This is a genomic window from Ruegeria sp. Ofav3-42 (genome assembly GCF_022347725.1).
GTDB lineage: Bacteria > Pseudomonadota > Alphaproteobacteria > Rhodobacterales > Rhodobacteraceae > Ruegeria.
Window position 1 is genome coordinate 1 of sequence record NZ_JAKRGB010000011.1, and the last position, 55,616, is coordinate 55,616.

At 58.4% G+C, this 55,616-nt stretch carries 59 protein-coding genes and 1 tRNA gene (1 of these 60 running past the window's edge); 33 read left to right on the forward strand and 27 right to left on the reverse strand.

The features are described 5' to 3' along the window. Together MHN28_RS15985 and MHN28_RS15990 are read left to right on the forward strand one after the other, a co-directional pair. A partial coding sequence (locus tag MHN28_RS15985; RefSeq protein ID WP_239343519.1) for a hypothetical protein occupies positions 1–230 on the forward strand: 230 nt, incomplete at its 5' end. 91 nt (positions 231–321) lie between these two features. Then, positions 322–1,983 (forward strand): amidohydrolase, encoded by a 1,662-nt coding sequence (locus MHN28_RS15990; protein WP_239343521.1) that lies wholly within the window; start codon positions 322–324, stop codon positions 1,981–1,983. Between the two features lie 60 nt (positions 1,984–2,043). Here MHN28_RS15990 and MHN28_RS15995 read toward each other — a convergent pair whose 3' ends face one another. Next, positions 2,044–3,165 carry an anhydro-N-acetylmuramic acid kinase gene (locus MHN28_RS15995; RefSeq protein WP_239343523.1) on the reverse strand — a complete coding sequence of 374 codons (1,122 nt, stop codon included), beginning with the start codon at positions 3,163–3,165 and terminating at the stop codon, positions 2,044–2,046. A 162-nt stretch (positions 3,166–3,327) separates the two neighbouring features. On the opposite strand from MHN28_RS15995, the gene MHN28_RS16000 reads away from it, so the two are divergent. Together MHN28_RS16000 and tyrS are read left to right on the forward strand one after the other, a co-directional pair. After that, positions 3,328–4,593 (forward strand): MFS transporter, encoded by a 1,266-nt coding sequence (locus MHN28_RS16000; RefSeq protein WP_239343525.1) that lies wholly within the window; start codon positions 3,328–3,330, stop codon positions 4,591–4,593. Positions 4,594–4,683: 90 nt separating this feature from the next. Beyond that, positions 4,684–5,934: a tyrosine--tRNA ligase gene (gene tyrS, locus MHN28_RS16005; protein WP_239343527.1), complete on the forward strand. Its 1,251-nt coding sequence runs from the start codon at positions 4,684–4,686 to the stop codon at positions 5,932–5,934. A gap of 91 nt (positions 5,935–6,025) precedes the next feature. Here tyrS and MHN28_RS16010 read toward each other — a convergent pair whose 3' ends face one another. After that, positions 6,026–6,835: a hypothetical protein gene (locus MHN28_RS16010; RefSeq protein ID WP_239343529.1), complete on the reverse strand. Its 810-nt coding sequence runs from the start codon at positions 6,833–6,835 to the stop codon at positions 6,026–6,028. A 206-nt stretch (positions 6,836–7,041) separates the two neighbouring features. Here MHN28_RS16010 and MHN28_RS16015 point away from each other — a divergent pair, with 206 nt between their 5' ends. Together MHN28_RS16015 and MHN28_RS16020 are read left to right on the forward strand one after the other, a co-directional pair. Continuing rightward, positions 7,042–7,797, forward strand: a complete 756-nt coding sequence (locus tag MHN28_RS16015) for a 3-hydroxyacyl-CoA dehydrogenase (protein ID WP_239343531.1) — start codon at positions 7,042–7,044, stop codon at positions 7,795–7,797. Between the two features lie 9 nt (positions 7,798–7,806). Then, positions 7,807–8,358, forward strand: a complete 552-nt coding sequence (locus MHN28_RS16020) for a sugar O-acetyltransferase (protein ID WP_239343533.1) — start codon at positions 7,807–7,809, stop codon at positions 8,356–8,358. Here MHN28_RS16020 and MHN28_RS16025 read toward each other — a convergent pair. From MHN28_RS16025 to MHN28_RS16035, 3 genes are all read right to left on the reverse strand, one after another. After that, positions 8,355–10,163: an ABC-F family ATP-binding cassette domain-containing protein gene (locus MHN28_RS16025; protein WP_239343535.1), complete on the reverse strand. Its 1,809-nt coding sequence runs from the start codon at positions 10,161–10,163 to the stop codon at positions 8,355–8,357. The genes MHN28_RS16020 and MHN28_RS16025 overlap by 4 nt on opposite strands. Positions 10,164–10,230: 67 nt before the next feature. Continuing rightward, on the reverse strand, positions 10,231–10,965 hold the full coding sequence (locus tag MHN28_RS16030; protein ID WP_239343537.1) for a GNAT family N-acetyltransferase: 735 nt from the start codon (positions 10,963–10,965) through the stop codon (positions 10,231–10,233). 98 nt (positions 10,966–11,063) lie between these two features. After that, the gene (locus MHN28_RS16035; protein WP_239343539.1) at positions 11,064–11,540 is read right to left on the reverse strand and encodes an outer membrane protein assembly factor BamE; all 477 of its coding nucleotides are present in this window, start codon (positions 11,538–11,540) and stop codon (positions 11,064–11,066) included. A gap of 84 nt (positions 11,541–11,624) precedes the next feature. On the opposite strand from MHN28_RS16035, the gene MHN28_RS16040 reads away from it, so the two are divergent. From MHN28_RS16040 to MHN28_RS16075, 8 genes are all read left to right on the forward strand, one after another. Further along, positions 11,625–12,161 carry a DUF177 domain-containing protein gene (locus MHN28_RS16040; protein WP_239343541.1) on the forward strand — a complete coding sequence of 179 codons (537 nt, stop codon included), beginning with the start codon at positions 11,625–11,627 and terminating at the stop codon, positions 12,159–12,161. Between the two features lie 206 nt (positions 12,162–12,367). After that, entirely contained in the window at positions 12,368–12,574 is a 207-nt protein-coding gene (rpmF, locus tag MHN28_RS16045; RefSeq protein WP_008756996.1) for a 50S ribosomal protein L32, read from the forward strand. 24 nt (positions 12,575–12,598) lie between these two features. Next, entirely contained in the window at positions 12,599–13,687 is a 1,089-nt protein-coding gene (gene plsX, locus MHN28_RS16050; protein ID WP_239343543.1) for a phosphate acyltransferase PlsX, read from the forward strand. Positions 13,688–13,708: 21 nt separating this feature from the next. Continuing rightward, entirely contained in the window at positions 13,709–14,680 is a 972-nt protein-coding gene (locus tag MHN28_RS16055; RefSeq protein ID WP_239343545.1) for a beta-ketoacyl-ACP synthase III, read from the forward strand. 96 nt (positions 14,681–14,776) lie between these two features. Beyond that, a complete protein-coding gene (gene ihfA / locus MHN28_RS16060; protein ID WP_008755922.1) occupies positions 14,777–15,079 on the forward strand; it encodes an integration host factor subunit alpha in 303 nt (100 codons plus the stop codon). Positions 15,080–15,097: 18 nt separating this feature from the next. After that, the gene (locus MHN28_RS16065; protein ID WP_239343547.1) at positions 15,098–15,742 is read left to right on the forward strand and encodes a MerR family transcriptional regulator; all 645 of its coding nucleotides are present in this window, start codon (positions 15,098–15,100) and stop codon (positions 15,740–15,742) included. A gap of 61 nt (positions 15,743–15,803) precedes the next feature. Then, positions 15,804–15,880, forward strand: a tRNA-Pro gene (locus MHN28_RS16070). Positions 15,881–15,941: 61 nt separating this feature from the next. After that, positions 15,942–17,021 (forward strand): 2'-deoxycytidine 5'-triphosphate deaminase, encoded by a 1,080-nt coding sequence (locus tag MHN28_RS16075; protein ID WP_239343548.1) that lies wholly within the window; start codon positions 15,942–15,944, stop codon positions 17,019–17,021. On the opposite strand, the gene MHN28_RS16080 is transcribed toward MHN28_RS16075, so the two are convergent. The 6 genes from MHN28_RS16080 to argS all read right to left on the reverse strand — a co-directional run bounded on the left by MHN28_RS16080 (position 17,022) and on the right by argS (position 22,663). Next, on the reverse strand, positions 17,022–17,264 hold the full coding sequence (locus MHN28_RS16080; protein ID WP_239343550.1) for a hypothetical protein: 243 nt from the start codon (positions 17,262–17,264) through the stop codon (positions 17,022–17,024). Positions 17,265–17,327: 63 nt separating this feature from the next. Then, a complete protein-coding gene (gene scpB / locus MHN28_RS16085; RefSeq protein WP_239343552.1) occupies positions 17,328–17,984 on the reverse strand; it encodes an SMC-Scp complex subunit ScpB in 657 nt (218 codons plus the stop codon). Further along, positions 17,977–18,771, reverse strand: coding sequence for a ScpA family protein (locus MHN28_RS16090; RefSeq protein WP_239343554.1), 795 nt, complete (start codon positions 18,769–18,771; stop codon positions 17,977–17,979). The genes scpB and MHN28_RS16090 overlap by 8 nt, the downstream gene beginning before the upstream one ends. Then, a complete protein-coding gene (gene nagZ / locus MHN28_RS16095) occupies positions 18,761–19,768 on the reverse strand; it encodes a beta-N-acetylhexosaminidase (RefSeq protein ID WP_239343556.1) in 1,008 nt (335 codons plus the stop codon). Before nagZ ends, MHN28_RS16090 begins: the two co-directional genes overlap by 11 nt. Then, on the reverse strand, positions 19,765–20,829 hold the full coding sequence (locus MHN28_RS16100; RefSeq protein WP_239343558.1) for an SPOR domain-containing protein: 1,065 nt from the start codon (positions 20,827–20,829) through the stop codon (positions 19,765–19,767). Before MHN28_RS16100 ends, nagZ begins: the two co-directional genes overlap by 4 nt. An 88-nt stretch (positions 20,830–20,917) precedes the next feature. Further along, positions 20,918–22,663 (reverse strand): arginine--tRNA ligase, encoded by a 1,746-nt coding sequence (argS, locus tag MHN28_RS16105; RefSeq protein ID WP_239343560.1) that lies wholly within the window; start codon positions 22,661–22,663, stop codon positions 20,918–20,920. A gap of 129 nt (positions 22,664–22,792) precedes the next feature. Between argS and MHN28_RS16110 the strand changes: the two genes are divergently transcribed. Further along, entirely contained in the window at positions 22,793–23,344 is a 552-nt protein-coding gene (locus MHN28_RS16110) for a hypothetical protein (RefSeq protein ID WP_239343562.1), read from the forward strand. Here MHN28_RS16110 and MHN28_RS16115 read toward each other — a convergent pair whose 3' ends face one another. Continuing rightward, on the reverse strand, positions 23,345–24,487 hold the full coding sequence (locus MHN28_RS16115; protein WP_239343564.1) for a deoxyguanosinetriphosphate triphosphohydrolase: 1,143 nt from the start codon (positions 24,485–24,487) through the stop codon (positions 23,345–23,347). It abuts the gene before it with no gap. Positions 24,488–24,563: 76 nt separating this feature from the next. On the opposite strand from MHN28_RS16115, the gene MHN28_RS16120 reads away from it, so the two are divergent. Beyond that, entirely contained in the window at positions 24,564–24,887 is a 324-nt protein-coding gene (locus MHN28_RS16120; protein WP_239343566.1) for an iron-sulfur cluster assembly accessory protein, read from the forward strand. Between the two features lie 280 nt (positions 24,888–25,167). Further along, entirely contained in the window at positions 25,168–25,947 is a 780-nt protein-coding gene (gene xth / locus MHN28_RS16125; RefSeq protein ID WP_239343568.1) for an exodeoxyribonuclease III, read from the forward strand. 4 nt (positions 25,948–25,951) lie between these two features. Here the strand turns inward: xth and MHN28_RS16130 are convergent, their stop codons facing one another. Together MHN28_RS16130 and dksA are read right to left on the reverse strand one after the other, a co-directional pair. Next, positions 25,952–27,103, reverse strand: coding sequence for an FAD-dependent monooxygenase (locus MHN28_RS16130; protein ID WP_239343570.1), 1,152 nt, complete (start codon positions 27,101–27,103; stop codon positions 25,952–25,954). A 71-nt stretch (positions 27,104–27,174) separates the two neighbouring features. Beyond that, the gene (gene dksA, locus MHN28_RS16135) at positions 27,175–27,597 is read right to left on the reverse strand and encodes an RNA polymerase-binding protein DksA (protein WP_239343764.1); all 423 of its coding nucleotides are present in this window, start codon (positions 27,595–27,597) and stop codon (positions 27,175–27,177) included. Positions 27,598–27,970: 373 nt separating this feature from the next. On the opposite strand from dksA, the gene MHN28_RS16140 reads away from it, so the two are divergent. The 5 genes from MHN28_RS16140 (at position 27,971) to MHN28_RS16160 (ending at position 32,110) form a co-directional block, all read left to right on the forward strand. Beyond that, positions 27,971–28,816, forward strand: coding sequence for a MoxR family ATPase (locus MHN28_RS16140; RefSeq protein WP_239343572.1), 846 nt, complete (start codon positions 27,971–27,973; stop codon positions 28,814–28,816). A 178-nt stretch (positions 28,817–28,994) separates the two neighbouring features. Beyond that, positions 28,995–29,384, forward strand: coding sequence for a GNAT family N-acetyltransferase (locus MHN28_RS16145; protein WP_239343765.1), 390 nt, complete (start codon positions 28,995–28,997; stop codon positions 29,382–29,384). Then, positions 29,381–30,748: a DUF2927 domain-containing protein gene (locus MHN28_RS16150; RefSeq protein ID WP_239343574.1), complete on the forward strand. Its 1,368-nt coding sequence runs from the start codon at positions 29,381–29,383 to the stop codon at positions 30,746–30,748. The genes MHN28_RS16145 and MHN28_RS16150 overlap by 4 nt, the downstream gene beginning before the upstream one ends. A 3-nt stretch (positions 30,749–30,751) precedes the next feature. Next, a complete protein-coding gene (locus MHN28_RS16155; protein ID WP_239343575.1) occupies positions 30,752–30,922 on the forward strand; it encodes a hypothetical protein in 171 nt (56 codons plus the stop codon). A 3-nt stretch (positions 30,923–30,925) separates the two neighbouring features. Then, positions 30,926–32,110, forward strand: coding sequence for a VWA domain-containing protein (locus MHN28_RS16160; protein ID WP_239343577.1), 1,185 nt, complete (start codon positions 30,926–30,928; stop codon positions 32,108–32,110). 51 nt (positions 32,111–32,161) lie between these two features. Here MHN28_RS16160 and MHN28_RS16165 read toward each other — a convergent pair whose 3' ends face one another. After that, positions 32,162–32,830: a hemolysin III family protein gene (locus tag MHN28_RS16165; protein WP_239343579.1), complete on the reverse strand. Its 669-nt coding sequence runs from the start codon at positions 32,828–32,830 to the stop codon at positions 32,162–32,164. A 160-nt stretch (positions 32,831–32,990) separates the two neighbouring features. Between MHN28_RS16165 and MHN28_RS16170 the strand changes: the two genes are divergently transcribed. Next, positions 32,991–33,680, forward strand: a complete 690-nt coding sequence (locus MHN28_RS16170) for a M48 family metallopeptidase (protein ID WP_239343581.1) — start codon at positions 32,991–32,993, stop codon at positions 33,678–33,680. 70 nt (positions 33,681–33,750) lie between these two features. Here the strand turns inward: MHN28_RS16170 and MHN28_RS16175 are convergent, their stop codons facing one another. Genes MHN28_RS16175 through MHN28_RS16195 form a run of 5 tightly spaced genes read right to left on the reverse strand, consistent with a single transcriptional unit; the run spans position 33,751 to position 38,965 of the window. Then, complete coding sequence (locus MHN28_RS16175) at positions 33,751–34,293, reverse strand: RSP_2648 family PIN domain-containing protein (protein ID WP_239343582.1); 543 nt, start codon at positions 34,291–34,293, stop codon at positions 33,751–33,753. After that, positions 34,290–35,492: an RSP_2647 family RNA methyltransferase gene (locus tag MHN28_RS16180; protein WP_239343584.1), complete on the reverse strand. Its 1,203-nt coding sequence runs from the start codon at positions 35,490–35,492 to the stop codon at positions 34,290–34,292. The genes MHN28_RS16175 and MHN28_RS16180 overlap by 4 nt, the downstream gene beginning before the upstream one ends. 38 nt (positions 35,493–35,530) lie before the next feature. Further along, on the reverse strand, positions 35,531–35,803 hold the full coding sequence (locus tag MHN28_RS16185) for a hypothetical protein (RefSeq protein ID WP_239343586.1): 273 nt from the start codon (positions 35,801–35,803) through the stop codon (positions 35,531–35,533). Then, positions 35,790–38,579: a glutamine-synthetase adenylyltransferase gene (locus MHN28_RS16190; protein WP_239343588.1), complete on the reverse strand. Its 2,790-nt coding sequence runs from the start codon at positions 38,577–38,579 to the stop codon at positions 35,790–35,792. The genes MHN28_RS16185 and MHN28_RS16190 overlap by 14 nt, the downstream gene beginning before the upstream one ends. Next, complete coding sequence (locus MHN28_RS16195) at positions 38,576–38,965, reverse strand: nuclear transport factor 2 family protein (protein ID WP_239343590.1); 390 nt, start codon at positions 38,963–38,965, stop codon at positions 38,576–38,578. Before MHN28_RS16195 ends, MHN28_RS16190 begins: the two co-directional genes overlap by 4 nt. Positions 38,966–39,112: 147 nt before the next feature. Between MHN28_RS16195 and MHN28_RS16200 the strand changes: the two genes are divergently transcribed. The 4 genes from MHN28_RS16200 to MHN28_RS16215 all read left to right on the forward strand — a co-directional run bounded on the left by MHN28_RS16200 (position 39,113) and on the right by MHN28_RS16215 (position 41,330). Further along, positions 39,113–39,535 carry a DUF2852 domain-containing protein gene (locus MHN28_RS16200; protein WP_239343592.1) on the forward strand — a complete coding sequence of 141 codons (423 nt, stop codon included), beginning with the start codon at positions 39,113–39,115 and terminating at the stop codon, positions 39,533–39,535. Between the two features lie 65 nt (positions 39,536–39,600). After that, positions 39,601–40,032 (forward strand): RDD family protein, encoded by a 432-nt coding sequence (locus tag MHN28_RS16205; RefSeq protein ID WP_239343594.1) that lies wholly within the window; start codon positions 39,601–39,603, stop codon positions 40,030–40,032. 77 nt (positions 40,033–40,109) lie between these two features. Continuing rightward, positions 40,110–40,934, forward strand: a complete 825-nt coding sequence (locus MHN28_RS16210; protein WP_239343596.1) for an arginyltransferase — start codon at positions 40,110–40,112, stop codon at positions 40,932–40,934. Positions 40,935–40,940: 6 nt separating this feature from the next. Further along, positions 40,941–41,330: a VOC family protein gene (locus tag MHN28_RS16215; RefSeq protein ID WP_239343598.1), complete on the forward strand. Its 390-nt coding sequence runs from the start codon at positions 40,941–40,943 to the stop codon at positions 41,328–41,330. Positions 41,331–41,463: 133 nt separating this feature from the next. Here the strand turns inward: MHN28_RS16215 and MHN28_RS16220 are convergent, their stop codons facing one another. The 3 genes from MHN28_RS16220 to MHN28_RS16230 all read right to left on the reverse strand — a co-directional run bounded on the left by MHN28_RS16220 (position 41,464) and on the right by MHN28_RS16230 (position 45,966). Continuing rightward, positions 41,464–43,818 carry a TRAP transporter large permease subunit gene (locus MHN28_RS16220; RefSeq protein ID WP_239343600.1) on the reverse strand — a complete coding sequence of 785 codons (2,355 nt, stop codon included), beginning with the start codon at positions 43,816–43,818 and terminating at the stop codon, positions 41,464–41,466. 17 nt (positions 43,819–43,835) lie between these two features. Further along, positions 43,836–44,762 carry a TRAP transporter small permease subunit gene (locus MHN28_RS16225; RefSeq protein ID WP_239343602.1) on the reverse strand — a complete coding sequence of 309 codons (927 nt, stop codon included), beginning with the start codon at positions 44,760–44,762 and terminating at the stop codon, positions 43,836–43,838. A gap of 121 nt (positions 44,763–44,883) precedes the next feature. Continuing rightward, positions 44,884–45,966: a TRAP transporter substrate-binding protein gene (locus tag MHN28_RS16230; RefSeq protein WP_239343604.1), complete on the reverse strand. Its 1,083-nt coding sequence runs from the start codon at positions 45,964–45,966 to the stop codon at positions 44,884–44,886. A 248-nt stretch (positions 45,967–46,214) separates the two neighbouring features. Here MHN28_RS16230 and MHN28_RS16235 point away from each other — a divergent pair, with 248 nt between their 5' ends. Continuing rightward, on the forward strand, positions 46,215–47,648 hold the full coding sequence (locus tag MHN28_RS16235; RefSeq protein WP_239343605.1) for a cache domain-containing protein: 1,434 nt from the start codon (positions 46,215–46,217) through the stop codon (positions 47,646–47,648). Then, the gene (locus MHN28_RS16240) at positions 47,645–48,292 is read left to right on the forward strand and encodes a response regulator transcription factor (protein ID WP_239343607.1); all 648 of its coding nucleotides are present in this window, start codon (positions 47,645–47,647) and stop codon (positions 48,290–48,292) included. The genes MHN28_RS16235 and MHN28_RS16240 overlap by 4 nt, the downstream gene beginning before the upstream one ends. Before the next feature lie 90 nt (positions 48,293–48,382). Here the strand turns inward: MHN28_RS16240 and MHN28_RS16245 are convergent, their stop codons facing one another. Then, the gene (locus tag MHN28_RS16245; RefSeq protein ID WP_239343609.1) at positions 48,383–48,766 is read right to left on the reverse strand and encodes a VOC family protein; all 384 of its coding nucleotides are present in this window, start codon (positions 48,764–48,766) and stop codon (positions 48,383–48,385) included. Between the two features lie 48 nt (positions 48,767–48,814). Beyond that, a complete protein-coding gene (locus MHN28_RS16250) occupies positions 48,815–49,660 on the reverse strand; it encodes a hypothetical protein (RefSeq protein ID WP_239343611.1) in 846 nt (281 codons plus the stop codon). A 422-nt stretch (positions 49,661–50,082) separates the two neighbouring features. On the opposite strand from MHN28_RS16250, the gene MHN28_RS16255 reads away from it, so the two are divergent. The 4 genes from MHN28_RS16255 to MHN28_RS16270 all read left to right on the forward strand — a co-directional run bounded on the left by MHN28_RS16255 (position 50,083) and on the right by MHN28_RS16270 (position 54,719). Next, entirely contained in the window at positions 50,083–51,834 is a 1,752-nt protein-coding gene (locus MHN28_RS16255) for an acetolactate synthase 3 large subunit (RefSeq protein ID WP_239343613.1), read from the forward strand. Between the two features lie 52 nt (positions 51,835–51,886). Then, a complete protein-coding gene (locus MHN28_RS16260) occupies positions 51,887–53,134 on the forward strand; it encodes a glycosyltransferase family 87 protein (protein WP_239343615.1) in 1,248 nt (415 codons plus the stop codon). An 8-nt stretch (positions 53,135–53,142) separates the two neighbouring features. Continuing rightward, on the forward strand, positions 53,143–53,703 hold the full coding sequence (gene ilvN, locus MHN28_RS16265; protein ID WP_239343617.1) for an acetolactate synthase small subunit: 561 nt from the start codon (positions 53,143–53,145) through the stop codon (positions 53,701–53,703). A 275-nt stretch (positions 53,704–53,978) separates the two neighbouring features. Then, on the forward strand, positions 53,979–54,719 hold the full coding sequence (locus MHN28_RS16270) for a helix-turn-helix domain-containing protein (protein WP_239343619.1): 741 nt from the start codon (positions 53,979–53,981) through the stop codon (positions 54,717–54,719). 27 nt (positions 54,720–54,746) lie between these two features. Here the strand turns inward: MHN28_RS16270 and MHN28_RS16275 are convergent, their stop codons facing one another. Both MHN28_RS16275 and MHN28_RS16280 read right to left on the reverse strand, forming a co-directional pair. Next, positions 54,747–55,529, reverse strand: a complete 783-nt coding sequence (locus tag MHN28_RS16275) for a DUF2189 domain-containing protein (RefSeq protein WP_239343621.1) — start codon at positions 55,527–55,529, stop codon at positions 54,747–54,749. A 34-nt stretch (positions 55,530–55,563) separates the two neighbouring features. Then, on the reverse strand, positions 55,564–55,616 hold the 3' end of the coding sequence (locus tag MHN28_RS16280; protein WP_239343623.1) for an amidase. It continues 1,342 nt past the right edge of the window; only the last 53 of its 1,395 coding nucleotides appear in the window; its start codon lies off the right edge, out of view; it ends in the stop codon at positions 55,564–55,566.

Consider the following 55,616-nt stretch of genomic DNA (forward strand, 5'->3'; position numbering starts at 1 on the left):
AAATCGGAGAATTTTCTCGCCGCATGGGCCGATTGGTTGGTTTTGGCGAGGGGGTCGGCCAAAACCAACATACGGCGCTGCTGAGCACCCTCATCATCTCTGGGCGATTATCCAAACTGACTTTCGCAGATCGCGCGAGTTCGACGGGAAAACGTGAACTTCGTGTTTTGGAGTTTTTCAACACAATGAGCTCAAAGCAGACACCTACCATTTGGGTTTTGTTGTTATAGAAAGCTAACTGAACAACAATTGTGTTGAGACAACGAGGGTTGTGAAATGCATGTTGCTAGATACTTGGTTTCTTCGGGTTTCGTTACAGTTATGGCTTCCTTGGCGGCAGCTGAAACCGCGGACACGATCTTTATTAACGGGCAAATCTACACGGTCGATGAAAGTTACCCTTGGGTAGAGGCTCTTGCGGTTTCAGATGGCAAGCTCGTTTTGGTTGGTAGCAACAAAGCCGCTTTACAACTTGCAGGGTCGGACACCGAAGTAGTTGATCTGGGCGGGGCATTCATGATGCCCGGTATTCAAGAAAACCACGTTCATGCATCAAGTGCTGGTGCGACTATTCTCCCTTATGCAAACCGGGCCACGTTCCCACCAGAAAGTACACCAGAAGAAATTCGGCAAACTTTGTTGGATTACGCCGAAGCGAGCCCCGGGGATGGCTGGATTTGGGGCCAGCAATGGGACCCGTCGTTTTTTGAAGACGGTAGAGCACGAAAGGATTTCCTAGACGACATCTTTCCTGACCGCCCAGTCTATCTGGTGGATTCATCCGCGCACAACGCTGTAGTCAACTCAAAGGCGCTGGAGCTTGCAGGGATAACATCAGACACGCCGCAACCGGAAACCGGTGTGATCGAAATGGACTCCAATTCTGGCGAACCGACAGGGTTTTTAGCTGAAATGGGTCTCTTTCCTGTAGGAAGTATCCAAACCCATCCGGACGTGCTGCTTTGGAAGAAAGCAATTCTTGAAAGCCAGGAAATCTTGCACGGATTTGGAATTACAGCCATCACGGATGCGGCCGTGTCACGCGAAGCCATTATGGCATGGGCAGAACTTGCGGAAGAAGATAAGGTTCGGTTGCGCGTTGATACAGCGCTGATTATGAACGACTATTTTGGTGAAGAAGCTCGTGCTCAGGAAACTCTGACACTTCTTCCTGATTTACAATCCCGTCTGATTGATCCGTTCACGGTTAAATGGGGCGCAGACGGTACTCCGCTAACGAAGACTTCGAAAATGCTGGAGCCCTATGAGGGAACTAACGAGTACGGGATTTTAACCATTAGCGAGAACATGATGAACCAGATGCGCGAAAACATGCGCGATGGTTACAAGATGATGGCCCATTCAATCGGGGACGGAACGACAAAACTTGTTCTAGATATGATTGAGGAGGGTCGTGAAAGTTATCTGGCGTTCGATGCTGTCGCGCAGATCGCTCATCCCCTTTGGGTCACACCGGAAGACATGGATCGCATGGCGCGACTGAACGTAGTTGCCGACATGTCGCCACCTGTCTACTTCCGGTTTCCAACGGGGGATTTATATGACCCACTGCTTGGACCAGATAGAGCCGCTGCTCGGGCACAGATCGCCGAAATGCTCCGCAGAGGTGTTACCGTTTCTTATGGTAGTGATTGGCCCGCCTCAGCGCCATCAGCCAATCCGTTCCGAAATATGGAAGCGATGATAACGCGTGAAAATCCTGACGACCCGGATTATCCGGGTGGACCCTTGGGAGAAGGTGTTGGGCTTGAAGACGTTATACGAATTTTCACAATCAACGGTGCATATTCGATGGAACATGACGACATAACTGGCTCGATTGAGGTTGGTAAGTTCGCTGATTTGGTTGTACTTGACCAAAACCCGTTTGAGCTTGTGGAAGCTGGCAGAACGAGGAACATCGGAAAAATAAGTGCGGTGATGACTGTTTTCGAAGGCGAAATTGTATTTGATGCAAGATAATGGGACTAAGAGATGATTCTGACGGCTTTGTCCGCTAAGCGGAATCCAGGCAATCACCTTTCAGCCCACAGCCCCGTTCGCAACCGTGCTCACAACCCCGCCCCCAACCAGCGCCTTAACGCCCGTCGTGCCCGGACATGACGTCGGCAGCCTGCGCGCGACGCGGGCTGCCAGATAGGCAAAGGCCTGCGCTTCAAGCATGTCGCCGTCGAGGCCCACGGCCTCGACCGGTTCGACCGGGCAATCAAGCGCGACGCGCAGCATCTCCATCAACACCGGGTTGTGCCGTCCGCCCCCGGTGACCAGCAACCGTGATGGCGGTTTGGGGCAATACTCCATCCCCTGCACGACGCCAGCTGCACACATGCCAGTTAGCGTGGCCACGGCGTCCGCATCGCTGAGTTCCTGCACCAGCCCAATCATCTCCGCAAAGTCGTTCCGGTCCAGAGATTTCGGTGGCATCCGAGTGAAATACGGTTCGGCCAGAAACAACTCCAGCGCGCCCATCTCGACGGTTCCGCCACGCGCGACGGCACCATCGCGGTCCATCGGCAAGCCCAGTCGCGCCTGCATCAGGTCATCCACCGGTGCGTTGGCCGGCCCTGTATCAAAGGCCAGCAGCGCCCCGGGCGCTTCGGGACCGTCAAAGCTCGGGTCCACATAGGTCAGGTTACCAACGCCGCCGAGGTTCAGGAAACACAGCGGCTGATCGGCTCCGATCCACTTGGCGCAGGCAAAGTGGAAGAACGGCGCCAATGGAGCCCCCTCGCCACCCATGGCCACATCATCGCTGCGGAAATCCCAGACGACCGGAACGCCCAAAGCCTGCGCCAGCCCTTCGCCATCGCCGACCTGCAACGTCCCGCGTCCGCGCGGCTCGTGCGCAAGGGTCTGGCCGTGCACGCCGATCAGGTCGATCTCATCGAATTCGGACAGCGTCTCGGCATGGGCAAATGTGACCAGTTCCGCCGCAGCATCCACGTCAGGTCCGTGCCATTGCCCCAACGCGGCGCGCAAGACCGCGCGTTCCTTGTCGCTGTAAGCGCGGTACCTACTTGGGCCAAAACCGATAATCCGGTGCCCGTCCGTTTCCACAACCGCAGCATCCACCCCATCCATCGAGGTACCGGACATCGCGCCCAAAACCCTGATCGCGCCTGATTTCTTGATGGCCCGCCCCACGCTCGTCTCTCCTACAATGTCTTGTGTGTACCGCCATGGCTGAACGGCTCAACCCGCTCAAACTGCCCGTTTACCAGAACCCAAGGCAAGGCGGTTCACGCGCAGGTCGCGCATTTTCCCGACAAAATTGGTATAAGGAACACAAATTGGATCAAGGTGCATATGACGGACGCATTTTCACAGAAAAAGCCATCAGAAGGCCGGAACTACTTTCTGATCTTCTGGTCCGGCGCATTGGCAACGATCGGCGGGCAACTGATCAACCCCAATCTGGTGCTGCCATTTCTGTACCTGGCGTTGGGCGCACCGACGTTTTTCGCGGGAATGCTGCTGCCCTTTGTCACCGGTTCGCGCCTGATCGCCGAGATTTTTGTCTCACCCTTCGTGAACCGTGCAACCCGTGCCAAGCTTGCTGTCTATGTTCCGAACCTTTTGACGGCCATCGTGCTGTCGGCAGTGGCGCTGTTTGCCACGAAACTGCCCAACGTGATGATCGTATTGCTGTTTCTGACCACCGCTATTGTCATGGGGTTGTGCCAGGGGATCACCAGCCTGGGGACCAGCCAGATCTACGGGATGTCCGTCCCGGAGGCCAAACGCAATCGTATGGTGTTTGCGCAGGCCACCATCTCGGGGGTTCTTGCCATCATCGTCGTTCTGGTCACGCGCGATCTGCTGGCCGGAGATCAGCCGATGCAGCGGCATATCGTGGTCTTGTGGTGCGGCGTGATCGCCATGTTTGCGGCGGGTGTTGCCTTTGCCGGTGTGCGGTTGTTGGAAGAAGAACAGGCCCATACGCCTGAGCCCAAGCAAAGACCCAAGCCACTGGCCGAGCTGGTAACCGGCTTCAAAACCGGGATGGCCTATGAATGGTATCGCAAATTCCTGACTGCCCGGCTGATCTTTGTCTCGGTCGAACTGGCAATGCCGTTCTACACGATCCATGCCGCAACGCTGCATATGGGGACCAAGCATTCCCTCAGCTACTTTGTCATTGGGGCCAGCCTCGGCATGGTGATCGGTTCGCTGCTGTGGGGATGGCTGAGCAGTCGCATATCCGTCAAACCGGTGATGTGGCTTGGCTGCATGATCGCCACCATTTCGGCCCTTTTGGCGCTAGGGTTCACATTTCTCGGGTACGCGCAGAACGTCTGGCTCTATGCGCTGGTCATTCTCCTGCTGTCGTTGGGCGGCAACGGAGTGATCTACGGGCGCTATCTGTACCTCATTCAGATGAGCGTTGAAAAAGAGCGGCCCTACCTTGTTGCGCTGGGGGATGTCAGCGCTGGCCTCGTCGGAATGGTCTTCGCCGCAATCCTTGGCGCGGTTGCACATTTACACGATCCGGTCACGCCGATCATTGCCCTGGTGCTGCTGAATCTGATCGCGATGCTTTACGCCTTCCGATTACCGCCGGTCAAAAGCTGAAACAGTCCGGATTTTTCTTCGAATTGGTGCCTTTTCCTTACCCAAAGCGCCGCCTATACAGTGCCCCGCAACATTAACCCGAGGCACGACATGACCTACCACCCCAAATCGGATTTCATCGCCACGATGATCGAGCGCGGCTTTCTCGCCGACTGCACCGATTATCAGGGCCTTGACGAAGCGCTGATCAGCGGGGTGCAAACTGCCTATATCGGGTATGACGCCACGGCGCAGTCTCTGCATGTGGGTCACCTGATGAACATCATGGTCCTGCGCTGGCTGCAAAAGACCGGCCACAAACCGATAACTCTGATGGGTGGCGGCACCACCAAGGTGGGCGATCCGTCTTTCCGGTCTGACGAGCGCCCCCTGCTGGGCCCCGAACAGATCGACGCCAATATTGCAGGCATGAAGCAGGTGTTCGCCAAGTACCTGTCCTATGACGACAGCGACACCGGCGCGCTGATGCTGAACAATGCCGAATGGCTGGACAGCCTGAACTACCTCGACTTCCTGCGCGACATCGGACGGCATTTCTCGGTCAACCGGATGCTGTCTTTTGAGTCCGTGAAATCGCGCCTGGATCGCGAACAATCGCTGAGCTTCCTCGAGTTCAACTACATGATCCTGCAGGCCTATGACTTCCTCGAACTGAACCGCCGCTATGACTGCGTTCTGCAGATGGGTGGGTCGGATCAGTGGGGCAACATCGTCAATGGTATCGACCTGACCCGCCGCGTGTTGGATCACGAGATCTACGGCCTGACCACGCCTCTGCTGACCACCAGCGACGGTCGCAAGATGGGCAAGTCGCAGGGTGGTGCGGTCTGGCTGAACGGCGATATGCTGTCTTCCTACGAATTCTGGCAGTTCTGGCGCAACACAACCGACGCCGATGTGGGCCGGTTCCTGAAGATCTTCACCGAACTTCCCGTCGACGAATGCGATCGGTTGGCCGCGCTGCAGGGGTCCGAAATCAACGAGGCCAAAATCCGCCTCGCCAATGAGGTCACCACCCTGTTGCACGGAGCCGAGGCCGCCGCGACGGCCGAGGCGACGGCGCGTGAAGTGTTCGAAAAGGGCGGCGTCGGAGATGATCTGCCCACCCTGACACTCAGCGCGGATGAACTGGGTGATGGAATGTCCATCGTGCAGCTTATCGTGAAGTCAGGTCTGGCAAAATCGGGTAAAGAGGCAAAGCGTCTGATCGCCGAGAACGGCGCCAAGCTGGACGATGCGCCGCTGACCGACGCCGGGTTAATGATCGACGCCGGCGCATTGTCGTCTCCGATCAAGTTGAGCGCGGGTAAAAAGCGCCACGCGTTGGTTCAGTTGGGCTGATACGCGGCACTCTAAGAACGACTTACGGCCACCCAATCGGGTGGCCGTTTTTCTTTTCGGTTACTAAGCGGAAGTGCTGCTGCCCGCAGGCTTAGCGATTACCGCCTTTGCCGCCACCGTTGTGGCCACCATTTCCTTTGCCACCGCCGTGACCTCCTTTGCCGTCACCGCCTTTGCCACCGCCATTGTGGCCGCCATTGCCTTTGCCACCGCCGTGACCTCCTTTGCCGTCACCACCTTTGCCGCCGCCGTGGCCACCTTTACCATCGCCGCCTTTACCGCCACCGTTGCCTCCGCCGTTGCCATCACCGGGGCCATCACCGGGGCCATCATTGCCGCCACCGTCACCGGGTCCATCGTTTCCGCCACCGTCACCCGGACCATCGCTGCCGCCACCGTCACCCGGACCATCGCTGCCGCCACCGTCACCGGGGCCATCGTTGCCGCCGCCGTCACCGGTGCCATCGTTGCCGCCACCGTCGCCAGGGTTTCCACCGCCATCACCGGGGTTGCTGCCGCCACCATCGCCTGAGTTGTTTTCACCGCTGTTTTCCGAGCTTAGCTCAGCAACTCGTTCGCTGTTGCGATCTTCGCCCTGATTGGTCAGACCAGCGACCGAAGCGGTCGGCAAATCGGTCAGCAACGACGCCAAACCCGGACATTGCGCGCTGGTATTTCGCAGCGTCACCGAAAAATCGGATCGGTTTTGCAGGCGCTTCAGGAAGCTCGGCGTCACATGTGTGCAGTCGCACATCGTTGTGTAATCGCCCCTGTTGGCAGCATCCCGCGCGATTCTCCAGTCGCAGACTTCGGTCGAGGCACTTGCACTGCCTGCCACCATAACGCCCACAAACGGGGCTGCGACCAACGCCGTCAGCCCGGCTTTTGTCCAATTCTTCATGATGAAACTCTCCTTACTCGTTACGCAGCGCCCCCTCGACGCCTCAAGCCATCTGGTATCGATGTGAGAGTATTTGATTAAGCCAAGCTAAATGATTTCTGAGGATACCATGAGAATTGGCACCTAACCCCTTCATATCTGTAGACAGCAACCTTTCCTTCAGATTAAATGAACAAATGTTCATATCCTGACGTGAGGAGACCGCCATGCAACTGTCCACCACCGCTGCTGTCATTACCGGTGGCGCTTCGGGTCTGGGAGAAGCCACCGCCCGCTATTTTGCCGAGAACGGCGCGAAGGTCACGATTCTCGATCGTGACGCAGATCGCGGCACCAAAGTTGCGGACGAGATTGGCGGCCATTTCGCCCAAACGGATGTGACAGATGAAGCCTCGGTTGCAGCGGCGATTTCGCACGCGATGGACAAGATGGGCCGTATCACCGCCACAGTGAACTGCGCCGGGATTGCCTACGGGATCAAAACAGTGGGCAAGGAAGGACCCCACCCTCTGGACGCGTTTAAACGCACCATCGACATCAACCTGGTTGGCACGTTCAACGTCTCGCGCCTGGCCGCTGCCGAGATGGCAAAGAACGAACCTGAACCGGACGGCGGGCGCGGCGTGATCATCAACACGGCCTCCATCGCAGCCTTCGACGGGCAAAAGGGGCAATCAGCCTATGCCGCCTCAAAAGGCGGTGTCGTGGGCATGACCCTGCCCATGGCGCGTGATCTGGCCTCGACCGGTATTCGAGTAATGACCATCGCGCCCGGGATATTCATGACGCCTATGCTGGCCGGTTTGCCTGAAGAGGTACAACAGCAACTGGCTGCGGATGTGCCCAACCCGGCTCGGCTTGGCGACCCGCGCGAATACGGGCGGCTGGCCGGGTTCATCGTTGAGATGGGTTATCTTAACGGCGAGGTCATCCGCATCGACGGAGCCCTGCGGATGCGTTAATCCTGTCCCATGACCGAGTGGGAAAAGATGCAGTCCGGGCAGTGGTATTGCTGCCTGGACCCGAAACTTGAGGCACTGCGCGCGCGTGCCCGGAACGCAGTCCACGCACATAACACCTGCCCGCCTGATATCCGCGGAGCGATGGCACCCGAGTTGCAGGAGTTGTTCGCAAGCACCGGGTCCGATTGCTATCTGGAGGCTCCGTTTCATTGCGCTTATGGGATCAACATCCACCTTGGTGCGCGGGTCTACTTCAATACGGGCTGCGTGGTTCTGGACACAGCATCGGTTCGAATCGGCGATGACACAATGTTCGGCCCGCACGTCCAGATCTATTGCGCCCAACACGCAAAAGACCCGGTAGAACGCGCGCAGGGTTTGGAAATCGGGATGCCGGTCCTTATTGGCCAAAACGTCTGGGTTGGCGGCGGCGCTATCCTGATGCCGGGCGTCACCATTGGCGACAATGCCATCATTGGCGCAGGCAGCGTGGTAACCAAAGACGTCGCGGGCGGCGAAACGGTTGTCGGCAACCCCGCCCGCCCGCTGGACCATCGCTAGGCGCTTTCAGCTTTTTCCTCAAGCATCAGCCACTCATCCTCTGCGGCCGCCAGTTTTTCCTGCCGCTCGACCAGTGCTTCGGTGGCCTTCTGGAACTTCACCGGCTCCCGCGTGAACAACTCAGGGTCAGACATGAGATCTTCCAGCTTGCCGATCTCGGCCTCAAGACGCGCAATCTCAGCTGGCAATTTTTCCAACCGGTGTTTTTCCGAGAAGGACAGGCCGGACTTCTGCTGCGCCTCTTGCTTTTGCTTTGGCTTTGAAGTCTTTGCTTTTTCTGCTTTCTTTTCGGCCACATCGCCGCGCTGAGCGATGTAGTCAGACCATCCGCCCGCATAGACCGTCGCACGACCATTGCCTTCCATTGCGATGGTCGTAGTGGCAACCCGGTCCAGAAAATCCCGGTCGTGGCTGACCAGCAGAACCGTGCCGTCATAATCATCCAGCAGTTCCTGCAGCAGATCCAGCGTTTCAACATCCAGATCGTTGGTCGGTTCGTCCAGCACCAGCAGGTTCGAGGACTTGGCCATCAGCTTGGCCAGCAGCAACCGCGCTTTTTCCCCACCGGACAGCGATTTAACGGCTGCTCTGGCCTGCCGTTCGTCGAACAGGAACTCTTTGAGGTAGCCGACCACGTGCTTGGGCTGACCGCCAACCATCACCTGATCGGCCTTGCCTGAAACCCGCATTTCGGGATCGCCGGTCAGGCTGTCCCACAGGCTCATTTCCGGATCCAGCTGCGCGCGAGTCTGATCGAACACGGCGATCTCAAGGTTGGTGCCAAGAGACACCGTTCCCTCGTCCGGTTCCTCTTGCCCAAGCAACATTTTCAACAGGGTTGTTTTGCCGACGCCGTTGGGTCCCACAAAGGCCACCCGGTCGCCGCGCTGTGCCAGAAGATCAAAGTTCCGGACAATCTGCTGTGTGCCAAATGACTTCGACAAGCCCTTGGCTTCAATCACTTTTCGACCGGATTTCGGGCCGGCTTCCAGCGACATGGCAGCTGATCCCTGACGCTTGATTTGTGCCGCTTTTTCGGCCCGCAAAGCCTGCAGGGCCCGGACACGGCCCTGGTTCCGCTTGCGCCGCGCGCTGATGCCTTCGACGGCCCATTTCGCCTCGGATTTGATCAGACGATTCAGCTTGTGCCGCTGCTGATCTTCTTCTTCCCAGACCTTGTCGCGCCATGTCTCGAAGGCCGCAAAACCTTGTTCCTGACGGCGCACCATACCGCGGTCGATCCACAGGGTCGCGCGCGTCAATGCACGCAGGAACGCACGGTCGTGCGAAATCAGGACAAAGGCCGCGCGGGTCGAGCCCAACTCGCGTTCCAGCCATGCAATCGCTTCGATATCCAGATGGTTGGTCGGTTCATCCAACAGCATCAGATCGGGCGCTTCGGCCATCAGCTTGGCCAATGCCGCCCGGCGACGTTCACCACCCGAAGCAGTTTCGACAGCGCGCGCAGGGTCGAACTTCAGGCCCTCGCCGGCGCGCTCGACCTTGTACAGCTCGCCCGGCTCAAGCCCGCTGGAGGCGTAATCTCCCAACGTGGCGAACCCTTCCATTCCGGGGTCCTGTTCCATGTAACCGACCGATTTTCCCGGGGGAATCACGATCTCGCCCTGATCCGGCTCAACCAGACCGGCCATTACTTTCATCAGGGTCGACTTGCCCGACCCGTTTCGACCGACCAAGGCCACACGGTCGCCCGGCTGGACCACCAGATCCAGCCCTGAAAACACCGGATCACCCCCGAACGTCAGGGAAATGCCGGACATCTGTAACAAAGGAATTCTCGCCATGACCGCCAGCTAAACCGGCTGATCAAAAGCGTCAACGCCCACGCTTCACCTTTTCGAAAATACTCAATTACCCGGCAACAGCCCGCAGCAGCCGTTTGCGCGCCGGGGGAATCGCTCCGATTTCCAACCCCGTGAAGACGTGCAGGGTATTCATGTGCCGATCCACCACCGCGTGATCGCTGACCCAACCGCCCATCATCAGATAGGTGCGCAACAAAGGCGGCATCCGCAGCATGGCCTTTTTCGCATCCGGCCTGCGTCGCAGACGGGCTGCAAATTTGAAAACATCCGGCGCCTTCACACGGGGCAGCCAACGCTTTGGGGCCAGATGCCGGTGTTTCAGCATCGCAAAGGCGTCCAGGTATTCGGCCGTTTCGGTCCCCGCAAAGGACGAGCAGCCAAACAACATCTCGACGTTGTTCTGGTCCACATAATTGGTCATCGCACCCCAGGCGACCCGCAGAATGTCTGGGTCCGTCCAGTCCGGATGGATGCAGAATCGCCCCATCTCAACCATACGGCCATCAAAATCTTTGAGCGCAGACAGATCATAGAACCGGGCCGAATAGCTTCGATCAACCTCGGCCCCGTGGTCCAGGGTCAGCATCCTGAAACAGCAGACCAATTGTCCGCCGGCGCGCGAATCCTCGACCAAGATGTGGGCGCAGACCGGGTCTAAGTCGTCCTGATCGATCTGATCCGTGCCGAATGCTAGAGTACGCAGCCGCTGCGCGGCCGCCACATCCTGCAGGGACTGCGCCAAACGTGCCCGGTACCTGCCCTTACCCAGCAATAGTGCCATGGTCGCATCCTCCACGGTTGCTGACCTGATTCCTGTTGCAGCGGTTCTAGCACAGAAAATGTGACTGTGCTGTGACCTCACAAATGGGTGGCAAAGGCTTAGTTTGTCGCCCCCGGAATATTCGCTGGGTTGAAGTTTCCGATGTTACCCAACAGCTGGCGCAGGAAGCCGCGGTTCTGGACGCTGGATTCGGTTACACGACGGTCCAGCACGACCACGTACCCGTCTTCCAGGCCAAATCGTTCGATGTTCCGGACAACGCCACGCTGGTCGAAACTGATCGCGACCAGTTCTCGCGACACGACCTCGGGCCGTTTCGGACCGTAGTGCCGAACGCGCGAACGGATATAGTAGAAGCCCGAATCCTTCACCAAGCCGGATGAGGTTGGCGCCCCGATCGTCTCGACAACACTGTCGCGCGTGTCGACGCCCACTTTGATCTCGGCCAATTGATCGGCTGGCGGGACATATCCGTGATTCTTGAAGATTGGCGAGCACGCTCCAGCCGCAACCAAACACGCCGCTAAGACAAGCGTTTTGGACGCCGGTTTCAACCTGTTCACAACCTTCAACATTTACATCCTCTTGCCTTGGGACCTCGCGGACCCTATCCGATTACAGAAACCGCCGCCCCGGTTCAACACAGGAAAGGGTCACGAATGAGCAACAACACATCTCTGCGGGTGGCCGATCTGCCCCAGAACGCGCCAACACCGTTTGATCTGCGCCCCGATACCAAGGGGCTGGACACAATAAAGGCTGATCTGGGCCTGCTGGGGCTGCGCAAACTCAGCTTTGTGGGTGACGTAAGGGCACAAGGTAAACGCGACTGGGTTTTGACCGGAAAACTCGGTGCAACGGTGATTCAGCCCTGCGTCGTGACGCTCGAGCCTGTGACGACACGTATCGATGTTCCTGTCTCACGCGTGTATCTGAAAGATTGGACGGATCCCGACGAGCCCGAGTTCGAGATTCCGGAAGGTGATGAGACTGAACCGCTGGGGCCGGAAATCGACCCGGCATCGGTCATGGTCGAGGCATTGTCGCTGGCCCTGCCCCAGTATCCGCGCAAGGATGGTGCCGAGCTGGGACAGGCCGACTATACCGAGCCGGGCAAACCGGCGATGACGGACGAAGACGCAAAGCCGTTTGCCGGACTGGCGAATTTGCGCGATGCCCTGAAAAAAGACGAGTGACATAGGTCTGATTTCCTGTCATAGCAGGCCTCCAGAAAAATCGCTTGAACATGTCGAGAATCGCAGTATTTTCGCGCGCTCATCGGAATTTGGGTTGGACAACGTGGGGCTCGTACCCTAAACGCGCGTCAAACCACGAGAAAAACGAAGAATGAAACCCGGCCAGCAGCGAATCTGCTGACCCTTAATAGACAAAGGTTGAGACCATGGCTGTCCAACAGAACAAAGTTTCCAAGTCGCGCCGCAACAACCGCCGCGCACATGACGCTCTGGTTGCTGCAAACCCGAACGAATGCCCGAACTGCGGTGAACTGAAGCGCCCGCACCACGTGTGCGCGTCCTGCGGTCACTATGATGACCGTGAAGTCGTCGCTCAGGCCGACGAAATCGACCTGGACGAAGACGCGGCCTAAGTCTTTACGAACGCAGGCTAAGGCATGACGGAACAGCCCACGCAAGCCGGACGGATTACCATCTCGGTTGACGCTATGGGCGGAGACTCGGGGCCCGCTACTGTGGTGGCGGGCATTGCCAAATCGGCAAACAAAAACCCCGATATCGCGTTCGTCCTGCACGGGCCTGAGCAAGCGCTGCGCAAACTTGTCGCCAAACGGCGTGTCCTGCAGGGACGCGTCGTTTTTCGTGATTGCCCGGATGTGGTCACGATGGAGGACAAGCCCAGCCAGGTTGTGCGCAACGGCAAGCAGACGTCGATGTGGTCGACGTTGGAATCGGTGCGTCAGGGTGAGGCGCACGGGGCGGTTTCCTGCGGTAATACCGGTGCTTTGATGGCGCTGTCGATGATGCGACTGCGGAAATTGCCCGGCGTGAACCGTCCGGCGATTGCGATTCTGTGGCCCTCGCGCAACCCGCAGGGCTTCAACGTGATGCTGGATGTGGGCGCTGATGTTCGCGCTGACGCGAAAGATTTGCTACAGTACGCCCTGATGGGCGCGTCATATGCCCGAAACGGCATGGCGCTGGACCGGCCCCGTATCGGGTTGCTGAATGTCGGCACCGAAGAACACAAAGGCCGAGCCGAGCTGAAAGAAGCGCATGCGATGATCGCGGACTTCGCGGATCAGGCAAATTTCGATTTTGTCGGCTTCGTGGAAGGCAGCGACATTCCCGGCGACAAGGCGGATGTCATTGTTACCGATGGCTTTACCGGCAACGTCGCGATCAAAACCGGTGAAGGCACCGCAAGCCTGATCGGAGACCTATTGCGCGAAGCGTTCAAGTACTCGCCCCTGTCGCGCCTGGCTTCGGTTCTGGCGATCACCTCGCTGAACCGTCTGAAAAAACGTATCGACCCGCGCCGTGTGAATGGCGGGGTTTTCCTTGGCCTCAATGGGACAGTGGTCAAATCGCATGGTGGCGCAGACGCCACCGGAGTTTCGGCGGCCGTCAAACTGGCCTTTACCCTGGCTCAGTCAGGATTCGCTGAAAAATTGGCGGCACGGGTTGCATCGACAGCCGAGCTTGCACAAGATGCCGCGCACGTACCGCCAAAGGCGGGCGAATAACAATAAAGGCAGTAACCCAAAATGGCAGGCCGTTCAGTTGTCGTAGGTGTCGGACACTATTTGCCAGAGCGCATCGTTCCGAATGCCGAATTTGAAAAGACGCTCGATACGTCGGACGAGTGGATCAGAACCCGCTCGGGTATCGAACGCCGCCACTTTGCTGCCGAGGACGAAACCACATCGGATTTGGCGACCAAAGCCGCCGAGGCTGCTTTGGCGGATGCTGGCCTGACCGCCGAGGATATCGACGCCATCATTGTTGCGACCTCGACGGCCGACCTGACCTTCCCTTCTGCGGCAACCATGGTTCAGGCGAGGCTTGGCATGACCCAAGGGTTTGCGTTCGACGTGCAAGCCGTCTGCGCAGGCTTTGTTTTTGCGCTTAGCAACGCGAACGCTCTGATCCTCTCAGGTCAGGCCAAGCGTGTGCTGGTTATCGGTGCCGAAACATTCTCGCGTATCATGGATTGGACCGATCGCTCGACCTGTGTGTTGTTCGGAGACGGTGCCGGCGCACTGGTGCTGGAGTTGCAGGAAGGCGAAGGAACCGCACAGGATCGCGGTATTCTTGCGACCGACTTGAACTCGGACGGTCGCTATAAGGACCTTCTGTATGTCGACGGCGGCGTATCGACCCAATCGACCGGCCACCTGAGGATGCAGGGCAATCAGGTCTTCCGCCACGCGGTCGAAAAGCTGGCCAAGACGGCTGAAACCGCGCTTGGCCGCGTTGGACTGGACAGTTCCGACGTGGATTGGATCGTGCCGCATCAGGCCAATATCCGCATCATTCAGGGCACCGCCAAGAAAATGGGCCTGCCAATGGATAACGTCGTGGTGACGGTCCAGGATCACGGCAATACTTCGGCCGCATCGATTCCCCTCGCCCTGTCCGTGGGCAAGCAACGGGGACAAATTAAGTCCGGAGACCTGATCGTGACCGAGGCCATCGGCGGCGGTCTGGCCTGGGGCGCTGTGGTTCTGCGCTGGTAACCGGCGCAAATCGGCTTACACAGCCTCTTGCAATTCATTGATATTGACAGCGAATTTCCCGTCACCATATTCTTTGATATCAACAGGGGAATTGGTATGGGCGATAAAACACTGACCCGAATGGATCTGAGCGAGGCCGTCTTCCGTGAGGTTGGCCTTTCACGCAATGAAAGCGCACAGCTTGTCGAAAGTGTCTTGAACCACATGTCGGACGCGCTGGTGCGCGGTGAACAGGTCAAGATTTCATCCTTTGGCACTTTCAGCGTTCGGGATAAGACGGCCCGCATTGGTCGTAACCCCAAAACCGGCGAAGAGGTCCCGATTCAGCCTCGCCGCGTACTGACGTTCCGCCCGTCGCACCTGATGAAGGATCGCGTCGCTGCCGGGAATCGCAAGTAAGTTCGGGACGAATCGGTCATGAGTAAGTCCCCCGACGCCTTTCGCACAATCAGTGAAGTCGCGGACTGGTTGGGAGTTCAGGCTCATGTCCTGCGATTCTGGGAAAGCCGGTTCAGTCAGGTCAAACCTGTAAAGCGGGCCGGTGGCCGCAGATACTACCGGCCAAACGATATGCGCCTTCTGGGCGGCATCAAGAAGCTGCTGCACGAGGACGGCATAACCATCAAAGGCGTCCAGCGCATCCTGCGTGAACAAGGTGTGGCCTATGTGTCCTCGCTGTCTCCAAGCCTTGATGAATCGGCCGAGCCCGAGAAAGCTCCGCCAGACAATGTAGTCGTTCCCTTTGCTGCAAAGCCTTCGCCAACCGGGGACCAGATCAATCTGGACCTCGGGGAACCGGCGGCCCCTGCGGCCTCGACACCGCAGCCCGAAACAGCGGCGGAGGCCCCGCAGCAGCAACCGGAAAAGGCAGCTGAGGCTCCACAGCTTGAAACGTCTCCGCCAGAGCCCGAGTATATGGATGAGGCCCCATTGCTGGGCGGAATCGCAACACAGGCGTGGGAACGGACGGATTTTGACGACGACCTGCTGCGTCGGATCGCGCCCATCGCCAAGGACCTGCGCGCTGTTATCAACCGAATTGAGAACCGGTCGGCAGGATAAGAAAAAAGGCGATGATTTCCTCTTGCCCCTGCCGGGAAAGTCTTTATGAACACCTCAACGTCGGGCTATGGCGCAGCCTGGTAGCGCGTCCGTCTGGGGGACGGAAGGTCGCAGGTTCGAGTCCTGCTAGCCCGACCAAATCACACCGACGTTTATGGCAGACAGGCCAGATCCCGCTCTGGCATCAGGGGGGATCGGAATGACAGGTGTATGCCCAAACCAGCAGATCGAAGCGATGATTGGGCGAGGTGAAATTACCGCCAGCCCCGAGATCATCTCGGCGCAGGTTCAACCCGCCAGCCTGGATTTGCGTCTGGGAACAGTGGCTTACCGCGTCCGCGCATCGTTTCTGGCGGGCGAAGGCCGTTCGGTCGCGGACCGTCTGGCCGAGTTTGAGATGCATCGCATCGATATCACCGACGGCGCGGTCCTGGAAAAAGGCTGCGTCTATCTGGTGCCCCTGATGGAATCGCTGGCCTTGCCTGCTGACACCAGTGCAGTGGCCAACGCCAAAAGTTCGACCGGGCGGCTGGATCTTCTGACCCGCACGATCACCGATGGTGGGACAGAATTCGACCGGGTGCCGGCGGGCTATACCGGACCGCTGTATGCCGAGATTTGCCCCCGCTCCTTTTCGGTTCTGGTGCGTCCCGGAATGCGGCTAAACCAAATTCGGTTCAGGCAGGGTCAGGCCGTGCTCAGCGATGCGGAACTGACGGCCTTGCACAACGACTCACCGTTGGTCGATGGACCGGCGGTCATACAGGACGGTCTGGGTTTCTCCGTCGATCTGCAACTGCCCGACACGGATCTGGTAGGGTACCGAGCGAAACCGCATACCGGCGTGATCGATCTGGATCGGATCGGAGAATACGATCCGCGGGAGTACTGGGAAGAAGTGCGAACCACCGACGGACGGATCATCCTGGACCCTGGTGCGTTTTACATTCTGGTCAGCCGCGAGGCTGTGCACATTCCGCCGATGTATGCCGCTGAAATGGCACCCTATCTCGCGATGGTGGGTGAATTCCGCGTGCACTACGCCGGTTTCTTCGATCCCGGATTCGGACATGCCGCCGCAGGGGGCGACGGATCACGCGGTGTGCTGGAAGTACGCTGTCATGAAGCCCCGTTTGTGCTGGAACATGGTCAGGTCGTCGGGCGGCTGGTCTATGAGAAGATGTCCGAGATGCCCACGCAGCTTTACGGCGCAGGCATAGCCTCGAACTATCAGGGACAGGGTTTGAAGCTGTCCAAGCATTTCAAGGCAGTGACCTGATCAGAACCGGATGAATCGACGCATCTGATTGGTCATCCGCTGAACATTCTTCATGGTCTGACCCTGCTGTTGTACATCGCTGCGAATTCGGTTTGCCGCTTCGGGGTCTTTGGGCGCATTTTGCTCTTGGCCCGGTTTGCGACCCATTCGGCTTGCCATGTCAAAGCCTTTGTCCACGCCTTTGTTCACAAGTCGCCGCATGACCTGGCGAACGATCATGTCGATGATCCGATTGGCATTCATTGCTCAGCTCCTCATTCTGGCCACAACATAGGCGATTCCTGCGGCAACAAAAGGGCCGAACGATCACTCTTCTTCGAACAACTCGGTCTGATCTTCGTCTTCGTTTTCGTCCCGCCCCTCGCCCAACGGCATTGCACCCGGAGGTGGCCGGTTCTCAAGCAACCCGGCGGCACGCAGTTCTTTGAGACCCGGTAGATCACGGGCATTCTCCAGCCCGAAATGATCCAGAAACTGCGGTGTTACCACGAAAGTAACCGGGCGGCCCGGCGTCATGCGCCGGCGACCCAGCCGAATCCACTCCATTTCCAACAGTTGATCAATGGTTCCGCGCGATACCGAAACACCCCGGATCTCTTCGATCTCGGCGCGCGTACAGGGCTGATGGTAGGCAACAATGGCCAGCGTTTCGATGGCCGCACGGCTGAGCTTCCGAGTCTCGACCGTTTCCTTCTGCATCAGAAAGCCCAGATCCGGGGCGGTGCGAATGGCCCAGGCATCACCGACGCGAACCACACGCACACCGCGCCCCTCATAGCGTTTCTGCAGCATTTCAACCGCTTGCGCCGCGTCGCTGCCGTGCGGCATGCGCGCCTCAAGATCAGCGGTTGTCACCGGTTCGGCGCTGGCAAACAGCACGGCCTCGACCATGCGCTCCTGCTCGGCCAGCGGAGGCGCTTCGAACAGGGTGCCGGTGCCTTCGTCTTCGGGGGCGTCAGTCACGTGTTTCAGTCCTCTTGCGTAGATGGATCGGCGCAAAGGTTTCGCTCTGCTTGATCTCCATATGCCCTTCCTTCACCAGCTCCAGCGAGGCCGCAAAGGTCGCCGCTGTAGCCGAACGCCGCCGCACCGGGTCTGCGTCCCAGCCGTCGGGCAGATAGGTCTCCATATCGGTCCAGGTGCCTGCGAACCCGATCAGCGGGCGCATGCGTTCCAACGCCTGCTCCATGGTGAAAACCGCATCGCGGTCCATGACAAACGGGCGGAACTCGTCTCGGGTGCGGATGCGCGCATAGCCCTGCATCAGGTCCAGCAGCGTGGCGGAATAGGTTACGGTACGAATTCGGGTAATATCCTCACCCTGCCCACGTTTGAAAAAGTCGCGGCCCAGCTGATCGCGCGCCATCAGACGCGCAGCGGAATCCCTCATGGCCTGCAAACGCTCCAGCTGGAACGCGAGGTGCGCGGCCAGTTCTTCGCCCGATGGTCCTTCGTCATCCGGGTCGGGCGGCAGCAACAGGCGGGATTTCAGAAAGGCAAGCCAGGCGGCCATCACCAGATAGTCAGCGGCCAATTCGATCCGCAACGCCCGCGCCTTTTCGACAAAGGCCAGATATTGCTGCGCCAGCGCCAGAACCGAGATTTTCCGCAGGTCGACCTTTTGCGTCCGCGACAGGGTTAGCAGAACGTCCAGCGGACCTTCAAACCCGTCGACGTCAACGATCAGAGCTTCGGCCGCCAGTCGATCCGCGACCGAGACCGGGTCTTCGCTGAATAGATTATCGTTCATATACCTGCCCGCCCATTAGGGCAGATAGTTCCGCCTCGGCGGCTTGGATGTCAAGTTCCACAGGCTTTTGCCGCATCGCCAGCGCCTTTTCTGCGCGTTTCTGTGCCTGCTCTGACATCTCTCCGGCGGCATCCAGCACCGTTGCACGGGCTTCGAACGATCCGTTGCAGTGCAAAACCACGTCGCAACCCGCATTCAGGGCCTGACCGGCGATCTCTTCGGGTGCACCGCTGAGCGCTTTCATCGAGATATCGTCGGTCATGATCAGGCCATCAAATCCGATCTTGTCACGGATCAGGTCGATCATTTTCGGTGAAATCGTGGCCGGCTGCGGATCGATCCGGTCATAGACCAGATGTGCGGTCATCCCCATCGGCAGGTCATTCAGAGCACGAAACGGGGCGAAATCCGCTGATTTCAACTCATCTTGCGTCAGGTCTACATGCGGCAGGTCATGATGGCTGTCCAGCGTCGCAAGCCCGTGGCCGGGCATGTGCTTCACAACCGGCAGCACTCCGCCATCCAGATGGCCTTTGGCAACCGCGCGCCCGATCTTGGAAACTGCTTTTGGATCAGCGCCATAGCAGCGGTTCTTGAGAAACGGATGCGTCTCATCCCGTGCCAGATCGACCATCGGCGCGCAGTTGCTGTCGATCCCCAGTTCAAACAGTTCGTTCGCGATCAGGCGATAGCGCAAATACATGGCCCGCTCTGCCGCGTCCCCAGCCTGCTTTGCGTGGTCCAGCGGCGGCATCCATTCCCGCGCCAGAGGCGCACGTAGCCGCTGAACCCGGCCGCCCTCCTGATCGATGGTGATGGGGCAGTTGCGCCCAACCGCCTCGCGAAAGTCATCGCATAGGGCGCGGACCTGATCGGCGGTATCGATGTTTCGTGCAAACAGAATGAACCCGAACGGGTTCATCTGACGGAACAGATTCTTCTCCTTGGATGTCAGGCGCAGGCCTTCGGCATCAGAGATCGCAGCGCCAAATCTCACCGCACGGCAACCGGGATACAGTCGGCACCTTGCGCCACCAGCGCGGCACAGAACTGACGCGAGTCGCTCAGGTCTTCGAACCCAAGCACGCGCAGACGGTAAAACGTGCGTCCGCCACTTGAGGTTTTCTGGATAACTCGCTGTTTTCCATCCATATACTCACCAAAGCGGCCATTCAGGCGGTCCCATTCTGCACGCGCCACGTCCGAGCTTTCGTAAGCGCCCAGTTGCGCCATGCGCGTGCCCTTGGACAAGGTGTCCGGGTCAACATCCAGACCAACGGCGGCTTTGACGGCCGCATTAATCGCGGCCTCGGTGTTGCTGTTTGCGGAAATCCCACTGGCTGTTCTGCGCGCGGGGCGTGTATTTGGGCGCAGAGACCGGCGAACACCGGGCAGCGCGGCCAACTCAGGGTCGGGCAGTTGCGCTGCCAGATCCGCCGGGTCAATGGCGGGCTCTTCCTCGGGCAAGGCCAACGAAGCGAGTTGAACGCCCTGCTCTTGCGGTTCTTCGGTTTTCGCGGCCTCACCAGCCAGTTCAGCGACCAAAGCGTCAACCGTGTTCTGACGCAGTTGCGCAGCCTCTTGATCCGAGATTTCTTCCTCGACCACATGAACAGCTTTGGTGGGTTTCAGCGGCTCAACCGGAGTGTCCTCATCCGCCAGGGACACTGGGCGCGGTGCAAGGATCAAACGATCCGCAGGCGGCGCAGCGGTTCCAACTGCAGCCACAGCGTTGACGGCCAACCCCTGATGATCTGCAGGAGTTCCGCCGGGGTTTTCGGGCTGAATACGCATCGGTCCTTCGATGGCGCGGACGACAGGAACACCGCTGACATCGCGCATCACCAGCTTGTAGCCCCAAACGCCGATCCCGGCGACCAGGGCCAGGGACGCAATAGCACCCAGCATGTTAACGATACGGCCCAAGCCAGCCCCACGCGGAGCGTCCTCGTACCCGTACATTTCGTCGGAATATTCATACCCATCCCGAGGATGTGTTTGATTCGTGTAATGCATCTGCTCGGGGCTTGCCTGCCCCGAGTAATCGTAACTTGCCATGTCCGCCTCACCGCCCGATTCACGCCAGAAAATAAGGCGCGCGGGTCATTTCTTGCCTACCTCGTGCCGGCGCGTCGGGCGGTGTTTGTTACCGCATCTCCTGCGCCGGAGTGACGCCAAGAATACCCAAGCCCGCTGAAATCACAACAGAAACGGCCCGGGCCAATGCGATTTTTGACTGGCTTGTGGCAACATCGCCATCCTGAATGAAACGCAGTTGGGTTTCATCGTTGCCTTTGTTCCACAGCGCGTGGAAGTCGCCTGCAAGCTCGTACAGGTAAAAGGCAACCCGGTGCGGTTCATTGGTCCGCGCGGCGATTTCGATCAGACGTGGCCATTCCGCCAGTTTTTTGGCGACCGTCAGTTCCGAGGCATGATCGATCTTGCCCAGATCAGCGCCTTTCAGGGTCGCATCGTCTGCGGCAATCTCGGCCTCAGCTGCGCGGCGCAGCACGCTCATGACGCGGGCATGGGCGTATTGCACGTAGAACACGGGGTTCTCGCGGCTCTGCTCAAGCACCTTGTCGAAGTCGAAATCCAGCGGCGCGTCGTTCTTACGGGTCAGCATCACGAAACGCGTGACGTCCGGCCCAACCTGATCAACCACATCGCGCAGGGTGACAAAGTTCCCTGCCCGCTTGGACATCTTGAAAGGCTCGCCATTCTTCCACAGCTTCACCAGCTGCGTCAGTTTGATATCCAGTGGCACCTTGCTATCAGACAGCGCAGACACGGCCGCTTTCATCCGTTTGACATAGCCACCATGGTCGGCCCCAAACACATCGATCAGCGCGTCAAAGCCGCGTGTGACCTTGTCATAGTGATATGCGATATCCGGAGCGAAATAGGTCCAGCTGCCGTCCGATTTCTTGACCGGGCGGTCGACGTCATCGCCATGCTCGGTCGACTTGAACAGGGTCTGCTCGCGCGGCTCCCAATCCTCGGGCTTTTTACCCTTGGGCGGCTCCAGCACGCCTTCGTAGATCAGGCCCTTGTCGGTCAGAGACTGCAGCGCGGCTTCGATCCGGCCCGTGCCATAGAGCGACTTCTCCGAGAAGAACACATCCATCTCAACACCCAGCGCCTTCAGGTCGGCGCGGATCAGGTCCATCATCGCGTCGGTCGAGAACTCGCGCAGCTCTTCCAGCCACTCACTCTCGGGCTTGTCGATCAAGCTGTCGCCGTACTTCTCTTTCAACGCCTCACCGATCGGGATCAGGTAATCGCCCGGATAAAGACCCTCGGCAATTTCCGGGCTCAGGCCATTGGCCTCGCGGTAGCGCTCAAAGGCAGACCGGGCCAGCACATCAACCTGCGCTCCGCCGTCGTTGATGTAATATTCGCGGGTCACGTCGTGGCCCGAATAGGCCAACAAGCTGGCCAGAGCGTCGCCGAACACAGCGCCCCGCGTATGGCCGACATGCAGCGGACCTGTGGGGTTCGCGGACACATATTCCACGTTAACTTTCAGGCCATGTCCCATGGATGAGCGACCATAATCCGTGCCCTTTTCTAGCACAGCCGCAAGAACATCCTGCCAAACCGACGGCGCCAACCGCAGGTTCAGGAAGCCCGGGCCCGCCACTTCGGCGCTGGTGATCCGGTCATCTGCGGCCAGTTTACCGGCCAGAGCATCCGCAATGTCGCGCGGTTTCACCTTGGCCGGTTTTGCCAGCACCATCGCCGCATTGGTCGCCATGTCGCCATGCGCGGCATCACGCGGCGGTTCGACCGCCACGTTATCAAAACTCAGCCCCTCGGGCAGAGCGCCTTCGGACTGCATCTGTGCCAGCGCGTCCAGCACGAGGCCGCGGATCTCGGAAAACAGGTTCATTTCGGATGTCCTTTTGCTTGCCCGGCGGTTTATCACGCAACACGGCAAGGTCAATGGAAGCGATCAGTTTGGGCTTGGTTTAGCGGTAAACCGGTCTAAGGTCGGGAAAAACCAACAGGAGACCGATCCATGCGCCTTGCCCTGCCCTTAGCTTTGCTGCTGACCACCTCACTACCGGCATGGGCGGAAATGCCAGCCCCTACAGGCCACGTCTTACTAACGTTAGGAGGCGCCGTCACCGAAACGAACCTTCCAGCGCGCGGCGAAAACGACGGCGGGTTGTTGGGATATCTTGAGGTTCAGTACAATGGAGCCGCAGGGTTTGATGCCGCCATGTTGGATGGGCTGGAACAGATTGAGATCACGATTCTCTACGGGCCTGAAGACAGTCAGCGCGACATTGCATTCTCCGGGCCGCGCCTGTCGGAAGTGATGATGCTGGCCGGGGCCGAAAGTAAAACAGCGAAACCCATGGCACTGGATGGTTATCAATCTGAAATCCCATGGGACAGCATCACAGCAAATCAGCCGATTGTCGCAACTCATGCAGATGGCGCGCCCATGGGGATCGGAGGTTATGGTCCCACGATGATCGTTTTCCCGCCCACAGACGACGCCGATCTTGCTGCAGAGCAAGCCGGCCAACAGGTCTGGGCGATCGCCTATATCGGGATCGAGTGATCAGGCTCCGGTAAGCCTTGCGTGATCCTGCAGGGCAAACCGGTCTGTCATACCAGCGATATAGTCCGACACAATCCGCGCCAGCGCCGTTTCATCGCTGGCGGCCTCGATATCGTCATGCCACCGCGCGGGCATCTGTTTCGGATCGTTCAGATAGATCGGAAAAAGGTCTTCGACGATCTTACTAACCTCGGCGCGCACGTTCATGACACTTGGCGCACGGTACATCTGCTTGAAAAGAAAAGCACGAATTTCCCTGAGTTGCGCCCACAAGCCGCCCGAGAATTGAATCACCGGATAGCCCAGGTTGCGAATATCCTCGACCGTCTGCGCCCCCGAGCTTGTGATCAAACCACGCGAGGTAACGATAACATCAGAAACCATAACGCCGAAAACGCGCCGCAGTGCCTCGTGCCTGCGGCGATAAGGGTCCAGAGCGGGGTACTTCCTGTCTACCTCGGCATAACAGTCACCAACGATAGGCAACTGTTGAATCTCGGAGTCGGTGAACAGACCTGCCCTCAACCCGTCCAAAAGATCGTGATTGTTGTAAGCGATATCATCCGACAGGGCCGCAACCTGCGCTTCGGCGCTGGCGTGGGTGTACAGCTCCAGATCAAAGTTCGCATTGCACTCGGCCAGCGCCCAGGGCAATTCGCCCACCACGGGACCATTATGTTTGGCAATACCTTCAAGGCATTCCCACGTCAGGTTACAGCCGTCGAATTCGGCATAATGACGCTCCAGCTTAGTCACAATCCGAATGGCCTGAGCATTGTGATCGAACCCTCCGTAAGGTTCCATCAGCGCATGCAGAGCATCTTCACCGGTGTGCCCGAACGGGGTGTGCCCCAGATCATGCGCCAGCGCCACCGCTTCGGTCAGTTCGCCATTCAAACCCAATGCACCCGCGATCGTACGCGCTACCTGTGCCACTTCGATGGAATGCGTAAGACGCGTGCGATAGCTGTCGCCCTCATGCTCAACAAACACCTGTGTCTTGTGTTTGAGCCGCCGAAATGCGCTGGCGTGAATGATCCTGTCCCGGTCGCGCTGAAAGCATGACCGGAAACTACTTTCCTCCTCTGGCACAAGCCGCCCCCTCGCGCGGCCTGGGTCCGAGGCAAAACCCGCTCTGTTCAAAGGTCTTGTCCTTGTCGCCTGTCCTTGCACTTTCTATATTGTAAGGCGTAAAGGAAATAAACCTTTGGAGTTTGGCATGAATCTGCCCCCCACAGTCACACAACGCGCTTTTGAGCGTCTCGCCGAGATCGGCGCAGCAGATCAGGGTCAGGCCCTGCGCGTCGCAGTGGAAGGCGGCGGATGTTCCGGTTTTCAATACGAAATCGCGCTAGATGAACCGAAAGAGGACGACCTTGTTCTGGAAGGTAAAGGCCAGAAGGTCATCGTCGACTCGGTGTCGCTGCCGTTTCTTGAAAATGCTGTGATCGATTTCACCCAAGAACTGATCGGTGCGCGGTTTGTCATCGAAAACCCAAACGCCACCTCTTCCTGCGGCTGCGGCACGTCTTTTTCGATGTAATGTTCGTGGGGGCGTTGCCCCCACACCCCCAAGGTATTTTCAGCCAGATGAAGCAGGGATCCGCTCTCCGATCCATCCGCCGGAGAGCTTCACCTGGCGCGGTCATCGGCGCCTCCGCCTGTACCGCAATACCTGTCTCACCCAAACTGGTTAAGAATCCGTTTCTTCATCTGGCCAAAAATACCTCGGAGCGCGAGGCAGAGCCTCGCATACCCATCCATCACCTTGCCGCTGGGTTCATTCTGGGCGATAGGTTGCCAAAGGCTTTGGAGGATCGCGCATGAAAATCGCCACGTTCAACATAAACGGCATCAAAGCGCGGGCCGAGGCCCTGCCCCGCTGGCTGGATGACGCGCAGCCCGACGTTGTGCTGCTACAAGAGATCAAATCCATCGACGAGAACTTCCCGCGCGAGCTGTTCGAAGAGCGTGGCTACAACGTCGAAACGCACGGACAAAAGAGTTTCAATGGCGTTGCAATCCTTTCGAAACTACCGTTAGAGGACGTGTCCCGTGGCCTACCGGGTGATGACGAGGATGAACAGGCGCGCTGGATTGAAGCGACCGTCATTGGCAAGAAAGCCCTTCGCATCTGCGGCCTGTACCTGCCGAACGGCAATCCGGTGCCGGGCCCGAAATACGACTACAAGTTGGCCTGGATGGAACGCCTCTATGATCGGGCGCGTGACTTGCTGGCAACGGAAGAACCCGCGCTGATGGCTGGGGATTACAACATCATCCCGCAGGCCGAGGACGCGAAACGACCCGATGCATGGCGCGAGGATGCGCTGTTTCGACCTGAAAGCCGTGCGGCGTTTCGGAAAATCCTGAACTTGGGTTTTACCGAAGCGTTTCGCGCCGTGGCACAAGGCCCCGAACACTATTCCTTTTGGGACTATCAGGCCGGTGCATGGAACCGGAACGACGGAATTCGGATCGACCATTTCCTGTTAACACCGCAAGCCGCCGATCTGATGCGCGACTGCCGGATTGATGCCGAGATACGTGGACACGAAAAGCCATCGGACCATGCTCCGGTGTGGGTCGACCTCGATCTGTGACGTTTCAGACCGTCGCGTCGTAGCTGTAGATCCAATCGTATTTCCGCGACAGTCGCGGGCCAATTGCCATCAGAGCGGCCTGTGCGGCCAACCGCATCGGGCCGCGTAGATGGAAGTTGCGGGCATTTGCCCCGGCCGCAGCGACCACTTTCCGCGTTCTTGGGCGGCGGCGAGTTTCGTATGCGGTAAGCGCTTGCCGGATACCAGACTGCTCATCGAAGGACCGCGCCAATACCCACGCGTCTTCAAGCGCCAGGCAAGCCCCTTGTGCCATAAACGGCAGCGTCGGATGAGCCGCATCGCCCAAAAGGGCCACACGTCCGTTTTGCCAGCGCCGTGCAACGGGGCGCAGGAACAAAGCCCATATGTGAGGGTCCTGAACCTGTTTCAAAATTTCTCCGACAGGGCCGCCAAATTCGGCAAATCGCGCCCGCAGATCTTCCGGGTCACCACGCCGACGCCAGCCTTCTTCCCGCCAGTCGGAACGCTCTTCAATGGCCACAATGTTCATCAGCATTTGGTCGCGAAGGGGATAGGTTACCACGTGCCGCCCCGGCCCCATTGTCAGAGCCGCCTTCGGTTTTTCGACACGGTGTTCCCAAGGAATGGTCGCGCGCCAAGCCACCTGACGTGTAAACTCGGGCGTCTCGGGCCCGTTCAGATCCGTGCGGATTTCACTGCGCCCGCCATCGGCAGCAATCGCACAATCAACCCGCATTCGCGTACCGTCGTCCAGACCGATTTCGGCTTCTGAAGGGTGTTTACGTGTCTGCAAAACACGCGCGCCCAAGCGAAACACAACGCCTTCGCGCAGGGCTGCACGGTGCAAGAGGTCAAGCAAATCAGCGCGATGATAGTAATAAGTCGCCCCGGCGGACGGAGCCGGAAGCCTGCTGACCAGGCGCCCCGCCCGGTAATCGCGCAGCTCCGTTCCGTATGACCGCACGCCGGCCTCGGGCACCTCGCCCACGACATTCAAAGCGCGCAGCACGACCATTCCATTTTCACTGATCTGCAGGCCTGCGCCGACTTCGGTCAGTTCGGCTGCCTGCTCAAAAACCGTGACCTGTGCCCCGCGTTGCCGCAACGCCAGAGCGGCCGCGATTCCGCCAATACCCCCACCGATAATGCCAATTTTCAAACCGTTGATATTCATGGCACCGGCTTAAAGCAAAAACGCCGGAGCGTAAGACCCCGGCGTTTAAGAATTCTGTGTTTTCTCAGCGATCAATCGTCGCGGTGAACCTTCTCGCGACGCTCGTGGCGCTCTTGTGCCTCAAGCGTCATGGTCGCGATTGGACGTGCGTCCAGACGTTTCAGCGAAATTGGGTCGCCCGTCATCTCGCAATAGCCGTACTCACCCTCTTCGATCCGGCGCAGGGCCGAGTCGATCTTTGCCACCAGCTTGCGCTGACGATCACGGGTCCGCAGTTCCAGCGCGCGATCGGTTTCTTCGCTTGCGCGGTCTGCGACGTCCGGAATGTTACGGGTGTTGTCCTGCAGCCCTTCGATCGTATCGCGGCTGCCTGCCAAAAGTTCATTCTTCCAGTCCAGCAGCTTACGGCGAAAATACTCTAACTGCTTGTCGTTCATAAATGGTTCGTCTTCGGCTGGACGATAATCTTCCGGCAGAAATACTTCCTGCTTCATTTTTGCTCCCTCGGTGTGGCCTGCAACGCCGGTCACCTTACCTTCACCTGACATGCGGCAATCCCCTTCTGCGGAGCGTTTATCCGACACCGTCCCGAATGTCACTATGGAAACGTCGTCGGGCGCGCCGCGCCTTTACGTCGTCTAAATATGAGACTTTTAACGGGAAAACTTTGTTTTTCTGTGAATATTGGCAGGCTTTTTTTGGGCGACCACGAATTTGTCGCGGCCATTGTTAGCGCCCGAATCAACCAAAAGCGTTGAAGTCTCACGTCAAATTCGCCCCGAGCGACGCAGCGACCCGCCTTGTCAAATTTTCTGCCCCACTATAACCCCGTTGGACAGATGCCGCGCGATACTGAATGAGGGGCCCATGACCGCACGTTTCCAAGGTACAGCAGAATATGTTGCCACTGATGACCTGACCATTGCGGTGAACGCCGCCGTCACGCTGGAACGCCCCCTTTTGGTCAAGGGCGAACCCGGAACCGGCAAGACCGAACTGGCCAAGCAAGTCGCCGGTGCGCTGGGTTTGAAGATGATCGAGTGGAACGTCAAATCCACCACCCGCGCGCAACAAGGTCTGTACGAATATGACGCCGTAAGCCGCCTGCGCGACAGCCAGTTGGGCGACGAGCGCGTTCACGACGTTTCGAATTACATCCGTAAGGGCAAGCTGTGGCAAGCGTTTGACGCCGACGAGAAAGTCGTGCTGCTGATCGACGAGATCGACAAGGCGGATATCGAGTTTCCGAACGACCTGTTGCAGGAGCTCGATAAGATGGAGTTCCACGTCTACGAGACCGGTGAGACGATCAAGGCCAAGAATCGCCCGATCGTGATCATCACGTCTAACAACGAGAAAGAACTGCCCGACGCGTTCCTGCGCCGCTGCTTCTTCCACTACATCCGCTTTCCGGATGAGGCGACCATGCGCCGGATCGTTGAAGTACACCATCCGGGCATCAAGGATGCGCTGCTGACCACCGCTCTGACCCAGTTCTACGAGATCCGTGAAACACAAGGTTTGAAAAAGAAACCGTCAACCTCGGAAGTTCTGGATTGGCTGAAGTTGCTGCTGGCCGAAGACCTCACGGCAGAGGACCTCAAACGCGATGGCGCGAATGCACTGCCCAAACTGCACGGCGCGCTCCTGAAAAACGAACAAGACGTGCATCTTTTTGAGCGTCTTGCCTTCATGGCCCGCAGCAAACGCTGAGATAGATGAACACTCGGTGATCCCTGCTTGCCTTGCGGGGGTCCGGGTGTCAGCATTAGCGTCAGGGCCGTCCGGCGTCGTCGGGCATTTTCCGACCTGATGACATAGGAGCCATTGTTTGCCTGACATCCTTAATATCCGAGCGTTGCAGCCTGCAGACCGCGCCGAATGGGCCGACATGTGGCGCGACTATCTGGCGTTTTATGAGACAACCGTCCCGGATGGGACCTATGACAGCACCTTCGCCCGGCTGCTGGGGGATGACCCCAATGATTTCTCGTGTTTCGTGGCCGAGGCGAACGGCAAGCTGGTCGGTCTGACCCATTACCTTTTCCATCGCCATGCGTGGAAAGTTGAAAGCGTCTGCTACCTGCAAGACCTGTTCGCCCGTCCGGAATCTCGCGGAACCGGCGTTGGCCGCGCATTGATACAGGCGGTTTATGACGAGGCCGACCGACAGGGCGCGCCTTCGGTCTATTGGCTCACTCAGGATTTCAACCACACCGCCCGCAAACTCTATGATCGTATTGGCAAAGAGACACCCTTTATCCGGTACCAGCGTCCATGATGCGATGGGCCGTGATCCTCGTCGGCCTGGCAATGGCCGGGTGCACGTCGGTCACGCCGCCTGAACCGCAGACCCGCGTTAAGGTGATCGAGGCAAATTTGCCGCCAGCCAAGGCGTTCACTTCGACCCGCCCGATACCGCCAGCCCGATCAAACGCAAACATCTCGGATGATTTCCTTGCGTTGCACTTTGCGTTGGAAGGCGGCACCAAACTCCCAGTGTTCACCCGGTTCGAAACGCCGGTCACTGTGCGCCTGACGGGATCGCCGACGCCGTCTATGCAGCGCGACCTGACGCGTTTGCTGTCGCGGCTGCAGCGTGAGGCCGGGATCGATATCCGGCAGATTTCCGAAGGTCAGGCGAATATCACCATTGAGGCCGTCAGCCAAAGCCAGATACAGCGTCTTTTGCCGCAAGCCGCCTGTTTCGTTGTTCCCAATGCCTCGAGCTTTGAGGAATACCGCAAGGATCGACGGAAACGGAAAAGCAGCTGGACCGCATTACGCAGCCGCGAACGTCTTGGCATCTTCATCCCTTATGACGCCAGTCCACAGGAAAAGCGCGACTGCCTGCATGAAGAGCTGGCACAGGCGCTGGGGCCGCTCAACGACCTGTACCACCTGCCGGATTCGGTGTTCAACGATGACAACATCCACACCATTCTGACCGGATTTGACATGCTGATCCTGCGGACAGCCTATTCGCCGCAACTGCAGAGTGGCATGACCCGCGAACAGGTCGAAGCCGCCCTGCCCGGCATTCTCAGCCGCCTGAACCCGCGCGGTGACGCGCTGCCCAAACAACTTGTCTCGGCGACCCCGCGTGAATGGATCAACGCCGTCCAGAAATCACTTGGTCCGGGGCCAGGCACACGCACCCGGATCAAAGCCGCGGAAAAGGCCGTTCAGATCGGAAAGGCGCAGGGCTGGACGGACCATCGCCGGGCTTACCCGCATTATATTCTGGGGCGTATGGCGCAATTCGATAACCCTCGGGAAGCGTTGCAGCAATACGAAATTGCTTTGCAATTTCTGCGTTCTACACCGGGAACCGAAATTCATCAGGCCTATGTGACAACGCAGACTGCAGCCTTCGCGCTTGCCCAGGGCAAAGGCCCCGAAATTCTGCCTGAACTGGACAAGGCCATCGCGGTTATGACCCGCGCCGAGAATGCCTCTCAGCTGGCCACATTGTTGCTGTTGAAATCCGAGGCGCTCAATCAGGCCGGGCGCCCCAATCAGGCACGTTCCGTCAGGCTGGACAGTCTGGGGTGGGCGCGATACGGCTTTGGCTCGGAAGTCGTGGTGCGGTCGCTGATGCAGGAAGTTGCCGAAGCTCCGTCCACCAACAACAGAGGCGGATAACGCATGGTCGTAGTTTTGGGAATGGCGATACTGGGGGCGATCCTTGGCGCGCTGACCGCACGCAAACGCAATGGCAGCGGCGCGGATATGGCCCAATACGCCGCGGGTTATGGCATCGCCTTCGCGCTGGTCGGGCTGGTGCTGTCCCTGATCCTTGTCCGGTTGGTGGGTTAACGCATGTTTCTGCCCTTTTTTGAGAACCTTCGCAAAGCAGGCATTCCCGTATCCTTGCGCGAATACCTGACTTTTCTGGAAGGCATGAAAAAGGGTCTGGCCACTTATGACGTCGAGGCGTTCTACTATCTGGCCCGCGTGTCGATGGTGAAAGACGAACGCAATATCGACAAGTTCGACCGCGCCTTTGCCGCCAGCTTTGAGGGGCTGGATGAGATCAGCTTTGAGCAGGTTCTCGAAGCTGTCGACATCCCCGCCGAATGGCTGGCCAAGATGGCCGAGAAACACCTCAGCGAAGAAGAAATGGCCGAGATCGAAGCACTTGGCGGCTTTGACAAGCTTATGGAAACCCTGCGCGAGCGTCTCAAGGATCAGGAAGGCCGCCACCAGGGGGGCAACAAGTGGATCGGCACCGCCGGAACGTCTCCGTTCGGAGCCTATGGGTACAACCCCGAAGGGGTGCGTATAGGTCAGAAAGAAAGCCGCCATCAGCGGGCGGTCAAAGTCTGGGACAAGCGTGAATTCAAGAACTTAGACGACACGGTTGAACTTGGTACGCGCAATATCAAAGTCGCACTGAAACGCTTGCGCCGCTGGGCGCGCGAGGGTGCGGCGGACGAGCTGGATCTGGACGGTACCATCCGCGCCACAGCGGAACATGGCTATCTGGATGTCCAGACCCGGCCCGAGCGTCACAACGCGGTCAAGGTGCTGCTGTTTCTGGATGTCGGCGGCTCGATGGACCCGCATATCAAAGTTGTTGAAGAGCTGTTTTCTGCTGCAAGAACCGAGTTCAAGCATCTGGAATACTACTACTTTCACAACTGCCTTTACGAAGGTGTCTGGCGCGACAACCACCGCCGCTGGGACCAACAAACCCCGACTCACGAAGTGTTGCGGACCTATGGCCCGGACTACAAGTGCATCTTTGTCGGCGACGCCTCGATGAGCCCCTACGAGATCGCCTATCCCGGCGGTGCGAACGAGCACTGGAACCAGGAGGCCGGTCAGGTCTGGCTGCAGCGGGCGCGGGATCAGTGGTCGTCAAACCTGTGGATCAACCCTGTGCCCGAAAAGTACTGGGAGTACACCCATTCCATCGGCATGATCCGCGAGATTTTCGAGGACCGCATGGTGCCGATGACACTTGCCGGTCTGGAACAGGGTATGCGGGAACTGACCCGATAGCGGGGTGCACCGCTGGGCGCGGTCAAATCCTGAGCGGCTATAGCACTCCAATCAAATCTGCAGGACCGGAGCCCACGCAATCCGGAACGAAACTGCGAGGAAAAACAACACACTGCCCGTCAAAACGAAGACATGCCAGATCGTATTGTGAAACGGCAGCCAATCGAGAAGATAGAAAGCTATGCCAACGGTATAGACGATACCGCCAGTGATCATCAGCACCACGACAGGTTGCGACAAATCTGCCAGCAGCGACTGACCGGCCCAAATGGCCGCCCATCCCATCAACACGTAAAGCGCCAGCCCCAACCAACGGAACCGGTGTGGGTCGACCATCTTCAGGATCGACCCAAGTGTCGCCGAGGACCAAAGCCCGATCATGAGCCCTGGCATCTGGGCACCTGAAAGCAGGATGAACGGCGTATAAGTGCCCGCTATCTTAACATAAATCCCCGAGTGATCGAGCTTACGCAACAGGTCTGCCCATTTTTCGGATTGCACCATGTTGTACAGGGCGGAAAACGTCAGCATAAGAATGAGAGTGACACCATAGACCGAAGCCCCCACCACCGCCGCGGACTCCGATCGATAGAGGGCCGTCAAAACAATGAGGATGGGCACAGCGACAACCGCAGCGGTCAAACCAAGCAGGTGAACGACACCGTCACTGACGCGTTCAGCGCGGCTATAGGCCGGGCGGATATCGGCAAAAGACCACATAACTAATAAGCTATGGCCCAGATTGCCCCTCGGCAAGTCGGACGGGCGGCAGGTTTCAGTCCACTCACCGCACATTGATCAGCCGAGAGCGAAGGCTTTATCCACATGTCGACCGCGTTTTTCGGTTGCCCCTGCGACGCGCGGAACCCATATCTATACCATGCTTCGCCTGACCCCGATCCTGCTGGCCATAGCCTATGCCGTTGTGATGTACCGGATATCCGTCTGGCGCACGCATCGCGAGTTGGATGCCAAATCGACCGAGCTGGCCGACCCGGCCCTCAAACGCATGACCGACCGGTTGGCCGCAGCGCTCGAGATTGATCGGGTTCCTGTTTACATCTACGAGATCGACCCGGTGAATGGTTTGGCGGCACCGGATGGCAGGATATTCATCACACGCGGGTTCTATCGCAAATTTCGCAGCGGCGAGGTGTCCGCCGAAGAGATGGCGAGTGTCATCGCCCATGAACTTGGGCATGTGGCGCTGGGGCATGCGCGACGTCGGATGATCGACTTTTCGGGGCAGAATGCCCTGCGGACGGCATTGATGATGTTGTTCAACCGCTTCATTCCGTTCATTGGTGCGTGGATTGCAAACATGCTGACCCACCTGCTGGCGTCGCGTCTGTCGCGTGGGGATGAGTATGAGGCCGACGAGTATGCCGCCGCGCTGCTGACCAAGGCGGGGATCGGGATCGGCCCGCAGAAATCGCTGTTCCACAAGCTTGAAGACCTGACACAGCAACGGGCTGGGGTCGTTCCTGCCTGGCTGATGAGCCATCCCAAAACAGATGAACGGGTCGCGGCGCTGGAGGCGCTGGAACGGCGGTGGGGTACGGACGGTTAGGTTCAGGCAGCGAGGGGCCAGCCCCTCGCGCTCCCCGAGGTATTTTTGGCCAGATGAAGAAGATCCGGACTTAGGTGGTGAGGGCTTTGCCCAGACGCGGCAGGCGCGCCTTTTTCATCAGGCCACGCAATGTCCATTGATCCCCCGAAAGCCGGTTCGCCTCGGACAGGACGCGGTTGGCTGTCGTGGTCATGCCTTCGGGGTCGAATTGCCAGAAACCATATAGCAAGGAGTCGGGGTCACGGCGCTCAAGCCCTTCTTCAGACAGAATGTTTTTGGGGAAATCCTTGGCGTTCACCGTGACGATCACGTCCGCAGAGGACGCCACGGCCGTTGCCAGCACATGAATATCGGCGCTGTCCGGCAGCCAGAGATGCTGTTCGACATTAGTTGCAGCAGGAAACTCGGCCTTGGGCCAATTGGCTTGTGCCAGCGCGATTTCTGCGCGGGCCTGTGCTTCGCCCTCGGGCCCGAGTTTTCGTGCGGCGCGGGCCCACTCCTCAAGGATGCGTGCAGACCAAAAGGGTGTGAAATGACCCAACCGGGCCGCGCCCAATAGCATCTCTCGCATCACCGTTGGGTAGATGACGCAGGTGTCCAGAACCGCCTTCAAAGCCGGTAGAACACGGCTTTGAGGTAACCGCTTTCAGCCAGTTGCGGGAGTTGCGGATGATCCGGACCTGCAAAACCCGTATGGATCAGTTGAGCTTGCCGCCCGGCGCGTCCAATCCCGCGCGACGAGGCATCGCGGAACCGATCCAGATCAGCTGCGTGGGAGCAAGAACACAGACCCAGATAACCGCCAGGCTTCACCAATGGCGCAGCAAGGCGAGCCACGCGTTCGTAGGCGCGCAAGCCTGCGTCCAACGCTTGTTTCGAGGGCGCAAATGCGGGCGGGTCGCAGATCACAACATCGAATTGCGCACCCTCTTCACCCAACTTGGTCAGGACTTCAAAGGCATCGCCCTGCCGTGACTGGAATTTCCCTTCAAAGCCAGAGGCCTGTGCCCCTTTCGCCGCAAGCTCCAAAGCGGCAGCAGAACCATCGACCGAAAGCGCCTGCCCAGCACCAGCTGCGAGCATGGCGAGGCCAAAACCGCCCACGTGGCTGAAGACGTCCAGCACCTGAGCGCCCTGTTGCACCAACTGCGCAGCGAACGCATGGTTTGGGCGCTGATCGTAAAACAGGCCGGTTTTCTGCCCTCCTGTCAGGTCAGCCATGTAGGTAGCACCGTTCATCGGCACCGGAAGTGGCGCGTCCGGCGCGGACCCGCGCAGAGTGAAGTTGACGTCGTCCAGCCCTTCGAGGCCACGGGTACGGCCAGAGGCGTTTTTCAGCACGGTCGTCACACCGGTTACGCTGACCAGCGCATCGGTAAGAACTTCCAGATGCGCCTCAGCCCAGGCTGCATTCGGCTGGATCACGCAGGCAGCGCCGAACCGGTCTATGATGACGCCGGGAAAGCCATCCGCTTCGGCGTGGACCAGTCGGTAATACGGCGCGTCGAAGAGGCGCTCGCGCATTTCCAACGCGCGCCGCAGACGGGTTTCGAACCATGACGCATCCAATTGCGCGTTCAAATCGCGGTCCAGAACGCGGCACATGATCTTGGACTCGGGGTTTACTGCAACCAACGCGATGGGCGCGCGTTTTTCATCCTCAAGCACCGCCAGGGCTCCCGCCGCGATTTTGCGGGTTCGCCGATCCGTCACGATGTCATTGGCATACACCCAGGGAAAGCCTTGGCGCAGCCCGCGCGCGTTGGCTTTGGGTTTTAGACGGATACGGGGGCGATCGGCAGTTTGGGTCATGACGCCCTATTAGTCGCGAACGCCACCGGGGGAAAGCCCTAGCGGTCGCGCGACCGCCAGCCGCCGCGTCGCTTGGGTGCCTTTGCAGATTGCAGCCCTTCAGCCAGCACCTGTGTCATGGGATGGTCGGCGTCCTGTTGGGAATATGCAGCATGTAGATCAACCAGTGCCTGTTTCTGATCCCGCTCGGCCGGCAGGCTGAGCGCCCAGTCCAGAAAAATGCTGCGGCATTCAGGCAGAGTGATGCCTTCAATGCGATACGCTTCGCGGATCAAGCCCTTGTGATCATTCGGATCCTTACTCTGCCCCATTGTCATCCTCTCTGATCACGCCACCGATGATCCCGGCAGCCGTGGCGTAGCTTTCCTGCAGTGCGGCCTGCAGCTGATCGACGTGTTCGAAGCCGGTCGCGCGGCACAGGAAGGCGGTCCCTCCCTCGCCAATCTTGTCGGCTTCGATGACCTTACCAGACAGCAAACGCGCTGCGCATTGCACGGACCAGCATAGGTCGTAGCTGTCCTTCAGCGTTTGTGCCTGAGCGACGTCCAACAGTCCGGCAGCGACGGCACCATCCAGACCGGACTGCACGTCGCGCTTCGCCACACCCGACAATAGCGCGCCAGTTTCGGCCATCAGCTCGATATCCATCATGCGACCGGGTCCGTTTTTCGCGTCCCATATCCCCGCGGGCGACTTAGCGGCGGCCAATCGAGCGCGCATCTCGGCCACTTCGCGCAGAACCTTCTTGCGATCCCGCGGCTGAGACAAGAAGTCGGCGCGAAACACCTCGATATCCTTTGCCAGCCCGCCTTCACCAGCAACCACACGCGCTCGGGTCAGAGCCAGGTGTTCCCAAACCCACGCTTCATTCTTCTGGTAATTTGTGAAACTCGCCCAGCTTGTCGCCACCGGCCCCTGATTGCCAGACGGGCGCAGACGCATATCAACCTCGTAAAGCCGCCCTTGTGACATGGGTGCCGATAGCGCCGTGATCAGCGCCTGTGTGAACCGTGCATAGTAAGTGCGGGTGGCCAAAGGCCGCGGACCATCTGACGTATCCTGATCCAGAGGGTCATAGATCACGATCATATCCAGATCGGATTGCGAGTTGATCCGCCCGGCCCCAAGCGAGCCCATGCCCAAAACCGTCGCGCCGCGTCCCGGTGCAGGCCCGTGTTTGCCGGCGAACTGCTCAGACACGCGTGGCAGGATCGCGGCTATTACCGCGTTTGCAAGCTCGGCATACTGCCGCCCGGCCTGTTCTCCGTCGATCAGCCCGCGCAGATGATGGACACCGACTCGGAAGTGCCATTCCTTGCACCAGCGACGGGCCAGATCCAGTTGGCTTTCATAATCTACCTCCTGCGCCAGGGCCTGTTCGAGTTCCGCCTGCAACGTGGCCTGTCCTGGCCAGTCGGAGAAGAAACTGCCGCCAATCACCGCATCAAACACCGAGGCATTACGCGACAGATGCGCGGCCAGCGCATGGGATGTCCCGACGATATCGATCAAAAGGTCGATCAGATGTGTATTGGCCTCGAACAGCGAAAACAGCTGAACACCTGCGGGCAGACGCGACAGAAACCCGTCCAACGCCTGCAACGCCTCATCCGGCTGGGCCGTTTTTGCAAGACGCGAGAGAAGTTCGGGCTTGAGGCGTTCGAATATCCTCGCACTGCGTTGTGTCCGCAATGCGGGATAAGTCGGCCACCGGGCCAGAACGTTCTGGTCAAAATCCGCTTCCGCCGTCGGCGCACGCGTTGATGAACCGGGCGCAAAGAAACCCTCGGTCAACTCATGCACTTCGCTCAGGCGGCGCGTCAGGTCGGAGGTCAGATCAGCTGCGTCGATCCCCATCAGACAAGCAACCCGTTCGATCCCGTCAGGTGATTGCGGCACTTTATGTGTCTGAGCGTCATGCACCATCTGGATGCGGTGCTCGACCTCACGATGGGCACGGTAATGATCAGTCAGTTTGTCGGCGACGTCCTGCGGCACCCAGCCCTTTTCGGCCAGCGCCGCCAGCCCCGGCACCGTTCCGCGAACACGAAGGTCCGGATCCCGGCCACCTGCGATCAGTTGGCGGGTCTGGGTGAAGAACTCGATCTCGCGGATACCACCCTGCCCCAGTTTCATGTCATGACCCGGGATGGTCAGAGCACCACCGGTGCCCTTGTTCTCGCGAATACGCAGGCGCATGTCATGGGCGTCCTGAATGGCGGCAAAATCCAGATGCCGCCGCCAGACGAAGGGGCGCAGCGTATCCAGAAAACGTTGTCCGGCAGCGAGGTCCCCCGCACACGGTCGCGCCTTGATGTAGGCCGCGCGTTCCCATGTGCGGCCCAAGCTTTCATAATACCGCTCGGCTGCCTCAGCCGCCATGCAGACCGGTGTCACCGCCGGATCGGGGCGCAGGCGCAGATCGGTACGGAAGACATAGCCATCAGCCGTTTTATCGCTGAGTGTGGCGCAGAAATTGCGCGTCGCACGCACCATGCCATGCCGCGCATCGTAAAAGTCGTCCGGGTCGAACCGCGTCTCATCGAACAGAACGATCAGGTCGATATCCGAGCTGTAGTTCAACTCGTACGCACCCATCTTTCCCATCGCCAGGATGATCATCCCGGCGGCGCTCTCAACATCGTCCGACCCCATCCCCGGCAGTTTTCCGCGCCGGATCAACGCGGCAATCTCTGCCTTGGCCGCCACATCGGCAGCCAGCGCGCCGAAATCCGTCAGCGCCGCAGTCACCTTCTCCAAGGGCCACGCGCCCGCCAGATCCGCAAGTGCGGTCAGCAGGGCCATGCGGCGTTTGGCCAGCCTCAAGCCCGGTTTCAACTGATCCGGCGGCAACGCGCGCGCAGCGTCCAGAACATCGGCCAGCGCTTGATTAGGTTGCTGCAAGGCCGAGGCTATCCAGTCTTTTTCGCGGTCGATCAAGCTTTTCAGATAAGGGCTGGAGCCTGCCGTGCCAGCGATCAGTTCACCCTGTTCGGGCGTGATATCATTGACCGCGGCACGCGCGTCGTCCCCAAGCGACTGATCAAATGCGCGCGGAACGCGTTGAATGAAAAGAGGCCCCGTCATTTCCCCTCCAACGGCGTGTCCTGACTAAAACTGTTCACCCAGACGTCGTGCCGTCGTTCCCATAGGGACGAAATCAGCATCGCATCCCATTCCTCGGACTCGGGGCGTCGGTAATCGGCGCGGTAGGACAGCAGAACGATATCCGACGTCAAAACCCGCAACTGAGTTTCACTCAACTCGTACCGCGCCATCGTCGGAGCGTCGGCGAATTGTCCGACATGGTCATCGCGGTTCGCGAAACCGGTCGGGTACACTCCCAAGAAATCCGCGCTCAACAGCGCCCGGTCGGCAGCAGCATTTCCTTCCATCAGGGCAGTCCAGACCTGCTTTTCCAGATTCAGAATTTCATCGAGCGACGGAGGCGAAGTGTTTTCAACATGTTGCATAGGCGGAAAGTGCGCCCGTTCGTTAGCAAGGTCAACGCCCCAAAAATCCCAAAATGTAAATCATTTTCACATTACCCCCTTGCAACCCCCTCTTCAGTCCCCATCTAGACAATGTGAACGCAATTTACATCAACCCGGAGAACCCAAATGACCGCATTGTCCGACCACGCCGTCCCTGAGAACCCGGGGTGGCTCTACCGCGCCGAAGCCTGGATGGATGACAAGGGCAAAGGGGCCTGGATCGCCGCCATGGTCCTTGGTTTCATCTTTTTCTGGCCTGTTGGCCTGGCTCTTCTTGCCTATATGATCTGGAGCAAACGCATGTTCAGCAAATCCTGCAGCCGTCGCAAAACCTGGCACAGCCACATGAGTGCGATGAAGCCATCCGGCAACAGCGCGTTTGACGCCTACAAGTCCGATACGCTGGCCCGCCTGGAACGCGAACAGCAGGATTTCGAAGCCTTCCTGCGCCGTCTGCGCGATGCCAAGGACAAAGCCGAGTTCGACCAGTTCATGGACGAACGCGCCCGCGAAAACCGCGATGAGGCCGAAAACGGCGAGCGCGCCTAAGCTGGCCTTGCCCTGTCCCGCATTTCGGGACAGGGTATCCAAAATTCTCACCCGGAAAACATAATATGACCCATCTGCCCGACCCAGACAGACAGCCTGAGTTCTATCAGTCTGTCGCGATCAAGCGTTTTATCGCCTGGTTATTCGACATCGCCTTCATTTCGCTGCTGTGTACGGTGGCTATCGTGCTTACCTTTGGTATGGGCTTTTTCATCCTGGCCCTGATCTATGCCGTCGTCAGCTTTGTCTACCGCGTTGTGACCATCGCAAACGGCTCGGCGACACTGGGCATGCGCTTCATGGGGATTGAGCTGCGCGACTCCTTCGGTTCCCGGATGGATACCGGCAAGGCAGTGGCTCATACGGCGGGTTACTTTGTCAGCATGGCCTTTCCGATCCTCCAGATCATTTCGGTCGTCATGATGCTGACCAGCGCCCGGTGCCAGGGCCTTACCGATGCGTTCCTTGGAACGGTCATGATCAACCAGCGCGCGTAAAAAATTCAACAGCGTGAATCACTTGGCGGTTCCGGGATCGGTTGTTATCATCTGGTCGCAAGAGACACGGGACGTTCATGCGACACACGCTGCCAATAGCGCCACAATTCTATGTGACGGCTCCACAGCCCTGCCCTTATCTTGAGGGCAGGATGGAGCGCAAACTGTTCACCGCCCTTCAGGGAGAAGGCGCAGACCAGCTGAACAACTCCTTGTCCCAGCAAGGTTTCCGCCGGTCGCAGAACGTGCTTTACCGCCCGTCCTGTTCGGATTGCGCAGCCTGCCTGTCCGCCCGGATCAACGTCTCGGCATTTCGCCCCAGTAAAAGCCAGAAGCGCGCTGCGAAACGGAATTCTTATTTGCAGCGCAAGGCCAACTCGCCGTGGGCGACGGACGAGCAATATGAGCTGTTCCGGCGCTATCTGGACACGCGCCATGCGGATGGCGGCATGGCTGATATGGACGTGTTCGAATTCGCGGCAATGATTGAGGAAACTCCGATACGAAGCCGCGTCGTAGAATATGCCGATCCCGACACTGGCGATCTGATCGGCGTCAGCCTGACCGACGTTCTGGATGACGGGCTAAGCATGGTCTACTCGTTCTACGATCCCCAGCAGCCGCAAAATTCTCTGGGCACGTATATGATCCTCGACCACATCGATATTGCACGAGAGGCCGGGCTTCCATACGTCTATCTGGGGTACTGGGTGCCCGGCAGTCCAAAGATGGGGTACAAGGCGCGGTTTTCGGGGCTTGAGGCGTATATTCAGGGCAATTGGATCAGCGTCAAAGATCCGGACGAACTGAAGGAATCCAGCCACCACCCTCTTTCCACTGCGCCAATCGCAGAGCAGGTTGCCAGCATCCAACTGCCAGACCGACACCCCACCAAAGGCTAAAATCCTATGCAACAAAGTCTTTTCGCCGTCACCCTCGTGGTGCCGGACTACGATGACGCCATCTCATTTTACACCCAAACTCTCAGCTTCACGCTGCTGCAGGACGTCGATCTTGGCGATGGAAAGCGCTGGGTTCGGGTCGCCCCGCCCGGTTCAGGCAATGGGTCTTTACTTCTGGCCCGGGCAGACGGACCAAGTCAGATTGCCGCCGTGGGCAATCAGACGGGCGGGCGCGTCAGCTTTTTCCTGCAGACGGACGATTTTGACCGCGACCACACGGCGATGACGACCGCAGGCGTCCATTTCGAGGAAGCGCCGCGCCATGAGCCTTATGGCACAGTCGCGGTATGGCGCGACCCGTTCGGAAACCGCTGGGACCTGATCCAGTTCGCCTGATCCGCTCTTCATCTGGCTTAAAATACCTCGGGGTTGAATTGGCCGCAGGCCAAGAAGGGGCAGGCCCCTTCCAAAACATCAAAGCAAAGGGGGCCCGCAGGCCCCCTTTTTCAATTTAGCTCAAACGGTTCCATCAGTTGGGGATCAAATCCGGAATGATGGTTACAATCGTCGGGAAGAACCACAGTATCGCAATCCCGACCACCTGAATGATCACGAACGGAATAATACCGCGATAGATGTGGCCCGTTGTGACTTCTTTGGGCGCAACTCCCCGAAGATAGAACAAAGCAAACCCGAACGGTGGCGTCAGGAACGACGTCTGCAGGTTCACCGCCACCATGATCGTCACCCATTTGGGATCGAACGAACCGCCATAAATGACCGGCCCCACAATCGGGATCACGATGTAGATGATCTCGAGGAAGTCCAGCACGAACCCAAGAATGAACAACACCAGCATCACGATCAGGAAAACTGTGAACTCGTTGTCAAAGCTCTTGAGGAACTGCTGGATATAGTGCTCACCTCCGAACGAGATCACAACCAGGTTCAACAGTTGCGATCCGATCAGGATGGTGAAGACCATCGAGGTCACCTTGGCCGTCTCGCGCACGACCGGTGTCAGAACACCGCTGGTAAACAGAACCCAGCAGGCGAAAATCAAACCGAACAGTGCATAAAGGTACGACGCGTAGGCCAGCACGAATGCAATCCAGGTTTCGACGGTGACACCGCCTTGATTGACGCGCAGATCAAAGTTCACGCCCATCAGCAGACAGATGATGACGGCAAACGTCGACCAGATGATCACCTTACCCGACCGGCCCTGATCCTGCAACTTGCGATAGGCCGCCAGCATGATCGCACCACCAGCACCCAGCGCAGCGGCTGGCGTTGGGTTGGTCACACCGCCAAGGATCGAGCCCAGAACCGCGATGATCAAAACCAGCGGCGGGAAAACCACCCGGATCAGATCATTGGTCGCACAGCGTGCAGCGGCCTCTTTGCAGCCATAGATGGCCAGCGCAAAGGGTACTGCCAACAGCAGGAAGGTCGCACCGGCCGAGGTCGTCGGCGCAATCAGAAGGACATCCACCAACAGCATCAGCAGCAGGCCAATGGCCCCCACGATCAGCGGCTGTACCGGACGCGACGGGGCAATACCCCGGCCCAGCACCAGCGTCAGAGCCAGCAGCACCACGATCACCGCAACACCGGTCCCGATTGGGGCGGCAGCAGCGATCTTGGCTTCGCGCGCAGCGGTCAGCTCTTCTTCGCTCAGGCGCTGAGCCTGGGTCGTTCCACCTGCGGCATCGATGGCTTCCTGCTCAGCCACGGCCTGATCCCAGGCGGACTGACCGTGCAGTTCGATCATTGAAGCCTGACACTCAGCCGAGACATTGGTCCGCAGCGAGGCGCCCTGACCGACATCCGAGAAAGCCGAAACCGAGGTGTTCTGGCTGCCGATCACACCGGCACTGCTCAGCACAATTGCACCGACGATCAGCGCCACCGGCGCGCCCAGCAACCAGGTCAGGCCCTCGGCCCGGGTGATGGGTTCACCGCTGCCGCCAGACATCTCAACAGCCGGCGCCTTTTCCGGATTCAGCAGAGCATACCCAAAGGCATAAAGCGCGTAGAGCAAAGCCAGCATAATCCCCGGCAGCAAAGCCGCCTGGAACAGCGTTCCAACCGAAACCACCGCGGGCTCACCCAGATAGGTCAGCGCATCGGTGCACCCAGCCTCGACAGCGCGGGTCTCCTGTGCGGTCGAATACAGGTCACCGGCCAGCGTACCCAGCAGGACGATCACGATCGACGGCGGGATGATCTGCCCCAGCGTGCCCGAAGCGGCGATCACACCTGTCGCCAGTTCCGGCGAATAATTGTTCCGCAGCATGGTTGGCAGCGCCAGAAGGCCCATGGTCACAACAGTCGCACCAACGATACCCGTTGAGGCCGCAAGGAACGCACCTACAACCACAATCGACACGGCCAGACCACCCGGCAGCGGGCCAAAGACGCGCGCCATTGTGGTCAGCAGGTCGTTCGCGATTTTCGAGCGTTCCAGCGTGATGCCCATCAGGACAAACATCAGCACGGCCAGAAGGGTCTCGATGGACTGCCCGGCCAGAACACGTTCATTCATGCGGTTCACGATGAAGGACACGTTACGGTCCAGCGCGGTTTCCCAACCGGCGGCAAAGACCGGTTCCGCGATCCGCGGTAAATCCGGGTATCGGAATACGGATATCACGTCGGGTTTGACGCCCGAATTCACTACATCCCGATAGGCTTGCGAGCCTGTGTCGATCGCCTGATGGATCAGCAGACCTGCGCTGTCCAGTGCCGCGATGATACCGAATGAGATGATCCCTGCCCCGCCGATGGCGAACGCCACGGGAAAGCCGGATAGGATGCCTCCGAAAAGGCAAAAGAATACGATAATGAGGCCTATTTCGACGCCATCAAGTCCGAATAACATAGTCTGGGTCTCCGTCCCTAATGTGCGCCTTCGTAGGCTTCTTCACCCTCACCAAGGCTGTCCTTGTCGAGGTATTTTCCAACGCTTTCCGGTCCTTCCACATATTCCAGGTACGAACGGTACAGGAATGCGATCGCGTGCAGGAACACCATTCCGGCAAATGCAATCAGCAGGATTTTGAACAGAAAATAGGCGTTGAATCCGTTGGGGCTGAACCCGATGGTTTCGACGTTCCAGCGCAAGGCGCGGGATTTCATCACCAACCGATCCAGTGTGTCGCTTGCCGAAGGCTTTGGCACGATCAGGTGCCGCCACATGAAGTACCAGCCATACATCCATGTCAGCACCGCCATCGGCATCATGAACAACAGCGCCCCCAGCATGTCGACCACGCGCTTGGCGCGGTGGCTGATGCCCGCATAGATCAGGTCAACGCGCACGTGACCGCCCTGCACGAATGTGTAGGTACAGCACAGGCAGACGACCATCGCGTTATAGAGCTTCAGTTCTTCCGCGTACCAGCTGATGTCCATCTGGAACGGGATACCCAGACCAAAAGCCATGTCCGGCCGTGCGAACACGCGCTGCATAAAGACGATGACGATCTGCTGGATAACCATCAGAAGGCCCGCCCAGGCAAAGAACCGGCCCGTAGTGTTCGCGAACCCTTCCAAACCGCGCACCATGCCCCACATGAAGTTCCGGAAATACAGCCCGATGGCCGTCAGAACCAGAAACAGTGTGAAAACCACAAAGAAGAATTCGACCGATCCGCCATAATAGACAAAGCGCATGATGGCTTCTTTGTCCGACCAGTTCAGCCAGAGCTGCGGATGCGTGATGGCGTATCCGAAATTATAGAAGGCTTCGGCAATGTTCTGAATGAACCAAACCAGTCCATTCCACAGGGCGCCGAAGAACGAGATACCGTTTTCGTCCTGCATGTTGTCCCCAGGTCGTATCGGTTGCACTGCTGTTTATGGCGGCATTGTCCAGGCCGCGCATGTGCAACGGGAAAGGTTTCCCCGCAGGTGCGGGGAAACCATTCTAGCATAGTTCAGGCGATTAGCCGCGTACGCGGTTACGCTGCGTGGTGTAGACGCCCGACGACAGGTCCAGCCAGCCAGCCGACGACGTCGACGATGCCACTGCGCTGTCGTGGATTTTCTTGAACAGCTCGTCGCCCATGTTCTCGTCGAGAACTTCCTGGCTGGCCTTGCCGAACGCGTCCCATACGCTGTCCGGGAATTCCATAACCTTGACGCCGCCCGACTGCAGCCGCTGCAGGGCCGCACCGTTGTTGGCCAGGAATTGCGCCAGGTTCCACTGGTGCGCTTCGCCCGCCGCGATCTCGATGATCTTCTGCTGAGCGGGTGTCAGGCTTTCGAACACGTCGCGGTTAGTTGCCAGCGACAGACCCGCGTTCGGCTCGTGGAAACCAGCGGTGTAGTAAACCTTGGTGATTTCCTGGAAACCGGCCTTTTCGTCCGCCCACGGACCGATCCATTCGGTGCCGTCAATCGCACCGGACGACAGCGCCTGATACACTTCCGAACCCGGAATGTTCTGAACCGACGCGCCCAGTTTACCCAGCGCCTTACCGCCCAGACCCGGCATACGGAACTTCAGGCCGTTGAAGTCATCGGGGCTGTTGATCTCTTTCGAGTACCAGCCACCTGCCTGCGCACCGGTGTTACCGGCCAGGAACGACTTCAGGCCAAAGATCTGGCCCAGTTCGTCATGCAGCTCCATGCCGCCATCCTGGTAGTACCAGTTCACCATTTCCTGAGCGGTCATGCCGAAGGGAACAGCGGTGAAGAACGCGTAGCCCGGGTGCTGACCAACGAAGTAGTAGTCTGCCGCGTGGTACATGTCGGCCTGACCGGACGATACCGCGTCGAAAACTTCAAATGCGCCAACCAGTTCGCCGGCTGCTTTGATGTCAACGGTCAGGTTGCCGTCCGACATCGCGGTGATGCTGTCGGCGCAACGCTGGGCGCTGTCGAAAACACCGGCCAGACCACGACCCCACGAGGTCACCATGGTCAGTGTGCGCTTGCCCTGCGCGTATGCCGGAGCCGCCAGCGTGGTGGCAGCAGCTGCCGAGCCGCCCAGAGCAGATGTTTTCAGAAATGAACGACGATCCATATGAGTGTTCCTCCCCTACATATTCAGTACCCGGGCCAGTGCCGGGCTTAGTCGTTTTCAGTGCGCGTCAGCCTAATGACCAAGATGTGAATGTGAATACCTACTACTACGTAGGCCGAAGTTTTTTTTGCCATTTTAGAAGGTTAATGCCGCGGCAAAGGCTGCCATACACAGGGATTTCACGCCTCTTGCGCATCAAAAACCCAAAAATTTTGCATTTTCCGCCGCGCTTGCGTATCGATTCGGCCATGAGGGGATTCCGAAACCTGATCTCGCTGACCTACGGGCAGAAGCTGTCGCTTGTGGCGGCAATACCCTTGGTTGTGGCCGTGGCCGCGATCGCGTTGTTCGTTGCTTATGAATCCCGCGCGACGGCTGAACGCGAAATTCAGGCGTTGGAACGGCGTCTGATCGAAGCGAAGAAAGAAGAGCTTCGCAACTATGTCACGCAGGCGCGCAACGGGTTTGCATATATCTACGGGCGCGCATCGACGGATGACAAAGTCGCTCAGAACCTTGTGACCCAGATCCTGTCAGCGATGATCTACGGCAAGGACGGCTTCTTTTTCGTCTACGACTATGACGGCAACAACCTTGTCAGCCCGCGCCAGACCGAATTCATCAACCGCAACTGGGAGGGTTTGACGGATAGCGACGGCACCCCCATCGTGGACGAATTCATCAGCCTCGCCCGTCAGGGCGCCGGGTGGCACAGTTTCATGTGGCAAAAGCCATCAACCGGGGAAGAGGCGCAGATGATCGCCTATGTCGTCGGCCTGCAGGACTGGCGTTGGGCTGTCGGAACCGGCGTCTTCATCGACGATATCGTGGCAACGGTCGCCAATGCCCGCGCCGAGGTCCAGGCGCGCGTGCAACGAACTTTCATGTATATCGGTGCAATCGTTCTGGCCGCTGTTCTGATTGTATTTGCCTCGGGCATGTTGCTGAACGTCCGCGAACGCAGGCTGGCGGATGCAAAACTCAAGGAACTGACCCAGCGTGTGTTCGACGCGCAGGAAGAAGAGCGCGGCCGTGTTGCGCGCGAATTGCACGACGGGATCAGCCAGATTCTGGTCGGCGTGCGCTATGCCCTCGACAATACCCGCCGCCGACTGTCGCGTGGCGATGACGAAGGCGCGCGTGACCCGCTGGACAAGGGCATCGACAACCTCGGCACCGCGATTACCGAGGTCCGCCGCATCAGCCGCGATCTGCGCCCCGGCGTGCTGGACGATCTGGGCCTCGGCCCTGCCCTGAAGGCCCTGACGGATGATTTCCGCGAACGCACCGGGATCGAGACCGAGTTCTCGACCGTTGTCTTCCGCAACCGTTTGGATCAGGACAGCAAGATCGCCCTCTACCGTATCGCGCAGGAGGCTCTGACCAATATCGAACGCCATTCCGGTGCAACCCGTGTTACAATCGACCTGCGCGGCCACAAGAAAGGCGCAACGATGCGGATCACCGACAATGGCTGCGGGTTACGCACAACGCCTGATCCTGCCAATCCCGGTATCGGCTTGCGCAACATGCAGGAGCGCATCGAACAACTTGACGGCTCCCTGCGCATTCTGTCATCACGCGCGCCACGCAGCGGCACGGTGATTGAGGTCAGCCTGCCCCTCAGTCACATGCTGCCACCGCAGGAAGACGCAACTCCGAACCGAAAGGCCGGTACATGAGTGATCAGACCATCCGTGTCCTAATCGTCGACGACCACCCGATGGTTGCCGAAGGGATCCAATCGATCCTGGAAAGTTTCGATGAGATCGAGGTGGTCGGAACGCTTGGCAGCGGTCAGGAGGCCGTCGATCAGGCGACAGAGCTGGCGCCCGACGTGATTCTGATGGACCTGAACATGCCCGGGCTCGGCGGGCTCAGCGCCACCGAGATCATTCTGGAACGCCTGCCGGAAACACGCATCCTGATCCTGTCCATGCATGACAGCCCGGAATACATCTCGACCGCGCTCAGCCACGGAGCAAAGGGATACGTGCTCAAAGATGTCCCCACCGACGAGATCAAACAGGCCATCGACGCGGTGATGCGGGGCGAGCAGTACTTGTGCACCGGGGCCAGCGGATCGCTGCAGCCGAAAGGCGGCAGCGCACGCGAAGCGCTGACCGGACGCGAACAAACAATTCTGCTGGAATTGGCTCAGGGCAAATCCAACAAGGAAGTGGCTCTTGCGCTGGATATTTCTGTCAGAACCGTCGAAACGCATCGAAAGAACATCAAGCGCAAGCTTGGCATTTCGTCGACCGCCGGTCTGACCCGCTATGCGCTGGAACATGGCGTGTTACAGGGCACCAGCCCCGGCTTCTGACCCAGCGCAACCGCAGCGCGGCACGCGCTGCCCGGCCCAACCAGAGGCGGTGCGCCGCAGGCGCATCAACTCTGGGCGGGAGCCTCTGACCTATGATCTCGGTCGGATATCCTCACCGAAAAACACCAGCGTTCCATCCTCATCAAGGACGTGAAACTCGCGCTGCAGATACGGTTGATCAAACGGCGGGCGCACGCGCCCTTCAGGAAGGTCAGCCAATCCCGCTTTCGTGCTTTCGTAAAGATCGTCGATTCCGTCGACATCGATATAGAAAGACTGATTGTCGCCCAGCGGCCGGCCATCCTCGCGAGCCGGGCATTCCAGCAAACGAATGGCGATCGGGCCGCGCGACAGGAATGCGTAATTGTCCTGCCGGAAGCCGCAGGTAAACCCCAGTCGGTCGCAATAGAAATCAATCTGGTTCTGCAGGGATGAACAAAGAACAAAAGGGGTGAGCTGCAGTACTTTAGGCATGTGGCCCTCCGATTTAAGACCTTGCGCCCTGTCCTACTCCAATCTGCCTCAATCCAATAGCTGGTCCTTTCGCAAACCTTCACGCGCGTGATGGTGCGGCAAAACACGGCCATACAACTGCCGCGTCCGTTCAACCCCGCCGCACATTCCCTGAGTTTCAACAAAGGAAAAAATGCCAACGTACCGCCTGCGTTGCCCTTGGACCGGAGCAACGCGGTGCAACGAGTATCTGCCCTTGAATATCTGCAAGTCCCCGGGCTGCAGTTCCAGCGTCCTGACCAGGGCCCGGTTTCCATCAAGCACAGAGGTCACCGTGGAAAAGTTCTCGTCCTCGGCGGTGCGAAGGTTCGGCACATATTCGAATGCCCCGCCCGCCTCGCCGTTCTGAATGGCCAATGTCACTGTGTAGTTGTTGGTGTCGAAATGCCAGGGAAAGCCCTGCCCCTCCTCGACCACGTTGACGATCACATCCGCCAACGGATCATCGTATCGATAGAACCGATCCTCGGGTTCGTTCAACGCATCGCGAATGAACGGCAAAAACCCTTCGAACTCGTAAATCCGCCGCAAAGGGCCAGACTTCGGAAAGTTATCCGCCGGCACAAAGGCGTTCGACCGGTCATAAAACCTGCGCACCGGGTGGTTCAGCTCCAGCCGGGGATCGTCCTGCGTGAAATAGGCATTGGTGCGATTGAAGGAGCGATGCGCCTTGTCCGCTGCTGCATCCGCTTCTTTCAACAACTCAGCCAAGCCACTCTCATGGACAAATCCGGGCAGTACCGCGCATCCGTCCCGATCCAGTTCGCGGCGCAAGTCTTCAATCAACCGGTCATATGCCCGCGAACCCGGGCAATCGATCGGATACCGCCCCAGATCAACCAGATCGTGCATCATCCTCCGCCTCCCTCGCGTGTTCGGTCAAGGCCAGCGTGCCCTAGTCAATTCCGCCCATCATGCTTGTTTCGGACATTCGCATGCCGCTTTCTGACCGCCACAAACACGCGACCTCAGAGGGTTAACAGGCGATTTTTCGTGAATATTCCCAACATGCGTCAATCTGCGCAATAAAATGTCGCAAAATTCGCCCGTCGAGTCAGAAAATTGGCTCAATTGCCTGTTGACGCCCCTTCCCCCTGCTCATAATGTCCCTGCCAAGCAAAAAGGAGCCTCTGGCGATGAAAACGCTAGTCGTAATCGTAGGAAACACGCGCATGGGCCGGTAACGGTAAACCATAATCGAACCCATGCGCCTCCGAAAACATCGGGGGCTTTTTTTTGTCAAACGCAAGACACATGTCGCGAACGGAGCAAAGCAGATGACACGTGAGATGACCGGCGCAAAGATGGTGGTTCAGGCCCTCAAGGATCAGGGCGTGGACACGGTATTCGGATACCCCGGCGGCGCCGTGCTACCGATCTATGATGAAATCTTTCTGCAGAACGACATTCGCCACATTCTGGTACGGCACGAACAAGGCGCGGTTCACGCCGCCGAAGGTTATGCTCGTTCAACCGGCAAACCCGGCGTTGCACTGGTAACTTCCGGCCCCGGCGCGACCAACGCGGTGACCGGCCTGACGGATGCGTTGCTGGACTCGATCCCGATCGTGGTTCTGACAGGTCAGGTGCCGACTTTCATGATCGGCTCGGACGCGTTCCAGGAGGCCGACACAGTTGGCATCACCCGCCCCTGCACCAAGCATAACTGGCTGGTAAAGGACACGGACTCGCTGGCCGAGACCATGCACGAGGCCTTTCACGTCGCCACCTCGGGCCGCCCCGGTCCGGTGCTGATCGACATCCCCAAGGATGTTCAGTTTGCTTCGGGCGAATATAACGCGCCCAAGCCGTCGACCTCGCATTATCAGCCGGTTGTGAAAGGCGATCTGGAAGAGATCACCGAACTGGTCGCCGCGATGGAGACTGCCAAGAAGCCTGTGTTCTATACCGGCGGCGGCGTCATCAACTCTGGCCCTGCGGCCAGCCAATTGCTGCGTGAACTGGTCGATGCGACCGGTTTCCCGATCACCTCGACCCTGATGGGTCTGGGCGCCTACCCGGCGTCGGGCAAGAACTGGTTGGGGATGCTGGGGATGCACGGCCTGTATGAGGCCAATCTGGCGATGCATGATTGTGACCTGATGATCAACATCGGCGCGCGGTTCGACGACCGGATCACCGGGCGGATTGACGCTTTCTCACCCAATTCCAAGAAAGCGCATATCGACATCGACCCGTCCTCGATCAACAAGGTGATCCGCGTGGACATCCCGATTGTTGGTGACGTCGCCCATGTGCTGGAAGACATCCTGAAGGTCTGGAAAGCGCGTGGTCGCAAGACCGATGCAGCCAACGTTCAGCAATGGCAGAACCAGATCAACGACTGGCGCAAGGTCAACTGTCTCGCCTACACCAACAGCGAAAAGACGATCAAACCGCAATACGCGCTGCAACGCCTTGAAGAACTGACGAAAGACCACGACCGTTACATCACGACCGAGGTTGGCCAGCACCAGATGTGGGCCGCGCAGTACCTTGGCTTTGAAGATCCTAACCGCTGGATGACATCGGGTGGTCTGGGCACAATGGGCTACGGCTTCCCGGCCTCCATCGGTGTGCAGATGGCGCACCCGGACGCTCTGGTTATCAACGTGGCCGGTGAGGCATCCTGGTTGATGAACATGCAAGAAATGGGCACTGCGGCGCAATATCGCCTACCCGTGAAGCAATTCATCCTGAACAACGAACGCCTTGGCATGGTGCGCCAGTGGCAGGAACTGCTGCATGGCGAGCGCTATTCGCATTCCTGGTCCGAGGCCCTGCCCGATTTCGTCAAGCTCGCCGAGGCGTTTGGCGCGAAAGGCATCTTGTGTTCCGATCCGGCCGATCTGGATGACGCGATTATGGAGATGATCAACTATGACGGTCCGGTGATCTTTGACTGTCTGGTTGAAAAGCACGAGAACTGTTTCCCGATGATTCCGTCGGGCAAGGCACATAACGAAATGCTGCTGGGCGAGGCCGAAACGCAGGGCGTGATCGATAGCAAGGGATCGGTTTTGGTGTGACGATTTAAGGTATTATTCATTCAAACAAAAAATATTGAGGTATGTGGAGCAGATGAAACCGAACCGCGATCAACAGAGGGAACAGGCGGACGCGCGCCTTTTGGTTTTCGAAGGGCGTAGAGGCTGGCAAGCAGGTACGTTGGTACCAGCACTTCTGTTGATCTTTATTGGCGTATGGATTCTAGGAAGTTGGCGCGAACTGCATGAGACTGGCGAAACAGTTGCAAAAGTTGATTTTCGTGTGTTTTGGGCAGCAGCCCGATTGGCCGTGCTTGGGTCTCCTTTGGAGGCACTCAGCATAGATTCCTTGGCGAACACTCATGGCGTGGTGGACGGTGAATGGATGCCATGGGCTTATCCAGCTGGTTTCCTGGTGGCTTTGATGCCGCTAGGTACCATGTCGTTTTCAGCCGCGTGGTTGGTTTTCACCATTGTGTCCATCGGTGCAGTTTTGATTGCGTTCCGCCCATTTTCCAGTGGCGTGATACCAGTATGGCTTGGCTTTGCCATAGCACCTGCGATTCTACCAAATCTGATGATGGGTCAAACCAGTATCCTGTGGAGCGCTGGCATTGTTGGTGCATTGGCCCTGATCCGGGCAGATAAACTGATCCTGGCAGGCATTGTTATTGGATTGTTGACCCTTAAGCCCCAACTTGGAATTCTGATACCCATCGCGCTAATTGCCTCGGCAGCTTGGCCGACCTTCATTTCCGCCGCCATTACGACGATCATGATTTCAGTGTTTGCGACATTTGTTGTTGGCATCGAGTATTGGTCGGAGATGTTCAATATGATGCAGGCGCATTTCGACAATATACGCGACGCGAGCGAGCAAAATACGCTTATGATCAGCGCGTTCTCAACGTTTTCCAGCTTCGGCCTTCCGGACAGAGTAGCGTTGCTTTTGCAATGGACAACTACATCACTTGCAGCCGTGATGGTCTTTGTGACCTGGCGCAGCCCAAAAATCAGCTTTGATTTGCGGGCCGCGACGCTATTGCTGGGCATCGTTTCGTCAACACCTTACCTGTGGTTTTACGAATCTGCACTCCTCGCGCCTGCGGCTCTATTTATGGTGCGTGCTGGCATATTGGGCAGCAACACATCAGGGATGATCCTTACGGCGCTAATGTGGCTCGGAATTGCTCCTGCTTTCTTGCTGAGGGTTTTCAGCGATTTATCCGACGTCAGCATGCGGTTGGCATTTGCTCCGGTGACGCTGGCTGCGATAATCGTATGCGTGCAAGCAATTGCCCGCCAACTCCGCGCTCCTGAATGCACTCCACTCAGATCATAGGTTCGATCATGACTCCTCTAAACATCGAAAAAGGCTCTAACCGCCATTCCGCATACAACCTACGCCCCACTTTTTCGGACGTGCAGGAACAACACACCATCGCCGTTCTGGTCGAGAACGAGCCCGGCGTTCTGGCCCGCGTGATCGGTCTGTTTTCCGGTCGGGGCTACAACATCGAAAGCCTCACTGTGGCCGAGGTGGATCACACTGGCCACCTCAGCCGCATCACTATCGTGACCACCGGCACGCCGCAGGTGATCGAGCAGATCAAGGCTCAACTAGGACGCATCGTAACCGTCCACGATGTTCACGACCTTACCGTCGAAGGCCCCTCGGTCGAGCGTGAACTGGCTATCATCAAAGTCGTTGGCGGCGGAGACAAACGGGTCGAAGCGCTGCGTCTGGCGGATATCTTCCGCGCGAACGTCGTCGACAGTACGCTGAATTCGTTCATTTTTGAGATCACGGGCGCTCCGGACAAAATCGACGCGTTCGCAGATTTGATGCGCCCGCTGGGCCTTGTTGAAATTGCGCGTACCGGCGTCGCCGCCCTGTTGCGCGGAGATTGAACCCTTCCGCCTCGCCCCGGTTTACGGGGCGAGGCGATGCTGCTCAGAGGACTTTAGCAATACAGCCGTATGTTGCCGATGAGCATAAAAGCCCCAAAAGATCATACAAATTAGCATAAAGCCTATTGCGTTTGTCACTCCCTACGTTAGCTTCGGAACGTAGCGTGGTGTTGGGATGCGTCCGCTAGGGTCATCAGTACGATTGAAAGCGCATGAACGGCCAAAAGGTCGGGTGCGTCGCGTTTGTGAACGACACTCTGGAACCTGGGACAGAAATGACCAAGAGTATCCGTAGTCCTGATGAATTGCGCAGGATGTTTGGCGCTAATCTGCGGCAATTGTCGCGGCAATATTCTTCTGTGTCTGAGCTCTGCCGCCAGCTTGGCATCAACAGAACCCAGTTCAACAGATATCTGGCGGGTGAGAGCTTTCCCCGCCCCGATGTCCTTGATCGTATGTGCCGGTTTTTTGACGTCGACGCCCGTATCCTGCTGCGTCCTCTGGATGAAATCGAATTGCCGCCAATACATCCGGCGGCCTCGGCCCTGACCGAGTTCCTGGGATCAGGCCCATCCACGTTGACCGAAAACCTGCTCCCTGCAGGGTTCTACTATGTCACGGAAACAGGCCTGGATGAGGGGCTTTCGTCCCGGCACAGAGTGATCCATGCGCGGCGATTGCCGCAATGCACGCTCGTTCGCAGCTATGAGCCCGATAACGGCGAGAAACAGGCATCCCCATCCAGGCGCGAGGTTCAGGGCATAGCCGCCTGCGCGGGCCAGCAGATTTACATCCTTATGTCCAGCCGCGCCGCGCAAAACAGCCGCATCTACCTTGTAACACGAGGCTCGGATGAGAATTCCGAACGCTGGCGCGGGGTTGCGATTTGCCTGTCAAAGACCACGGCACAAGCAACCACCATGCGCAGGCTGACATTGAACTATCTAGGCACAAAGCCCACAGCCGCCTTGCCCGCGGCTCGCGCCGCCAAGCGATTTGAGCAGAGCGCGGCCTAACCCGACAACACCAATTGCCCCCAGGACTTAGGTGTTCTTCTCGTCACCCGCCATAGTGATAAGGCGATACAGATGCCAACTGGCATGCCCCAGCAGAGGCAGGACGACCAACAGCCCCAGAAACCACGGGACCATTGCCACAAATGTCAGCACCGCCACGAACGCACCCCACCCCAGCATGACCTTGGGGTTCGATCTGACATAGTTGAAACTGGCGATCATGGCGGTCACGAAATCCAGTTCTCGGTCCAGTAACATCGGGATTGAGAGCACTGTGATCATGTACAAAACAATTGCGAATACGGCCCCGAAAGCGCTTCCAACGGCCAGCATCGTCAGGCCGTTCGGCGTCAGAAACACCTCGAACGAACTGGACACGTTGGTCATTGTGGACAGCCCCATAAACAGGGCAAAAATCATGTGACCCAGAAAGAACCAGAACAAAAAGATCACCACGATAATAGCGCAGATTGACGGCAATTGTCGGCGACTTTGCTGGATGACCACGCCGAAAATCGCACCGAAGTTCAATGGTTTACCCTGTTCCAACCTGTGCGAGACCTCATACAGTCCTACGGCTGCAAATGGCCCGAGCAAGGGAAACCCGATCGCGGCCAACACCAGCCAATAGGATGTCTCTGTCTCGATCGTCACCCACGCCATCACCCAACCGGCCAGTACGTAAAACCCACCGAACAACAGGCCAAAGATCGGAGCACGACGAAAGTCGGCCCAAGCGCGGCGCAATGCCAGACGCAGCATTTCTGTATTCACAGGTCCCATTGCCGGAACGCCAAAGGGCTTTTCCATGTTCTGTCTCTCCTCCCCTTTTCCGGCCTTTTACTCAAGCCGGTCGTTTTTGCGGCCACCCGGTCGCAGCGTGATAAGCGGCCCCTA

What these genes read in the sequence shown, in the direction of transcription:
- MHN28_RS15990 (WP_239343521.1), top strand. Translation starts at nt 322, where the DNA reads ATGGCTTCCTTGGCGGCAGCTGAAACCGCGGACACGATCTTTATTAAC.
- MHN28_RS16000 (WP_239343525.1), top strand. Translation starts at nt 3,328, where the DNA reads ATGACGGACGCATTTTCACAGAAAAAGCCATCAGAAGGCCGGAACTAC.
- tyrS (WP_239343527.1), top strand. Translation starts at nt 4,684, where the DNA reads ATGACCTACCACCCCAAATCGGATTTCATCGCCACGATGATCGAGCGC.
- MHN28_RS16010 (WP_239343529.1), bottom strand. Translation starts at nt 6,835, where the DNA reads ATGAAGAATTGGACAAAAGCCGGGCTGACGGCGTTGGTCGCAGCCCCG.
- MHN28_RS16015 (WP_239343531.1), top strand. Translation starts at nt 7,042, where the DNA reads ATGCAACTGTCCACCACCGCTGCTGTCATTACCGGTGGCGCTTCGGGT.
- MHN28_RS16020 (WP_239343533.1), top strand. Translation starts at nt 7,807, where the DNA reads ATGACCGAGTGGGAAAAGATGCAGTCCGGGCAGTGGTATTGCTGCCTG.
- MHN28_RS16025 (WP_239343535.1), bottom strand. Translation starts at nt 10,163, where the DNA reads ATGGCGAGAATTCCTTTGTTACAGATGTCCGGCATTTCCCTGACGTTC.
- MHN28_RS16030 (WP_239343537.1), bottom strand. Translation starts at nt 10,965, where the DNA reads ATGGCACTATTGCTGGGTAAGGGCAGGTACCGGGCACGTTTGGCGCAG.
- MHN28_RS16035 (WP_239343539.1), bottom strand. Translation starts at nt 11,540, where the DNA reads ATGTTGAAGGTTGTGAACAGGTTGAAACCGGCGTCCAAAACGCTTGTC.
- MHN28_RS16040 (WP_239343541.1), top strand. Translation starts at nt 11,625, where the DNA reads ATGAGCAACAACACATCTCTGCGGGTGGCCGATCTGCCCCAGAACGCG.
- rpmF (WP_008756996.1), top strand. Translation starts at nt 12,368, where the DNA reads ATGGCTGTCCAACAGAACAAAGTTTCCAAGTCGCGCCGCAACAACCGC.
- plsX (WP_239343543.1), top strand. Translation starts at nt 12,599, where the DNA reads ATGACGGAACAGCCCACGCAAGCCGGACGGATTACCATCTCGGTTGAC.
- MHN28_RS16055 (WP_239343545.1), top strand. Translation starts at nt 13,709, where the DNA reads ATGGCAGGCCGTTCAGTTGTCGTAGGTGTCGGACACTATTTGCCAGAG.
- ihfA (WP_008755922.1), top strand. Translation starts at nt 14,777, where the DNA reads ATGGGCGATAAAACACTGACCCGAATGGATCTGAGCGAGGCCGTCTTC.
- MHN28_RS16065 (WP_239343547.1), top strand. Translation starts at nt 15,098, where the DNA reads ATGAGTAAGTCCCCCGACGCCTTTCGCACAATCAGTGAAGTCGCGGAC.
- MHN28_RS16075 (WP_239343548.1), top strand. Translation starts at nt 15,942, where the DNA reads ATGACAGGTGTATGCCCAAACCAGCAGATCGAAGCGATGATTGGGCGA.
- MHN28_RS16080 (WP_239343550.1), bottom strand. Translation starts at nt 17,264, where the DNA reads ATGAATGCCAATCGGATCATCGACATGATCGTTCGCCAGGTCATGCGG.
- MHN28_RS16090 (WP_239343554.1), bottom strand. Translation starts at nt 18,771, where the DNA reads ATGAACGATAATCTATTCAGCGAAGACCCGGTCTCGGTCGCGGATCGA.
- MHN28_RS16100 (WP_239343558.1), bottom strand. Translation starts at nt 20,829, where the DNA reads ATGGCAAGTTACGATTACTCGGGGCAGGCAAGCCCCGAGCAGATGCAT.
- argS (WP_239343560.1), bottom strand. Translation starts at nt 22,663, where the DNA reads ATGAACCTGTTTTCCGAGATCCGCGGCCTCGTGCTGGACGCGCTGGCA.
- MHN28_RS16110 (WP_239343562.1), top strand. Translation starts at nt 22,793, where the DNA reads ATGCGCCTTGCCCTGCCCTTAGCTTTGCTGCTGACCACCTCACTACCG.
- MHN28_RS16120 (WP_239343566.1), top strand. Translation starts at nt 24,564, where the DNA reads ATGAATCTGCCCCCCACAGTCACACAACGCGCTTTTGAGCGTCTCGCC.
- xth (WP_239343568.1), top strand. Translation starts at nt 25,168, where the DNA reads ATGAAAATCGCCACGTTCAACATAAACGGCATCAAAGCGCGGGCCGAG.
- MHN28_RS16130 (WP_239343570.1), bottom strand. Translation starts at nt 27,103, where the DNA reads ATGAATATCAACGGTTTGAAAATTGGCATTATCGGTGGGGGTATTGGC.
- dksA (WP_239343764.1), bottom strand. Translation starts at nt 27,597, where the DNA reads ATGAAGCAGGAAGTATTTCTGCCGGAAGATTATCGTCCAGCCGAAGAC.
- MHN28_RS16140 (WP_239343572.1), top strand. Translation starts at nt 27,971, where the DNA reads ATGACCGCACGTTTCCAAGGTACAGCAGAATATGTTGCCACTGATGAC.
- MHN28_RS16145 (WP_239343765.1), top strand. Translation starts at nt 28,995, where the DNA reads ATGTGGCGCGACTATCTGGCGTTTTATGAGACAACCGTCCCGGATGGG.
- MHN28_RS16150 (WP_239343574.1), top strand. Translation starts at nt 29,381, where the DNA reads ATGATGCGATGGGCCGTGATCCTCGTCGGCCTGGCAATGGCCGGGTGC.
- MHN28_RS16155 (WP_239343575.1), top strand. Translation starts at nt 30,752, where the DNA reads ATGGTCGTAGTTTTGGGAATGGCGATACTGGGGGCGATCCTTGGCGCG.
- MHN28_RS16160 (WP_239343577.1), top strand. Translation starts at nt 30,926, where the DNA reads ATGTTTCTGCCCTTTTTTGAGAACCTTCGCAAAGCAGGCATTCCCGTA.
- MHN28_RS16165 (WP_239343579.1), bottom strand. Translation starts at nt 32,830, where the DNA reads ATGTGGTCTTTTGCCGATATCCGCCCGGCCTATAGCCGCGCTGAACGC.
- MHN28_RS16170 (WP_239343581.1), top strand. Translation starts at nt 32,991, where the DNA reads ATGCTTCGCCTGACCCCGATCCTGCTGGCCATAGCCTATGCCGTTGTG.
- MHN28_RS16180 (WP_239343584.1), bottom strand. Translation starts at nt 35,492, where the DNA reads ATGACCCAAACTGCCGATCGCCCCCGTATCCGTCTAAAACCCAAAGCC.
- MHN28_RS16185 (WP_239343586.1), bottom strand. Translation starts at nt 35,803, where the DNA reads ATGGGGCAGAGTAAGGATCCGAATGATCACAAGGGCTTGATCCGCGAA.
- MHN28_RS16190 (WP_239343588.1), bottom strand. Translation starts at nt 38,579, where the DNA reads ATGACGGGGCCTCTTTTCATTCAACGCGTTCCGCGCGCATTTGATCAG.
- MHN28_RS16195 (WP_239343590.1), bottom strand. Translation starts at nt 38,965, where the DNA reads ATGCAACATGTTGAAAACACTTCGCCTCCGTCGCTCGATGAAATTCTG.
- MHN28_RS16200 (WP_239343592.1), top strand. Translation starts at nt 39,113, where the DNA reads ATGACCGCATTGTCCGACCACGCCGTCCCTGAGAACCCGGGGTGGCTC.
- MHN28_RS16205 (WP_239343594.1), top strand. Translation starts at nt 39,601, where the DNA reads ATGACCCATCTGCCCGACCCAGACAGACAGCCTGAGTTCTATCAGTCT.
- MHN28_RS16210 (WP_239343596.1), top strand. Translation starts at nt 40,110, where the DNA reads ATGCGACACACGCTGCCAATAGCGCCACAATTCTATGTGACGGCTCCA.
- MHN28_RS16215 (WP_239343598.1), top strand. Translation starts at nt 40,941, where the DNA reads ATGCAACAAAGTCTTTTCGCCGTCACCCTCGTGGTGCCGGACTACGAT.
- MHN28_RS16220 (WP_239343600.1), bottom strand. Translation starts at nt 43,818, where the DNA reads ATGTTATTCGGACTTGATGGCGTCGAAATAGGCCTCATTATCGTATTC.
- MHN28_RS16225 (WP_239343602.1), bottom strand. Translation starts at nt 44,762, where the DNA reads ATGCAGGACGAAAACGGTATCTCGTTCTTCGGCGCCCTGTGGAATGGA.
- MHN28_RS16230 (WP_239343604.1), bottom strand. Translation starts at nt 45,966, where the DNA reads ATGGATCGTCGTTCATTTCTGAAAACATCTGCTCTGGGCGGCTCGGCA.
- MHN28_RS16235 (WP_239343605.1), top strand. Translation starts at nt 46,215, where the DNA reads ATGAGGGGATTCCGAAACCTGATCTCGCTGACCTACGGGCAGAAGCTG.
- MHN28_RS16240 (WP_239343607.1), top strand. Translation starts at nt 47,645, where the DNA reads ATGAGTGATCAGACCATCCGTGTCCTAATCGTCGACGACCACCCGATG.
- MHN28_RS16245 (WP_239343609.1), bottom strand. Translation starts at nt 48,766, where the DNA reads ATGCCTAAAGTACTGCAGCTCACCCCTTTTGTTCTTTGTTCATCCCTG.
- MHN28_RS16250 (WP_239343611.1), bottom strand. Translation starts at nt 49,660, where the DNA reads ATGATGCACGATCTGGTTGATCTGGGGCGGTATCCGATCGATTGCCCG.
- MHN28_RS16255 (WP_239343613.1), top strand. Translation starts at nt 50,083, where the DNA reads ATGACACGTGAGATGACCGGCGCAAAGATGGTGGTTCAGGCCCTCAAG.
- MHN28_RS16260 (WP_239343615.1), top strand. Translation starts at nt 51,887, where the DNA reads ATGAAACCGAACCGCGATCAACAGAGGGAACAGGCGGACGCGCGCCTT.
- ilvN (WP_239343617.1), top strand. Translation starts at nt 53,143, where the DNA reads ATGACTCCTCTAAACATCGAAAAAGGCTCTAACCGCCATTCCGCATAC.
- MHN28_RS16270 (WP_239343619.1), top strand. Translation starts at nt 53,979, where the DNA reads ATGACCAAGAGTATCCGTAGTCCTGATGAATTGCGCAGGATGTTTGGC.
- MHN28_RS16275 (WP_239343621.1), bottom strand. Translation starts at nt 55,529, where the DNA reads ATGGAAAAGCCCTTTGGCGTTCCGGCAATGGGACCTGTGAATACAGAA.